The 54,921-nt window shown below is 71.3% G+C and carries 57 protein-coding genes and 1 pseudogene (2 of these 58 only partly in view); 22 read left to right on the top strand and 36 right to left on the bottom strand.

Annotated features, from left to right (window positions below):
• From ACZ5WK_RS16690 to ACZ5WK_RS16700, 3 genes are all read left to right on the top strand, one after another.
• Positions 1-596, top strand: the 3' portion of a protein-coding gene (locus ACZ5WK_RS16690) for a GOLPH3/VPS74 family protein (protein ID WP_396324500.1). It extends 154 nt beyond the left edge of the window; the window shows 596 of its 750 coding nt (coding positions 155-750); the start codon falls outside the window, past its left edge; it ends in the stop codon at positions 594-596.
• Positions 597-1,251: 655 nt separating this feature from the next.
• Positions 1,252-2,115 carry a helix-turn-helix domain-containing protein gene (locus tag ACZ5WK_RS16695; RefSeq protein ID WP_465548152.1) on the top strand — a complete coding sequence of 288 codons (864 nt, stop codon included), beginning with the start codon at positions 1,252-1,254 and terminating at the stop codon, positions 2,113-2,115.
• A complete protein-coding gene (locus ACZ5WK_RS16700; RefSeq protein ID WP_396324502.1) occupies positions 2,112-2,321 on the top strand; it encodes a DUF397 domain-containing protein in 210 nt (69 codons plus the stop codon). Before ACZ5WK_RS16695 ends, ACZ5WK_RS16700 begins: the two co-directional genes overlap by 4 nt.
• 279 nt (positions 2,322-2,600) lie before the next feature.
• Here the strand turns inward: ACZ5WK_RS16700 and ACZ5WK_RS16705 are convergent, their stop codons facing one another.
• Entirely contained in the window at positions 2,601-3,716 is a 1,116-nt protein-coding gene (locus ACZ5WK_RS16705) for an ADP-ribosylglycohydrolase family protein (RefSeq protein WP_465548153.1), read from the bottom strand.
• Between the two features lie 124 nt (positions 3,717-3,840).
• On the opposite strand from ACZ5WK_RS16705, the gene ACZ5WK_RS16710 reads away from it, so the two are divergent.
• Positions 3,841-4,026, top strand: a complete 186-nt coding sequence (locus tag ACZ5WK_RS16710; protein WP_465548154.1) for a hypothetical protein — start codon at positions 3,841-3,843, stop codon at positions 4,024-4,026.
• 35 nt (positions 4,027-4,061) lie between these two features.
• On the opposite strand, the gene ACZ5WK_RS16715 is transcribed toward ACZ5WK_RS16710, so the two are convergent.
• Positions 4,062-4,436, bottom strand: a complete 375-nt coding sequence (locus tag ACZ5WK_RS16715) for a hypothetical protein (RefSeq protein ID WP_465548155.1) — start codon at positions 4,434-4,436, stop codon at positions 4,062-4,064.
• A 95-nt stretch (positions 4,437-4,531) separates the two neighbouring features.
• The gene (locus ACZ5WK_RS16720) at positions 4,532-7,102 is read right to left on the bottom strand and encodes a bifunctional FO biosynthesis protein CofGH (RefSeq protein WP_465548156.1); all 2,571 of its coding nucleotides are present in this window, start codon (positions 7,100-7,102) and stop codon (positions 4,532-4,534) included.
• Between the two features lie 180 nt (positions 7,103-7,282).
• Here ACZ5WK_RS16720 and ACZ5WK_RS16725 point away from each other — a divergent pair, with 180 nt between their 5' ends.
• The 3 genes from ACZ5WK_RS16725 (at position 7,283) to ACZ5WK_RS16735 (ending at position 10,607) form a co-directional block, all read left to right on the top strand.
• Positions 7,283-8,545 (top strand): LolA family protein, encoded by a 1,263-nt coding sequence (locus ACZ5WK_RS16725; RefSeq protein ID WP_465548157.1) that lies wholly within the window; start codon positions 7,283-7,285, stop codon positions 8,543-8,545.
• Positions 8,546-8,620: 75 nt separating this feature from the next.
• Positions 8,621-9,697: an ATP-binding cassette domain-containing protein gene (locus ACZ5WK_RS16730; protein WP_465548158.1), complete on the top strand. Its 1,077-nt coding sequence runs from the start codon at positions 8,621-8,623 to the stop codon at positions 9,695-9,697.
• A complete protein-coding gene (locus ACZ5WK_RS16735; RefSeq protein WP_465548159.1) occupies positions 9,684-10,607 on the top strand; it encodes an ABC transporter permease in 924 nt (307 codons plus the stop codon). Before ACZ5WK_RS16730 ends, ACZ5WK_RS16735 begins: the two co-directional genes overlap by 14 nt.
• Before the next feature lie 136 nt (positions 10,608-10,743).
• Here ACZ5WK_RS16735 and rarD read toward each other — a convergent pair whose 3' ends face one another.
• Positions 10,744-11,763 carry an EamA family transporter RarD gene (gene rarD, locus ACZ5WK_RS16740; protein WP_465548160.1) on the bottom strand — a complete coding sequence of 340 codons (1,020 nt, stop codon included), beginning with the start codon at positions 11,761-11,763 and terminating at the stop codon, positions 10,744-10,746.
• A 112-nt stretch (positions 11,764-11,875) separates the two neighbouring features.
• Positions 11,876-12,730 (bottom strand): SDR family oxidoreductase, encoded by an 855-nt coding sequence (locus tag ACZ5WK_RS16745; RefSeq protein WP_465548161.1) that lies wholly within the window; start codon positions 12,728-12,730, stop codon positions 11,876-11,878.
• 236 nt (positions 12,731-12,966) lie between these two features.
• Between ACZ5WK_RS16745 and ACZ5WK_RS16750 the strand changes: the two genes are divergently transcribed.
• The gene (locus ACZ5WK_RS16750) at positions 12,967-13,305 is read left to right on the top strand and encodes a winged helix-turn-helix transcriptional regulator (protein WP_396324561.1); all 339 of its coding nucleotides are present in this window, start codon (positions 12,967-12,969) and stop codon (positions 13,303-13,305) included.
• A 261-nt stretch (positions 13,306-13,566) separates the two neighbouring features.
• On the opposite strand, the gene ACZ5WK_RS16755 is transcribed toward ACZ5WK_RS16750, so the two are convergent.
• Positions 13,567-14,340, bottom strand: a complete 774-nt coding sequence (locus tag ACZ5WK_RS16755; RefSeq protein WP_465548162.1) for a TetR/AcrR family transcriptional regulator — start codon at positions 14,338-14,340, stop codon at positions 13,567-13,569.
• Between the two features lie 42 nt (positions 14,341-14,382).
• Here ACZ5WK_RS16755 and ACZ5WK_RS16760 point away from each other — a divergent pair, with 42 nt between their 5' ends.
• Positions 14,383-14,583, top strand: coding sequence for a DUF6011 domain-containing protein (locus tag ACZ5WK_RS16760; RefSeq protein WP_465548163.1), 201 nt, complete (start codon positions 14,383-14,385; stop codon positions 14,581-14,583).
• Positions 14,584-14,616: 33 nt separating this feature from the next.
• Here the strand turns inward: ACZ5WK_RS16760 and ACZ5WK_RS16765 are convergent, their stop codons facing one another.
• A complete protein-coding gene (locus ACZ5WK_RS16765; RefSeq protein WP_465548164.1) occupies positions 14,617-15,534 on the bottom strand; it encodes a DUF6891 domain-containing protein in 918 nt (305 codons plus the stop codon).
• Positions 15,535-15,756: 222 nt separating this feature from the next.
• Between ACZ5WK_RS16765 and ACZ5WK_RS16770 the strand changes: the two genes are divergently transcribed.
• The gene (locus ACZ5WK_RS16770; protein WP_465548165.1) at positions 15,757-16,302 is read left to right on the top strand and encodes a hypothetical protein; all 546 of its coding nucleotides are present in this window, start codon (positions 15,757-15,759) and stop codon (positions 16,300-16,302) included.
• 353 nt (positions 16,303-16,655) lie between these two features.
• On the opposite strand, the pseudogene ACZ5WK_RS16775 reads toward ACZ5WK_RS16770, so the two are convergent.
• Positions 16,656-16,757, bottom strand: a pseudogene (locus ACZ5WK_RS16775) (IS481 family transposase); the annotation flags it as partial.
• Positions 16,758-16,860: 103 nt separating this feature from the next.
• Here ACZ5WK_RS16775 and ACZ5WK_RS16780 point away from each other — a divergent pair.
• The 3 genes from ACZ5WK_RS16780 (at position 16,861) to ACZ5WK_RS16790 (ending at position 18,629) form a co-directional block, all read left to right on the top strand.
• Positions 16,861-17,061 carry a hypothetical protein gene (locus ACZ5WK_RS16780; RefSeq protein ID WP_465548166.1) on the top strand — a complete coding sequence of 67 codons (201 nt, stop codon included), beginning with the start codon at positions 16,861-16,863 and terminating at the stop codon, positions 17,059-17,061.
• Between the two features lie 115 nt (positions 17,062-17,176).
• Positions 17,177-17,746, top strand: coding sequence for a hypothetical protein (locus ACZ5WK_RS16785; RefSeq protein WP_465548167.1), 570 nt, complete (start codon positions 17,177-17,179; stop codon positions 17,744-17,746).
• 253 nt (positions 17,747-17,999) lie between these two features.
• On the top strand, positions 18,000-18,629 hold the full coding sequence (locus ACZ5WK_RS16790) for a class I SAM-dependent methyltransferase (RefSeq protein WP_465548168.1): 630 nt from the start codon (positions 18,000-18,002) through the stop codon (positions 18,627-18,629).
• A gap of 179 nt (positions 18,630-18,808) precedes the next feature.
• On the opposite strand, the gene ACZ5WK_RS16795 is transcribed toward ACZ5WK_RS16790, so the two are convergent.
• The 4 genes from ACZ5WK_RS16795 to ACZ5WK_RS16810 form a co-directional block, all read right to left on the bottom strand.
• Positions 18,809-19,039, bottom strand: coding sequence for a hypothetical protein (locus ACZ5WK_RS16795; RefSeq protein WP_465548169.1), 231 nt, complete (start codon positions 19,037-19,039; stop codon positions 18,809-18,811).
• 34 nt (positions 19,040-19,073) lie between these two features.
• Positions 19,074-19,610: a glycine-rich domain-containing protein gene (locus ACZ5WK_RS16800; protein WP_465548170.1), complete on the bottom strand. Its 537-nt coding sequence runs from the start codon at positions 19,608-19,610 to the stop codon at positions 19,074-19,076.
• A 925-nt stretch (positions 19,611-20,535) separates the two neighbouring features.
• Positions 20,536-20,946 (bottom strand): hypothetical protein, encoded by a 411-nt coding sequence (locus ACZ5WK_RS16805; RefSeq protein ID WP_465548171.1) that lies wholly within the window; start codon positions 20,944-20,946, stop codon positions 20,536-20,538.
• Positions 20,943-21,137: a hypothetical protein gene (locus tag ACZ5WK_RS16810; protein WP_465548172.1), complete on the bottom strand. Its 195-nt coding sequence runs from the start codon at positions 21,135-21,137 to the stop codon at positions 20,943-20,945. Before ACZ5WK_RS16810 ends, ACZ5WK_RS16805 begins: the two co-directional genes overlap by 4 nt.
• A 35-nt stretch (positions 21,138-21,172) precedes the next feature.
• Here ACZ5WK_RS16810 and ACZ5WK_RS16815 point away from each other — a divergent pair, with 35 nt between their 5' ends.
• The 3 genes from ACZ5WK_RS16815 to ACZ5WK_RS16825 all read left to right on the top strand — a co-directional run bounded on the left by ACZ5WK_RS16815 (position 21,173) and on the right by ACZ5WK_RS16825 (position 22,947).
• A complete protein-coding gene (locus tag ACZ5WK_RS16815) occupies positions 21,173-22,030 on the top strand; it encodes a DUF5919 domain-containing protein (RefSeq protein WP_465548173.1) in 858 nt (285 codons plus the stop codon).
• Positions 22,031-22,272: 242 nt separating this feature from the next.
• A complete protein-coding gene (locus ACZ5WK_RS16820) occupies positions 22,273-22,734 on the top strand; it encodes a DUF5753 domain-containing protein (protein ID WP_465548174.1) in 462 nt (153 codons plus the stop codon).
• Positions 22,735-22,746: 12 nt separating this feature from the next.
• Complete coding sequence (locus ACZ5WK_RS16825; protein ID WP_465548175.1) at positions 22,747-22,947, top strand: DUF397 domain-containing protein; 201 nt, start codon at positions 22,747-22,749, stop codon at positions 22,945-22,947.
• 49 nt (positions 22,948-22,996) lie between these two features.
• Here the strand turns inward: ACZ5WK_RS16825 and ACZ5WK_RS16830 are convergent, their stop codons facing one another.
• The gene (locus tag ACZ5WK_RS16830) at positions 22,997-23,857 is read right to left on the bottom strand and encodes a hypothetical protein (RefSeq protein ID WP_465548176.1); all 861 of its coding nucleotides are present in this window, start codon (positions 23,855-23,857) and stop codon (positions 22,997-22,999) included.
• A 270-nt stretch (positions 23,858-24,127) separates the two neighbouring features.
• On the opposite strand from ACZ5WK_RS16830, the gene ACZ5WK_RS16835 reads away from it, so the two are divergent.
• Together ACZ5WK_RS16835 and ACZ5WK_RS16840 are read left to right on the top strand one after the other, a co-directional pair.
• Positions 24,128-24,847 (top strand): hypothetical protein, encoded by a 720-nt coding sequence (locus ACZ5WK_RS16835; protein ID WP_465548177.1) that lies wholly within the window; start codon positions 24,128-24,130, stop codon positions 24,845-24,847.
• Positions 24,848-24,960: 113 nt separating this feature from the next.
• Complete coding sequence (locus tag ACZ5WK_RS16840; RefSeq protein WP_465548178.1) at positions 24,961-25,155, top strand: hypothetical protein; 195 nt, start codon at positions 24,961-24,963, stop codon at positions 25,153-25,155.
• Positions 25,156-25,184: 29 nt separating this feature from the next.
• Here the strand turns inward: ACZ5WK_RS16840 and ACZ5WK_RS16845 are convergent, their stop codons facing one another.
• Positions 25,185-25,568, bottom strand: coding sequence for a carboxymuconolactone decarboxylase family protein (locus ACZ5WK_RS16845; protein WP_465548212.1), 384 nt, complete (start codon positions 25,566-25,568; stop codon positions 25,185-25,187).
• 324 nt (positions 25,569-25,892) lie between these two features.
• Here ACZ5WK_RS16845 and ACZ5WK_RS16850 point away from each other — a divergent pair, with 324 nt between their 5' ends.
• Complete coding sequence (locus ACZ5WK_RS16850; protein ID WP_465548179.1) at positions 25,893-26,273, top strand: VOC family protein; 381 nt, start codon at positions 25,893-25,895, stop codon at positions 26,271-26,273.
• Between the two features lie 100 nt (positions 26,274-26,373).
• On the opposite strand, the gene ACZ5WK_RS16855 is transcribed toward ACZ5WK_RS16850, so the two are convergent.
• The 20 genes from ACZ5WK_RS16855 to ACZ5WK_RS16950 all read right to left on the bottom strand — a co-directional run bounded on the left by ACZ5WK_RS16855 (position 26,374) and on the right by ACZ5WK_RS16950 (position 50,978).
• Positions 26,374-27,426 (bottom strand): 2-oxoacid:ferredoxin oxidoreductase subunit beta, encoded by a 1,053-nt coding sequence (locus ACZ5WK_RS16855; RefSeq protein WP_465548180.1) that lies wholly within the window; start codon positions 27,424-27,426, stop codon positions 26,374-26,376.
• The gene (locus tag ACZ5WK_RS16860) at positions 27,423-29,438 is read right to left on the bottom strand and encodes a 2-oxoacid:acceptor oxidoreductase subunit alpha (protein ID WP_465548181.1); all 2,016 of its coding nucleotides are present in this window, start codon (positions 29,436-29,438) and stop codon (positions 27,423-27,425) included. Before ACZ5WK_RS16860 ends, ACZ5WK_RS16855 begins: the two co-directional genes overlap by 4 nt.
• A 326-nt stretch (positions 29,439-29,764) precedes the next feature.
• On the bottom strand, positions 29,765-30,427 hold the full coding sequence (locus ACZ5WK_RS16865; RefSeq protein WP_396324531.1) for a LuxR C-terminal-related transcriptional regulator: 663 nt from the start codon (positions 30,425-30,427) through the stop codon (positions 29,765-29,767).
• 271 nt (positions 30,428-30,698) lie between these two features.
• Positions 30,699-31,709: a polyprenyl synthetase family protein gene (locus ACZ5WK_RS16870; RefSeq protein WP_465548182.1), complete on the bottom strand. Its 1,011-nt coding sequence runs from the start codon at positions 31,707-31,709 to the stop codon at positions 30,699-30,701.
• 232 nt (positions 31,710-31,941) lie between these two features.
• Positions 31,942-33,579: an NADH-quinone oxidoreductase subunit NuoN gene (gene nuoN / locus ACZ5WK_RS16875; protein WP_465548183.1), complete on the bottom strand. Its 1,638-nt coding sequence runs from the start codon at positions 33,577-33,579 to the stop codon at positions 31,942-31,944.
• Positions 33,576-35,207, bottom strand: a complete 1,632-nt coding sequence (locus ACZ5WK_RS16880; RefSeq protein WP_465548184.1) for an NADH-quinone oxidoreductase subunit M — start codon at positions 35,205-35,207, stop codon at positions 33,576-33,578. The genes nuoN and ACZ5WK_RS16880 overlap by 4 nt, the downstream gene beginning before the upstream one ends.
• A 34-nt stretch (positions 35,208-35,241) precedes the next feature.
• The gene (nuoL, locus tag ACZ5WK_RS16885; RefSeq protein WP_465548185.1) at positions 35,242-37,137 is read right to left on the bottom strand and encodes an NADH-quinone oxidoreductase subunit L; all 1,896 of its coding nucleotides are present in this window, start codon (positions 37,135-37,137) and stop codon (positions 35,242-35,244) included.
• Between the two features lie 14 nt (positions 37,138-37,151).
• Entirely contained in the window at positions 37,152-37,451 is a 300-nt protein-coding gene (gene nuoK / locus ACZ5WK_RS16890; RefSeq protein ID WP_209412994.1) for an NADH-quinone oxidoreductase subunit NuoK, read from the bottom strand.
• On the bottom strand, positions 37,448-38,392 hold the full coding sequence (locus ACZ5WK_RS16895) for an NADH-quinone oxidoreductase subunit J (protein ID WP_465548186.1): 945 nt from the start codon (positions 38,390-38,392) through the stop codon (positions 37,448-37,450). The genes nuoK and ACZ5WK_RS16895 overlap by 4 nt, the downstream gene beginning before the upstream one ends.
• Complete coding sequence (gene nuoI, locus ACZ5WK_RS16900; protein ID WP_465548187.1) at positions 38,389-39,000, bottom strand: NADH-quinone oxidoreductase subunit NuoI; 612 nt, start codon at positions 38,998-39,000, stop codon at positions 38,389-38,391. The genes ACZ5WK_RS16895 and nuoI overlap by 4 nt, the downstream gene beginning before the upstream one ends.
• 6 nt (positions 39,001-39,006) lie before the next feature.
• Positions 39,007-40,371, bottom strand: a complete 1,365-nt coding sequence (gene nuoH, locus ACZ5WK_RS16905; RefSeq protein ID WP_465548188.1) for an NADH-quinone oxidoreductase subunit NuoH — start codon at positions 40,369-40,371, stop codon at positions 39,007-39,009.
• The gene (locus tag ACZ5WK_RS16910; RefSeq protein WP_465548189.1) at positions 40,368-43,079 is read right to left on the bottom strand and encodes an NADH-quinone oxidoreductase subunit G; all 2,712 of its coding nucleotides are present in this window, start codon (positions 43,077-43,079) and stop codon (positions 40,368-40,370) included. Before ACZ5WK_RS16910 ends, nuoH begins: the two co-directional genes overlap by 4 nt.
• Positions 43,076-44,437 carry an NADH-quinone oxidoreductase subunit NuoF gene (gene nuoF, locus ACZ5WK_RS16915; protein WP_465548190.1) on the bottom strand — a complete coding sequence of 454 codons (1,362 nt, stop codon included), beginning with the start codon at positions 44,435-44,437 and terminating at the stop codon, positions 43,076-43,078. Before nuoF ends, ACZ5WK_RS16910 begins: the two co-directional genes overlap by 4 nt.
• Complete coding sequence (gene nuoE, locus ACZ5WK_RS16920) at positions 44,437-45,282, bottom strand: NADH-quinone oxidoreductase subunit NuoE (protein WP_465548191.1); 846 nt, start codon at positions 45,280-45,282, stop codon at positions 44,437-44,439. Before nuoE ends, nuoF begins: the two co-directional genes overlap by 1 nt.
• The gene (locus ACZ5WK_RS16925) at positions 45,279-46,721 is read right to left on the bottom strand and encodes an NADH-quinone oxidoreductase subunit D (RefSeq protein ID WP_465548192.1); all 1,443 of its coding nucleotides are present in this window, start codon (positions 46,719-46,721) and stop codon (positions 45,279-45,281) included. The genes nuoE and ACZ5WK_RS16925 overlap by 4 nt, the downstream gene beginning before the upstream one ends.
• Entirely contained in the window at positions 46,721-47,434 is a 714-nt protein-coding gene (locus ACZ5WK_RS16930) for an NADH-quinone oxidoreductase subunit C (protein ID WP_465548193.1), read from the bottom strand. The genes ACZ5WK_RS16925 and ACZ5WK_RS16930 overlap by 1 nt, the downstream gene beginning before the upstream one ends.
• Complete coding sequence (locus ACZ5WK_RS16935; RefSeq protein ID WP_405361061.1) at positions 47,431-47,985, bottom strand: NuoB/complex I 20 kDa subunit family protein; 555 nt, start codon at positions 47,983-47,985, stop codon at positions 47,431-47,433. Before ACZ5WK_RS16935 ends, ACZ5WK_RS16930 begins: the two co-directional genes overlap by 4 nt.
• Before the next feature lie 116 nt (positions 47,986-48,101).
• Entirely contained in the window at positions 48,102-48,461 is a 360-nt protein-coding gene (locus ACZ5WK_RS16940; protein WP_014137597.1) for an NADH-quinone oxidoreductase subunit A, read from the bottom strand.
• Between the two features lie 682 nt (positions 48,462-49,143).
• Positions 49,144-49,872, bottom strand: a complete 729-nt coding sequence (locus ACZ5WK_RS16945; protein WP_465548194.1) for a response regulator — start codon at positions 49,870-49,872, stop codon at positions 49,144-49,146.
• Entirely contained in the window at positions 49,869-50,978 is a 1,110-nt protein-coding gene (locus tag ACZ5WK_RS16950; RefSeq protein WP_465548195.1) for a sensor histidine kinase, read from the bottom strand. Before ACZ5WK_RS16950 ends, ACZ5WK_RS16945 begins: the two co-directional genes overlap by 4 nt.
• A gap of 306 nt (positions 50,979-51,284) precedes the next feature.
• On the opposite strand from ACZ5WK_RS16950, the gene ACZ5WK_RS16955 reads away from it, so the two are divergent.
• Positions 51,285-51,833: a hypothetical protein gene (locus tag ACZ5WK_RS16955; RefSeq protein ID WP_465548196.1), complete on the top strand. Its 549-nt coding sequence runs from the start codon at positions 51,285-51,287 to the stop codon at positions 51,831-51,833.
• Between the two features lie 13 nt (positions 51,834-51,846).
• On the opposite strand, the gene ACZ5WK_RS16960 is transcribed toward ACZ5WK_RS16955, so the two are convergent.
• Together ACZ5WK_RS16960 and ACZ5WK_RS16965 are read right to left on the bottom strand one after the other, a co-directional pair.
• Entirely contained in the window at positions 51,847-52,794 is a 948-nt protein-coding gene (locus ACZ5WK_RS16960; RefSeq protein ID WP_465548197.1) for a DMT family transporter, read from the bottom strand.
• 238 nt (positions 52,795-53,032) lie between these two features.
• A complete protein-coding gene (locus tag ACZ5WK_RS16965; protein ID WP_465548198.1) occupies positions 53,033-53,695 on the bottom strand; it encodes a CatB-related O-acetyltransferase in 663 nt (220 codons plus the stop codon).
• A gap of 112 nt (positions 53,696-53,807) precedes the next feature.
• On the opposite strand from ACZ5WK_RS16965, the gene ACZ5WK_RS16970 reads away from it, so the two are divergent.
• Positions 53,808-54,425 (top strand): TetR/AcrR family transcriptional regulator, encoded by a 618-nt coding sequence (locus ACZ5WK_RS16970; RefSeq protein WP_465548199.1) that lies wholly within the window; start codon positions 53,808-53,810, stop codon positions 54,423-54,425.
• Between the two features lie 306 nt (positions 54,426-54,731).
• Positions 54,732-54,921: the beginning of a peptidylprolyl isomerase gene (locus ACZ5WK_RS16975; protein WP_465548200.1), read on the top strand. It continues 488 nt past the right edge of the window; 190 of the gene's 678 nt are visible here — the first part of the coding sequence; the start codon lies at positions 54,732-54,734; its stop codon lies off the right edge, out of view.

Raw genomic sequence — 54,921 nt, forward strand, 5'->3', positions numbered from 1 at the left:
GCGACCGGATCGCCGTCGTGCTGCCAAGGCCGACCGGCGACCCGACACTGGACCACGCACTGGAGTTGCTGCGCCGACGCGGCAGTCCGGTCCGTGCCGCGCACTGGATCGGCGGGCCCCGGCTGGGACTGCGCCAGACCTATCTGGCGCACCTGGAGAGGTGCGGCATGGTCACGGCCGTGCCGGGCCAGGTGTGCGGGGTGCTGCCGACGACGCGTTACCAGGCGTCCGACGACTGCACCAACGCCGCGATCAAACAGCGACTGGACACCGCGATCCGCACCGGCGTGCCGCCGGACCCGCGGACCGCCGCACTCGCCGCCCTGGCCCATTCGGTGGGCCTGGGCAAGCATCTGTACCCGGGCAACGAGGGCCGGTCCTCGCGGTCCCGGCTGCGCGACCTGATCCGGTACGACCCGCTGAACGGGATGGTCGCGCACGCCGTCATGGACGTGCAGAACGGCCTGCCGTCCCAGCAGAACCGTTCACCCCAGGGCGGCGGCGCCCCGGCCGGTGCGGGCCACCCCGGCCAGCGCACGGCGAGCCGCAGCGGGTCCGGCGGCCGGGTCGTGGCGCCACGCGTGGGCGTCCGCTGACGCGGCCGGTCCGGGCAGCGCAACCCCAGGAACCACCGCACCGCAGCACCAGAGCACCGCAGCACCAGAGCACCGCAGCACCAGAGCACCGCAGCACCAGAGCACCGCAGCACCAGAGCACCAGAGCACCGCAGCACCAGAGCACCGCAGACCGCACCGCACCGCGCCGCAGAACAGGAACCGCAGCATCGCGGGAACCGCAGGACGGCACCGCGTGCGGCACGGCGCCGGCCGCACCGCTCACGCCGCCACCCGGCGGAGAGCAACCAGCAGCACGGAGGGGCGGTCGCCCGCGACGGAAGTCGCCGGGCGGCCGCCCCTCCGCCGTCCCCGAGGGCGGCCGGACCGCTCCGCGGAGCCGGGCCCGGGCCACCTCGGCACGTGCCGCCAGCACATCCGCGGGCGTCGGCGGCGCCCGCACCGCCATCACAGAACTACCGGATCGAGCCGCAGAGCCGCCTTACCACTCCGGGGTGCCCGCTGTCTCTCAGAAGCGCTTTTCCGATGATCTGTTCTACTGCGCTCCTGTGATTCCCCGGCGCCGACCTGATCCAAGGTGACATGCTGCTCCAAGTCAGGGGGGTTGGTCCCAATTTCCACAGTGTTCCGAGGACTGCCGTTCCAACGATCACCAGAGGTCCGGCCGGAGGTCGACGTGTCCGCGAACATCAATCCCACCGTGCGCCGCAGGCGCCTGGGCTCCGAACTGCGCAAGCTGCGCGAGGGCCTGGCCATGACGGCGGAGGAGGTGGCCGGCCGGCTGATGGTCTCCCAGTCGAAGATCAGCCGCCTGGAGAACGGCCGCCGCAGCATCAGCCAGCGCGACGTGCGCGACCTCTGTGACGTCTACAACGTGACCGACGAGGCGATGCGCGCCAGCCTGATGGAGATGGCCCGGGAATCCCGGCAGCGCGGCTGGTGGCACGACTTCAACGACATGCCGACCCCCTACAGCGTCTACATCGGCCTGGAGGCCGAGGCCTCCTCGATCCGCGCCTACGAGTCCTCGTTCGTCCCCGGCCTGCTGCAGACCGAGCAGTACGCCCAGGCCGTGGTCGAGGGTACCCAGCCGGACACCGACGCGCTCGCCGTCCAACGCCGGGTGCAGGTCCGGATGAAGCGCCAGGACCGCGTCAACGGCGAGAACCCGCTCGGCAGTCTCTGGACCGTCATAGACGAGGCGGTCCTGCGCCGCGAGGTCGGCAGCAAGGCCGTGATGGCCGATCAGCTGAAGCACATGCTGGAGCTGAGCCAGCGCTCGAACATCACCATCCAGGTGATCCCCTTCGCCCACGGCGCCCATCCCGGCATGACCGGGACATTCTCCCTGCTCGAGTTCCCCGAGTCAGCCGATTCCACGGTTGTCTACTTCGAAGGGGTGACGAGCGATCTCTACCTGGAGAAGGACGCGGACGTGCGCCGCTATACCAGTCTCTACGACCACCTGCGGGCGGCCGCGCTCGGGGTGGCCGAGAGCCGGTCACTGATAGCCAACATTGAAGAGGGATACCACGTATGAGCACCACCTTCGAGAACGGGACGGCCTGGCGGAAGAGCAGTCACAGTGGCGGCAACGGCGCCTGTGTGGAGATCGCCACGCCGGCCGCGGACGCGGTGGCGGTCCGGGACTCCAAGGACCCACAGGGCCCGCAGCTGCACTTCTCGGCCGAGGCCTGGAACGCGTTCGCCAGCGCCGCCGGAGCAGGGGTGTTCGGCGGCTTCTGAACCGACTCCACCGTTCTCGGCCCGGTTGCCCGTAGCGGTGCCCGTCACCCTCCCCCGGTGGCGGACACCGCTACGGGCACCTGCGTGTCCGGGGCGTTCGAGGCGGCGGGGCACTCCCCGCGGCAGACCGCGGGCCGGGGACAGAACGATGAACCGGCACCGGGCGAGCGCCGGCGCCGACCGGGGAGCAGGGACCGACCGGGGACCGGGGAGCGGCACCCAACGAGGGCCGGCACAGGCCGGGGCCGGCGCCGGACGGGAACCCGGCACCCAACGGGGTCAGCGCAGTACGGGGTAGCGCGCGGACCAGGCCGCGCCCTCCGCGGTGTCCGGGCCGTGCAGCTCCGACCCGTGCATGAGCTCCAGGACGAAGTCGTCGGCAAGCTCCAGCAGCGCCCCGCGCCCCTCCAGGCCGGCCACCAGGCCGGACGGCAGCGCGGTGTCGCCGTGCAGCACACCGAGCAGGTTGCCGCAGATCGCGCCGGTGGAGTCGCTGTCCCCCGAGTGGTTCACGGCCAGGAGCAGGCCCGAGCGGATGTCGTGGGCGACCAGCGCGCAGTACAGCCCGATCGCCAGCGCCTCCTCCGCCACCCAGCCCTCCCCCAGGGCCTCGACCCGCTCGGCCGACGGCTCCCCGGCCCGGACCGCGTCCAGCGCCGCCCGCAGCGCCGCCGTGGTCTCCTCGTGCGCCGGCCGCTCGGAGAGCAGGGCCAGGGCCAGGTGGACGCCCTCCTCCAGCGTCCCGCCGCGGGCCGCGGTCTGGACGATCACCGCCAGCGCGCCGGCCGAGAGGTAGCCGGTGGGGTGGCCGTGCGTCAGTACCGAGCACTCCACCGCCAGCTGGAACACCAGGCCGGGCTCCCAGGTGGTGAGCAGCCCGAACGGCGCCGCCCGCATCACCGTGCCGCACCCCTTGGAGTGCGGGTTCTTGGGTGCCTCCAGGGTGCCGAGGCGCTCGGCGTCCGGCCCGGAGAGGCCGGAGAGGCAGGCCTGGCCGGGCGCACGCTGGGCGTACAGCCACTCCTCGCGGCCGAGCCAGCCGAGATCGGCCCGCCGCTCGTCCGGGCCCCAGTCCCGCTGGGTGGCGGACCAGCGCAGGTAGGCGAGGTGGAGGTCGGTGGGCGGGTGCCAGCTGCCGGTGTCCCGGCGGATGTGGGCGCGGATCAGCCCGTCCACGGTGAAGAGCACCATCTGGGTGTCGTCGGTGACCGCTCCGAGCCGCCCGTACGCGGGGACGTAGCCGGTGACGCCCTGCGGGCCGTGCACCGCCCTGATCTTCTCCAGCGACTCGAACTCGATGCCCGCACCGAGCGCGTCACCGATCGCGCCGCCGAGCAGACAGCCCCGCACCCGGCTGCGGAAGTCCTGCTGCTGTGCGCGTGACCACAGTGGCATCACGACGGGGCGCCTTTCGTCCGGGAAGGGGGGCGGCGCGACCCGGGCCGGTCGCGCGCCCTCGCACTGTATTCGAATGGCTGAACAAGTCGAGGGGTTCGGTGGAACAGCAGTCTTCAACAAAATGTTGCTGCCGGGTCGTGCGCCGTCCACGGACCACCGCCCCGGACTGCCTACCGTCCCGGCCCATGACCTCTCCCGCACCCGCCTGGCCACCGCGCCCGCCCTGACCGGCGCACTGACCCGCGGCACCCCGGCGCTCGCCGTCGCCGCCCCGGCCCGCTCCCGCAGCCTGCTGCTCGTCGGCTGAGGCCGCCGGCCGTGGGGCGGCCGCCCCACGGCCGCTCAGAACCCGCAGGTGTTCCCGTTGGTGTGGTCGACGGCCAGCATGTCGACGGCGGTGTACGTCTCCAGCAGACAGAGCAGCCCCGCGAGGGAGGCGACCACGACCGCCGTCCCCATCAGACCGGGCCGCCGCCGGGCCGCCACCGCCAGCCACGTCGTCCCCGCCGCGCCCACCAGGCTCGCCGCCGGCGCCCCGATCGCCGCGGCCCACACCGCCACGGGCAGGGAGGCGACCGCGTGGCAGACGTCCCCCGCCAGGTCCCGGTGGGTGTCGTGCGCGTACGTCGCGAGCGCGAACCCCAGCACGGCCAGCAGCAACGCCGCCCCGACCACGCCCCACCAGCCGGCGCCGTCCCCGACCGCCGTCCTCCGCACCGCGTCCCCCCTCGTCGTGGCGGCCCCGTCCGGCGGCCGCCACGACGAGGACGCGGCCACCGGCGCCCCGGTTCCGTCCCCCGCCCCGGCGGCGGTCAGTCGAGCACCGGCAGCAGCTCCGGCAGGTGCCCGTCCGAGGCCAGGGCGGCGGCCTGCCGTTCGGCGGGCACCTCACCGTAGGTGGTGGTGCGCTGCCGGTGCGGGCGGCCCGCCGCCTCGGCGATCGCCCGGAGGTCCCGGACCGACTTGTAACTCCCGTACGCCGAGCCGGCCATCCGCGAGATGGTCTCCTCCATCAGCGTGCCGCCCAGGTCGTTGGCGCCCGAGCGGAGCATCTCGGCCGCGCCCTCGGCGCCCAGCTTCACCCAGCTGGTCTGGATGTTGGGGATGTGCGGGTGCAGCAGCAGCCGGGCCATCGCCACCACCGCGCGGTTGTCCCGGGCGGTCGGCCCGGGCCGGGCGATGCCGGCCAGGTAGACGGGCGCGTTGGTGTGGATGAACGGCAGCGTCACGAACTCGGTGAAGCCGCCGGTGCGCTGCTGGATCTCCGCGAGCAGCCGCAGGTGTCCCAGCCAGTGCTGCGGGGTGTCGACGTGCCCGTACATCATGGTGGACGAGGAGCGGATGCCCAGCTCGTGGGCGGTGGTGACGACCTCCACCCAGGTCGAGGCCGGCAGCTTGCCCTTGGTGAGCACCCAGCGGACTTCGTCGTCCAGGATCTCGGCGGCCGTGCCCGGGATGGTGTCCAGGCCGGACTCCTTGGCCTGCTGGAGCCAGTCACGGATGGAGAGCCCCGTCCGGGTCGCCCCGTTGACCACCTCCATCGGTGAGAAGGCGTGCACGTGGATGCCGGGCACCCGCTTCTTCACCGCCCGCGCGATGTCGAAGTAGGCGGTGCCGGGGAGGTCCGGGTGGATGCCGCCCTGCATGCAGACCTCGGTGGCGCCGACCTCCCAGGCCTGCTCGGCCCGGTCGGCGACCTGCGCCAGCGAGAGCGTGTAGGCGTCCGCGTCGGTGCGGCGCTGGGCGAAGGCGCAGAATCGGCAGCCGGTGTAGCAGACGTTGGTGAAGTTGATGTTCCGGGTGACGCAGTAGGTGACGTCGTCCCCGACCGCCGAACGCCGCACGTCGTCGGCGATCCGGCAGAGCGCGTCCAGCGCCGGGCCGTCCGCGTGGAACAGCGTCAGCGCCTGGTCGTCCGTCAGCCTCGCCGGGTCGTCGGCGGCCACCGCCAGGGCCTCGCGGACGTCACCCGTCAGCCGCTCCGGCACCGGGAGCGAGGCCTGCTCGCGCAGCACCTCCCAGTCCCCGTAGACGTCCTCGAAGTCGGCGCGGCGGTCGCCGGTGCGGCCCTCGGTGTCGATGGTGGCGTGCAGGTCCGTGCGCCCGTACGAGGCCGGGAGGTCCTCCGGCTCCTGCCAGGGGTGGCCCTGGACCACCGCGTCCGGGCGGGCCAGGCCGGTCTCCGGGTCGGACAGCGCCCGGACGTGCGGCAGCACCCGCGGGTCCAGCCACGGCTCGCCGTGCCGGACGTACTCGGGGTAGACGGCGAGCCGCTCGCGCAGCTCGAAGCCGGCCGCCGCCGACTCCTCCGCCAGCCGGTCGATCTGCGGCCAGGGGCGCTCGGGGTTCACGTGGTCCGGCGTCAGCGGCGAGACCCCGCCCCAGTCGTCGATCCCGGCACCGATCAGCCGCCGGTACTCGCCGTCCACCAGGTTCGGCGGCGCCTGCAGACAGGCGGACGGGCCCATGATGTGCCGGGCGACGGCCACGGTCGCGACCAGCTCGTCCAGCTCGGCGTCGGGCATGCCGCGCATCGCCGTGTCCGGCTTGGCGCGGAAGTTCTGCAGGATCAGCTCCTGGATGCCGTGGTAGGCCCGGGAGACCCGGCGCAGCGCGAACAGCGACTCGGCGCGCTCCTCGTACGTCTCACCGATGCCGATCAGGAGCCCGCTGGTGAACGGCACCGAGCTGCGCCCGGCGTCCTCCAGCACCCGCAGCCGGACGGCCGGCTCCTTGTCCGGCGAGCCGTGGTGCGGGCCGCCGGGCTCGCTCCACAGCCGGGTGGCGGTGGTCTCCAGCATCATGCCCATCGAGGCCGAGACCGGCTTGAGCCGCTGGAAGTCCGTCCAGCTCAGCACCCCGGGGTTGAGGTGCGGCAGCAGGCCGGTCTCCTCCAGGATGCGGATGGACATCGCCCGGACGTAGGCAATGGTGTCGTCGTAGCCGTGGGCGTCCAGCCACTCGCGGGCCTCCGGCCAGCGGTCCTCGGGCTTGTCGCCGAGCGTGATCAGGGCTTCCTTGCAGCCGAGTTCGGCGCCCCGGCGGGCCACCTCCAGCACCTCGTCCGGCGACATGAACATCCCGTGCCCGGCCCGGCGCAGCTTGCCGGGGACGGTGACGAAGGTGCAGTAGTGGCACTTGTCGCGGCAGAGCCGGGTGAGCGGGATGAAGACGCTCTTGGAGTAGGTGATGACGCCGGGCCGGCCGGCCGCTTCGAGGCCCGCGTCCCGCACGCGGGCCGCGCTCGCACAGAGATCCAGCAGGTCCGCACCCCTGGCTTGGAGCAGCACCGCAGCCTCGGCCGCGTCCAGCGCGACACCGTCCCGGGCACGGCGCAGGGCGCGCCGCATCGCGTTCGCAGTCGGGGTGTTGGTTGCATCCATGGCGCGACCCTACGCCAGTTCTCGTACATCCGGAGGAGCCAACCCTGAGGAGGTATCAGGGTCGGCTGCGCCCATAGTGCGACCCCTATCTGGCCCTGGAGAGCGATGACTCGGGCCGCCCGGGGCCGTGTAATGGAGGGGCAGAGGCAGTCAGTCACGGTGATGGAGGGGTAGGACGACATGACGGACGACACGGCGACTGAGCGGGACCAGGACGGCGCCGCGGTGCCGTACCGGGCGGGGCGGCGCACGGCGGTGCGGGTCGCGGTTCCGGTGGCGGTGGCGGCGGTGATCGCCGCGGGCGTCGGCCTGGTGCCGGCGCTCGCGGCCGACTCCCCGCCGGACCTGCCGACACTGTCGGCGGAGCAGGTGGTGGCGAAGGCCCTCGGCTCGCAGGCGCAGACGCTCTCGGGCACGGTCTCGGTCTCCGCCGACCTCGGGGTGCCGAGCCAGCTGCTCGGGGCCGGTGCCGGGCTCTCGGCCGGTGGCGGAGTGGGCTCGGGCGGCACCGGCGGCACCAAGCCGTCCGCGGCCTCGCCGGAGGCCAAGCTGACGCAGCTGCTCGGCGGCGAGCACACCCTGCGGGTCGCGGTGGACGGCCCGGACCGCCAGCGGATCGGCCTGATCGAGCAGCTGGCCGGGTACGAGGTGGTCCACAACGGCGACCAGGTCTGGGCCTGGGACAGCTCCAGCAACGAGGCCGTCCACCTGACGGCCCCGCAGGGCTCCCGCCCCGACGGCCACCCCGGTGGCGGCCACCCCGGCAAGGCGCCGCTGACCGAGGTTCCGGCCACCCCGCAGGAGGCCGCCCGCCAGTTCCTCACCGCGGGCGCGGGCACCACGGCCGTCACCGTGGACGGCACGGCGACCGTCGCCGGGCAGAAGGCGTACCAGCTCAGCGTGAAGCCCACCCAGTCCGGCTCGACCATAGGCGAGGTCCGGATCGCGGTGGCCGCCGAGAACGGCGTGCCGCTCGCCGTGCTGGTCAAGGGCGCCGACGGCGGCAAGGTGTTCGACATGCACTTCACCGAGGTGTCGTTCGCCAAGCCGGCCGCCAAGACCTTCGACTTCACGGTGCCCAAGGGCGCCAAGGTGACGGAGCAGAAGGCGGGAGACGCGGCCGAGGCGCCGTCCGGGGCGGAGGCACAGAAGGCCGCCGACGGCCTGAACGTGGTCGGCGAGGGCTGGACGGCGGTGCTGAGCGCCACGCTGCCCACCGGCGACGTCAGCGTCCCGGCCGAGGGCGGGCACGGCAAGCACGGCAAGGGCGGTCCGGCCCAGCTGCAGAACCCGCTGGCGCTGGCGAAGTCGCTCGGCAAGCCGGTCAAGGGCGGCTCGCTGATCAGCACCAAGGTGCTGAACGTGCTGGTCACCGACGACGGCCGGGTCTTCGCGGGCGCGGTGACGCTGCCGGTGCTGCAGAGTGCGGCCGGGGTGAAGTAAGTGACCCAGGCTCCCGTAACGGGGGACGTTACGGAGCCGGCCGGGGGCCGGGGCGCTGCTGCGCGCCCGGCCCCCGTGGCCGTTCCCGCCTCCCCCGCCTCTCCTTCTCCCGGCGCTTCCGGCGCTTCCGGTACTCCTGACGCTTCCGGTGCCCCTGGCGCTTCCGGGTCTCCCGGCGCTTCCTGGTCCCCCGGCTCTCCTGGCTCCCCGACCGACGACGTGATCAGGACCCGAGGGCTCACCAAGCGGTTCCGCGGCGGCCAGCTCGCCGTGGACGGGCTGGACCTGACCGTCCCCCGGGGCTCGGTCTTCGGCTTCCTCGGCCCCAACGGCTCCGGCAAGACCACCACCATCCGGATGCTGATGGGCCTGATCGCGCCCACCGCGGGCGTCGCCACCGTGCTCGGCGAGCCGATGCCGCAGTCCGTCGGCACGGTGCTGCCCCGGGTCGGTGCGCTGATCGAGGGCCCGGCGCTGTACGGCTTCCTCTCCGGACGGGACAACCTGGCCCGGTTCGACGCTGCCGATCCGACCGCCGATCCGCGCACCCGCAAGCAGCGGGTCGCCGAGGCGTTGGAGCGGGTCGGCCTGACGGCCGCCGCGGGCAAGAAGGCCCGGGCCTACTCGCTGGGCATGAAGCAGCGGCTCGGCCTCGCCTCGGCCCTGCTCCAACCGCGCGAGCTGCTGGTGCTGGACGAGCCGACCAACGGCCTCGACCCGCAGGGCATGCGGGAGATCCGGGCACTGGTCCGCGAGGTCGCGGCCGAGGGCACGACGGTCTTCCTCTCCTCGCACCTGCTGGACGAGATCGAGCAGGTCTGCACCCACGCCGCGGTGATGTCGCGCGGCCGGCTGGTGGTGCAGGGCACCGTCGCCGAACTGGCCGCCCGGGCCCAGGGCCGGCTCGTCGTCCGGACGCCGGACGTGGCCATGGCCGCCGAGGTGCTGACCGCGCACCAGGTCGCCGACCTGCAGAAGGGCGAGGATCGGGTGGACGGCGGGCTGGACGCGCCGGCCGACGACGTCCTCCCCCGGATCTGCGCGGCGCTGGTCGCGGCCGGGGTGCGGGTGCACGGCTTCGGTGTGGAGCGGGGCACGTTGGAGGACGCCTTCGTGGCGCTGACCGGGGAGGGCTTCGATGTCGCGGGCTGAGGTGGCGAACAGCGCCGTGGCGGGCGGTGCCGTGGCGGGCAACGCCGGGGTCCCGGGTGTGCCGGTGGCCGGGCGCCGGGCGCAGACGGCGGCCGGGTTCCTGGCGCTGTTCCGCAGCGAGCTGCTGCTGACCTTCCGCCGGGTGCGGACCATGGTGCTGCTGGGCATCCTGGCGGTGCTGCCGGTCCTGATCGGCGTGGTCGTCAAGATCGAGACGGACGGCCCGCGCGGCGGTGAGGGCCCGGCGTTCATCGCGCAGGTGACCCACAACGGCCTGTTCCTGGTCTTCACCGCGCTCGCGGTGGCACTGCCGATCTTCCTGCCGATGACGGTCGGCGTGGTCGCCGGGGACTCGGTGGCCGGCGAGGCTGCCGGCGGCACACTGCGCTACCTGCTGGTCGCCCCGGCCGGGCGGACCAGGCTGCTGGCCGCCAAGTTCACCGCCGGGCTGGTGTTCTGTTTCGCCGCGACGGCAGCCGTCGCCCTGGCGGCACTGGCCACCGGCGCGGCGCTGTTCCCGCTCGACGACGTCACGCTGATCTCCGGGGAGACCATCGGCCTCGGCTCGGCGCTGCTGCGGGCGGTGCTGGTCGCGATCGTGGTGGCCGCCTCACTGGCCGGACTCGTCGCGATCGGGCTCTTCATCTCGACGCTCACCGGCAGCGGCATCGCGGCGATGGCCGCCACCGTCGGCCTGGTGATCACCATCCAGATCCTGGACAGCTTCCCGCAGCTGCACGCGATCCAGCCGTTCCTCTTCACCCACCACTGGCTGAGCTTCGGTGACCTGCTGCGCGAACCGATGTACTGGGACGGCGTGCTGAAGAACCTCGGGTTGCAGGGCGTGTACGTCGCGGTCTTCGGCTCTGCCGCGTGGGCCCGCTTCACGAGCCGGGACATCACGGCCTGACGTCCGTTCCCCGGCCGGCGGCCCCTTCCGGGGTGGCCGGGGAGTCGTGGTCAGGCCGTCCGTTCAGCCGGGGCCGGCCGTCGTCGGCGGGCCGGGCGGCGGGTTCAGCAGGCGGCGGGTTCAGCGGGCGGCGGGTTCAGCGGGCGGCGGCCGGGGCGGTGGCGGGTCCGGCCGTGCCCGGTCCGGTCATGCCCGGTCCGGCCGTCGTGGAGGCGGCCGCCCGGGCCAGGGCCGCGGCGCGCTCCACCCGGTCGGCCCGCACCCGGCGCAGCGCGTCCCAGGTGAGCAGCACCAGCGCCGCCCAGACCAGGGCGAAGCCGGCCCAGCGCGCGGGCGGCATGGACTCGTGGAACACCGCGATGCCGATCAGGAACTGGAACACCGGCGCCAGGTACTGCAGCAGCCCGAGCACGGTGAGCGGGACCCGCACGGCCGCCGCGCCGAAGCAGAGCAGCGGGATCGCGGTGATCACTCCGCTGAGCATCAGCAGCCCCGAGTGCCCCCAGCTGTACGAGCCGGCCACCGTGTGCCCGAGGGTGCCGCGGCCGCTGAACTCCAGGTAGACCAGGTAGCCGAGGGCGAAGGGGAACATGAAGGCGCTCTCGGCCGCCAGGCTCTCCAGCCCGCTCAGCCCGACCTTCTTCTTCAGCAGCCCGTAGGTGGCGAAGGAGAGTGCCAGGGTCAGCGCGATCCACGGCAGCCGGCCGTACCCGACGGTCAGCACCACCACCGCGAGGGCGCCGATCCCGACGGCCGCCCACTGCGCCGGCCGCAGCCGCTCCTTCAGCACCAGCACGCCGAACCCGATGGTGACCAGCGGGTTGATGAAGTAGCCGAGGCTGGTCTCGACGACGTGCCCGGCATTGACGCCCCAGATGTAGACGCCCCAGTTGACCGAGATCACGGCGGCGGCCGCGCCCAGCATGGCGAGCCGGCGCGGCTGGCGCAGCAGCGGGCGTATCCAGCCCCAGTGCCGCTGGACGAGCAGCAGCAGCGCAACGGCGACCAGCGACCAGACCATCCGGTTGGCGAGGATGTCGTCGGCCGCGCCCGGCTCCAGCAGCGGCCAGAACAGCGGGAAGAGCCCCCAGATCCCGTACGCGGCCACACCGAACCAGAGCCCTCGGCCGGCCTCCTGCTGGGTTGTCTCTGGCATTGCCGGCCTGCCCTCCGCGCGCACGTGTGTCGAGCCGACGGTAGCGGGCACGGGGGCAGGCTGTCATCTCCGTACGAGCATTTTGGTCATGACAGCGGAGGGACCGGGAACCTCAGGCGGTGAGCGCGGCGCGCACGGTCTCCGCCAGCGGGACGGTCGGACGGCCGATCAGCCGGGCCAGGTCGCCGGTGCGCAGGCCGAGTTCGCCGCGCGCGATGGCCGCGTCCGTGTCCACGAAGACCTCCGCGAACGCCTCCGGCAGACCCGCCGCCACCAGCCGCTCGACCTGCTCGGCCGGCTCGACCTCGCGGTACACCACCGGCCGGCCCGAGGCTGCGGAGAGCTCCGCCGCGTACTCGCCCATGCTCCAGTCGGCGTCGCCGCTCAGCTCGTACACACCGCCCTCGTGCCCCTCGCCGGTGAGCACCGCGACCGCGGCGTCGGCGTAGTCCTGGCGCGGGGCGGTGGCCACCCGACCGTCCCCGCCACTGCCGAAGACCTCCCCGCGCTCCAGGCTCCCGGCCGCGGTCGCGGTGTAGTTCTCGGTGTACCAGCCGTTGCGCAGCAGCGCGAAGGGCAGGCCGGACTCCCGCAGCACCGCCTCGGTGGCGATGTGCTCCTCGGCGATCCGGAACGTCGCCGCCGGGCCGCCCAGCACGCTCGTGTACGCCAGCAGCCCGGCCCCGGCCGCCTTCGCCGCGTCGATCACCGCGCGGTGCTGCGCCACCCGGCTGCCGAACTGGTTCCCGGAGATCAGCAGCACCCGGTCGCCGGCCGCGAACACCCCGGCGAGCGTCTCGGGCCGGCCGTAGTCGGCCTCGTGCACCCGCACGCCCCGGGCGGCCCAGGCGGCGGCCTTGTCCGCCGAGCGGACGACCACCGCGATCTCGTCCGCCGGGGCGGCAGCCAGCAGCCCCTCCACGACCAGCCGGCCGAGCTGTCCGGTGGCACCGGTGACGACGTACATGTGCTGCTCCCTGGGGTTTCTCACCGCGCGTCCGGGGTCCTCGCCGCGCGTCGGCTTCGAGAACTCACCCTAGGGAGGGCACTAACTTCTGGATAGTACGCACTTCAAAGTAGGGTACTGACATGAAGGTAATGGCAGAAACGTCATCGGCCTCGTCAGCCTCGTCAGCCTCATCGGCCCCGTCAACCTCGCCGGCCTCGTCGTTCCTCGACAGAGCGCCCGACATCTACGACCGCATGTGCCCGTCGCGCGGCGTCCTGGAGCACGTCACCAGCCGTTGGGGCGTGCTGGTGCTGGTCGCGCTGCGCGAGCGCGGCTACCGCTTCAGCGAGCTGCGCCGCCGGGTGTCGGGCGTGAGCGAGAAGATGCTCGCGCAGACCCTCCAGACGCTGGAGCGCGACGGCTTCGTCCTGCGCGAGGCCCACCCGGTGATCCCTCCCCGGGTCGACTACAGCCTGACCCCGCTCGGACTGGAGGCGGCCGAGCACGTCTCCGCGCTCGCGCACTGGGTGGAGGAGCGGATGTGCGGCGTCCGGGCCGCCCGCGAGGAGTACGACGCCCGGCCGCCCCGCTGAGCCGGGCGAGCACGGAGGCGCGGGTGGGACGGCGGTGCGGGCGAGCACCGCGACGCCGGCCGGGTCGGCGGCACCGGCGGCCACGACGGGCGGGGCGCGGCCCCGGCGGGGCGCGGCCCGGCCCGGACGCCCGAGCGGGCACGCACCGGGGGTTTTATGCAGACCGGTCTACCTATGTAGACCGGTCTGCATATACCGATCGGTCTACAGATTCACCGCGCGGCAAGCCGACGCGCAGCCAAAATAGGTAGGCCGGTCTACTTACTCCCCCTGCGCCGCGATCAGCGCCGCGAATCCGTCCAGCACCCGGGCGAGTCCGAACGCGTACGCGTGGTCTGGGCTGTACGCGCCGCCGTGGGCCTCGCCGGCCGCGGAGCCGACGCGCGCGGCGACCGGGAACCGTTCGGGGTCGAGGACGCGGGCCAGCAGCTCGGCGTTGGCGGCCCACCACTGGGCGTCGCTCATCGCACTGTCCTGCTCGGCGGCACGCTCGTCGACGGCCATCCGGGCACAGGTCTGCACGAAGCCCAGCAGGTGGGTGAGGGCCGCGTCCAGCTCCACGTCCGCCAGACCCGTCCCCTCCAGGGCACGCAGCTCGTACTCGTACTTGGCCATCACCCCCGGCCCCAGCGGCGGGCGGCTGGTGGAGACCCCCGCCACCCAGGGGTGCGCCCGGTAGAGCGCCCGGTTGTCGTCGGCCACGGCGGTGACCCGGGCCCGCCAGTCCTCGCCGGCGGGGGCCGTGCGCGGCATGGTCGCGTAGACGGTGTCCAGCATCAGGTCCAGCAGTTCGGCCTTGCCCGGCACGTAGGTGTAGAGCGCCATCGGGGAGACGCCCAACTCCTGGGCGACCCGCCGCATCGTGACGGCGTCCACGCCCTCCGCGTCGGCCAGCGCGATCGCCGTCGCGGCGATCTCCGCCGGCGACTTCGCCTGCCGGGGCCCGCGCCGGCCCGGCTTCTCCCCCGCCGACACGCCCCAGAGCAGCGCCAGCGTGCGCGCCGGATCTCCTGCACTGCTGCGCTCACTCGCCATGGGGAGATCCTTTCACGGCCGAGCCCGGCTACCGTCTAGCCCATGACCGCCCCCGACCCCCTCCCCGGCACGGACGCCCCGGAGGTCCTCCGCCCCCGGGTCACCTGCCGCCGCTGCCACCGGCCGCTGCACGACCCCGAGTCCCGGATGCTGCGCCTCGGCCCGGAGTGCCGGGACCCGGCGGAGCGCGTCGCCCGCCACGAGGTCGAGCAGGACACGCTGCCGGGGCTGGACGGCCGCTGAAGCCTGCTGAAGAAGGAAGGCCGTGCGTGAGCTCTAGCCGACCAGGCGGCGGCGCCAGTCCAGGGGGGTGACGGTGACGGCCTGACCCGGGTCGCCGTCCCACTCGGTGTGGAAGCCGCCCGCTTCGAGGGCGGCCACCACCTCGTGGCCGATGGCCGCGGTGGTCTCGGACGAGCCGTCGAAGCCGCCGTAGAGCAGCGTCAGGCCGTGGCCGGCCGCGGCGGCGTCCGTGCACTGGGTGTGGAAGTAGACGAAGCCGCGGGCGTCCGGCCCGCCTTCGCCGCCGATCTCGGACTGCCCGCAGCTGCGGCAGCAGGTGAAGTTCTCGCGGGCGGTGATGCCGGTCTCCTGCAGGGCGGCGAACACACGGGTGAGCCGCTCCGGGTCGGTCTCGCCCTGCCACTGCGCCTGCTCCGCGACGCGCTCCAGCCACAGCCGGTCGGCCAGCACCTGCGCCTGCTCGCGCGAGACGGGCCGGCGGTCCTTGGTGACCAGGTAGTCCTCGGCGAGCTCGGCCAGTTCGGCGCGGGAGGCGTAGCCGCCGGCCAGCACCTCGCGGACACGCTTCTCCAACTGCCTGCGGTCGTCCTCGTCCAGGTCGAGCGCCGGCACCTCGCGCGTGGGGCCCAGGTCGAGCAGCGACCAGACCGGACCGGAATCCCAACCGGCCTCCTGCCGGGCCCAGCCGGTCAGCACCGCGACCACGACCTCGGGACCGTCGGCCGGCGTCCGGAAGTGCCGGTCGGAGGAGCCGTCGCGGTACTCCAGCGTGTACTCCCCGCCGGACTCGTGCCAGACCTGCGCGAAGACGTCGGGCAGGTCGGGAACCCGCTGGATCACCAGGAACCGGTCACCGTCGCCGCCGATCCGGCGGACCAGCCCGGCCAACTCCTCCGCGGACAAGCGGACATGCCGCTCCCTGTTCTCCGTCTCGACCACGATCTCAAGCACACGCAGACTCTGGCACACCCCCCTGACAGCCACCATCCGGGGATCACCTCCTCGGGCCTCGGGCCTCGGGTCAGGGTCCCGTCTCCTCCTCCGGGGGCGCACCCCGGCCCGACGCTCCCTCGGCGGGGGGAGACGGTCCGCCGGTGCAGACGATGGATCCGGTCGTCCGCTGCGCGATCGTCGAGGGGTCGGTAAACCCCGTTCCCACCGCAGGAGTTCACGATGTCCCGCCGCCACCTGTCGAACACGACCGCAGCCGCCGCGCCCCGCTGGGCCGTGTGGACGGCGTGGGCCACCGTGCTGTGCACGGTCCCCTCGTGCGTGTGGCGGCTGGCGTTGGGCTTCGGGGCCGACGTCGGCTTCACCGGCAGGCTCGGCGAGCTGTACACCGGTCCGGCGATCATGGTTTACGTGCTGGTGCTGTCGGTCGCGTCGCAGGCGGCGGCCTGCCTGACGCTGGGCCTGGTCCGGCCGTGGGGCGAGCGGGTCCCGCACTGGGTTCCGGGGCTGGGCGGCCGGCGCATCCCGCGGGCGGCGGCGACCGTCCCCGCCGGGCTGGGCGCTGCGGCCGTGACCGCGCTCTGCGCCGCGGTCACGCTGATCCCCGGCGGCCCTCTGGACAACCCCGACTTTCCCCGGGGCACCGCCGGCCTGGTGATGGACGCCTGCTACGCGCCGCTGCTGCTCTGGGGCCCGCTCGTAGCGGCGCTCACCGTCGCCTACGCCCGGCGTCGCCGCGCCGAAGCGGCGGCACCGACAGCGGAGTGAGCACCGGCAGCGGAGTGAGCGCCGGCAGCGGGACCGAACGCCGGAGGGCGCAGCCGGGCCCTCCCCGCCACCACCACCCGCTGCCGCTGCCGCTGATCAGCTCCTACGCCAGCGGCCCGACCTGGGTCGTCACCGTGGACGGCGCATCGGACGTCGGCGCGACGCTGCGGGCGTCGGCGATCTGTTCCACGGCGCCGCACACCCAGGTGTTCAACGGGCCGGTCGCGGTTCCGGCGCGGAGCCAGCAGGCCTTGCAGGCCCTGTGCCCGCCCGGCCAGTACGCCACCGGAGGCGGCGGGCACGTCGACCTCGGCGTCCTCAGCGTCGAGGAGTCCTTCGCCACCGGGAACGACCTAGGTGTACTGACCCGTGAGGTTGGGGACGCGGCTGGCGGATGGTTTGCCTGCGAGTGCGGTGTGTCCGCGGTGGTGATTGTAGGTGTGGAGCCAGTCGGGGTAGGCGTCGCGTCGTTCTTGCTCGGTGCGGAAGGTCGGCGGGTGGGGCCCGAGGAGCTTCCGCGATCCGTGGGCGATGACCTGCGGCGCGTGCGGGGCCGCCATGACACCGTTGCTGACGATCAGCTCCGGCGACTCGGACGGGACATGGGCGCCGCTGGAGGAGCAGGGCGTGCCGGCAGACGCGGAGGCCCGGCGCGACATCGACGACCCGGTCATGGTGCAGATCGGCCGGGGCTACAGCCTGCAGCTCTACTTCTGCCCGACGTCCTTCGACCACCCGCACCTCGACGTCATGCAGTAGCCGGCGGTCGGCCTCGCTGCGAGCACTGGAACGTTGCCCCGCAGGCCTGTTGGGGATCGGACGGTGAGCATCCCCGCCGTCCCGGCGCGACAGCCCAGGGCGTAGTGTGCGCGAAGTGAACGAACTGATCTTCCGGGCCAAGGACCGGTACCGTCCGTCCTGGTCGCACCTCCTGATGACGCTCGTCATCTTCGGCCTCGAAGGCTCCTTGGCCGTCGTCAAGATGGGTCCCACGGCCGGCGCTTGGCTGATCGGCGGGACGATTCTGCTCCTGATACCCCTCGGCTGCGTCACGTTCCGGAGCTGGTCCTCGGTCGGCCCAGCCGGAATAACCATCTGCTGGGGCCTCGGGCGCGGCCGCACCTACCCGTGGCACGAGGTCCAGTGGATCGACGTGCGGAAGATCGAGAGCCAGACCGGCGACTCGCAGGCGGCCCGGATGTTCCTCACGAGCGGGCGGCGCCGCTCGCTCCCCGGGCTCCAGAACAGCGACATGTACCCCGACTCCGAATTCGACGTCGACTTCCAGCGCGTCGTCAACTGGTGGGAACTGAGCACGGACGAGGCTGCTCGGATCCGGCCGCAGAAGCAGTTCCGGGACCGGATCTCGCCAACGGTGCTCGGCCTCCTCGTCGCGGTCCTCATCGCGGTCGTCGCCGGAGCCGTCTTCGTACTGATGCACTAGGACTGCCTGACACATGATCATCTGGCTGGTTCGCGGAGCCGGGGGATCAGGTAGGCCCGGACCAACGGCCGCGCGGTAGCGGTCGGCGAGGTTGCCGAAGCGCAGGGCGATCGCCCGGAACCGCTCAAGGCAGGCGAGTGGCCGGTCCTCCCCGGGAGCGGCCGAGGGCCTGGCTCCGCTCCCACGCCGCGTCCGTCACCCCACCTCGACCTGCCACAAGACCGATCATCAGACCGGCCTTAGAGTGCTTCCCGTGGCGGATCATCAGGACGAGACCAGGGCGGCCTACGACGGGGTCGTGGAGCTGTACGCATCACTGTTCGCGGACGGGCTGGAGGGACGGCCGTTCGCCCGGGCCATGATCGGCACCTTCGCCGAACTGGTGCGCGAAACGGGCAACCCGCGGGCAGCGGACGTCGGGTGCGGGCCCGGACATCTGACGGCCATGCTGCACGAACTGGGCCTGGACGCCTTCGGACTCGACCTCTCCCCGGGCATGGTCGACCACGCCCGGCGGGCCCATCCGGCGCTGCGCTTCCAGGAGGCGCGGATGGAGTCCCTGCCGGTCGAGGACGGCGCGCTCGGCGGCGTACTGGCCCACTACTCGATGATCCACACCCCGCCGGGGGAACTGCCGGAGCTGCTCGCCGAGCAGGTGCGCGTCCTTGCACCGGGCGGCCTGCTCCTGGTCTCCTTCTTCGGGACCGACGGACCGGAGCCGGTCCGATTCGACCACAAGGTGACGCCTGCCTTCAGCTGGCCGGTGGACCGCCTCGCCGAACTGCTGGCCGACGCCGGGCTCGTTCCCTTCGCCCGGCTGCTCCACGACCCGGCCTCCGAACGGGGCTTCCTCGACGCTCACCTGCTGGCCCGCCGTTCGTAGGGCCTGTACAACGATGCCCGCACGGCAACGCCACGTGTTGTGGCGAGGCTTCAGCCGCCTATCTCAGGCGCGAGGGGTACGCCTTCACGGTGCCCCGGCGCGGCAGCTACGTGAAGGACCGCACAAAGGAATAGCCCCGCCCAGGCGAACCCGGACGGGGCCGTTTCGAGGGGCGCTGATCAGCGAGGGGTGGGAACGACGAATCCCCGCGCCGGACCACCGGTCTCACGGGACATACCGTTGACGACCGTCCGTACTTCGTCGGTGATGTCCCGCCGGGCGACGGGGTCACTGCTGTCGTACACCCGCCATTGTCCGTCCGGATTGCCCAGATCTTCGGGGGACACGATTCCCCGAATGCCTAGCCGCCGAAGGGTGTTGGCCACTTGCTGGGCTTCCTTCTCGTCCACGTTTCCCGCCCTTTCGGAGTTCGGTGCGCCCAGGTTAGCGGGCGCTGCCGCCTCCACCTCCGCCCCCGTTGCAGTGCGACGCGCACCCGCCGGGGTTGATCGGTCCGCACCCGCCGGGCACCGGGGTGTGGGAGCAGTTCGCGGCCACGGACACCAGGGCGCGGGTCGGGCCGGTCCACAACTCGTGGTCCGGGGTGTAACCGGCCTCTTCGATGAGAGCCACGGTCCGGGCGAGCGCCTCCGCGTCGTGACGTGTCGGGTCGGGCCGCTCCGGGTAGTGGTGGACGAACCCGCCGATCTTGTCGCACAGTTCGGCGTACACGCGGGTGTGCAGGATGAGCGCGTGCCACCCCTCGTCCACGACGTTGGACGGCGTGACCCGCGCGTTGGGGAACGTGCGGGCGGTGGCGACGAACTTGAGCGCTTCGGTAACGATGCGCTCGGCCGTGCCCGTGGCCATACCGGGGTTGTTGTCCAGGACGGTGAAGGCAGCCCCGTCGAACTGCGCGGGGTCGAGCAGGTTGCGGACGACGGGGCCGGTGTCGCCGGGCGGACGTTCGGGCGTGGTCATACTGGTGTCTCCTCACATCGTGCGGAGTCCGGGCACCGATTGGTGGCCGGGTCGTGCGGTGTTGCGGAGCCCGCTCCGGTCGGCTGCCTGCCAGGGATAACCGGCCGGGGCGGGAGTCTTGGAGGGACCGTTTCAGTCGACTAGCTGTCCACAGGGGCAGCCGGCTGGAACGGGAGTCTCGCGGTAGCCGGCGGGCGTCCGACGCGGTTCCGCTCGTATTGGTTTTCGACCGTTGCTGCTGTCTCAGCGCACTTGAGCGCCCAGAAGACCGACTTGCCGTCATCCGTGGGGGTCCGGAACATGGCGAACGTCTCGCGGGTCGACCCGGTGATCGAGTCCTTCACGCGTCGCCGTGCGACGAACAGTCCCGCCCGGCCGTCCGTATGGACGTACCACTGTTGTAGCGACGGGAGAGCAAGGTCTTCGACGCACCCGCCCAGCTTCCGCAGAGGGCAGCCACAACCGGCCGCGCTCTCATCCGGATCGAACTCCGGGACGTAGACGGCGCTTTCAACGGCGTCGTACGGGTACGGCGCTTCCGGTTCGGCTGGCTGCCGTCTCAGGCGGGGCACGTCGGCTTGCCTTTCTGGTTGGCCGGGATCGGGCGCACGGGCTGCGGGGCCCGGAGCTGCCCAGCGCTGAGAAGGGGGACGTTCAACGCTGGGGTTGGTGCCCGTCTGAACGCGGGTTCCCCATGACTTCTTCGCGTCCGGGACAGGGGTCTAGAACGGCTTGCTCGTCGCCTTCTCATCGAGTCGCCGACGGAGCTTCATGCGGCAGGCGAGATCACGCCGGTATGGACTGATCAGCTTTACGGGCCAACACCATTGGAGGTACGCACCCCAGAGGACTTGAGCGCCCGTGACCGGATCAGTGACCACGAGCCGCAGCAGCCGACCGGCTCGCGCCGTTCGCCCGTACGGGTTCACGCAGCCACCGACACCGACTGTCGGACCGGCTTCCGGCCGACGACCTGAACGGCGGACTCGTCCGGGTGCGCCTTCAGGTAGTACAGCGGCAGCACGATGCCGAACCGACCGCACGAGCACTTGAAGTCGGTCATCTCGTCGGCAGGATCGGCAACCGGTTCGCCGCACTCACAAGCGGGGTCTTCGCTACTCACGTCTTCGGGCCTTCCTGAGGTCTGGGTTGCGCCTTTCAATAGAGCGCCGGAGACGACAACTCCGGCGCCGACAACGGTTTGCACGGCAAGGACGACGACCACCAGGCGGTAGCCGTACGGCTGTCCACGTATGGCTACTGCGGTCAGCAGCGTGGCGCCCAGGGCAACGACGAACGCCACCAGGACGACGGCCTCGAACCGGTAGAGCCTCACAGCGCCGGGTCCGCCGGCTGTGGATCCGAGTTGGTCGCCACGGGCTCGATCCGGTCCGGATTGACGGCCCACTCACGCCCACCGCCGGGCGGTCGCAGGTAGACCCTTCCGGCCTCCGTCGCCATGTATTCGCCGACTCGTCCGGTCCGCCGGTCACGCACCTGCTCGTGCGCTCGGGGGGTGTAGCGCATGGACGCCTCCTCTCCTTCCGCTGTTGCTCTGCGTGATGAGCATCGTCAACCGGGGTGACCAAGACAGCCCCCAAGGCAAGGACAGGAGGGCCTTGTTGGCTGTAGCGTTCAAGAACGCCCAAACGTCCGGGGGATCACTCTTGAACACCGAGCTTCGGCAAGCTATGGCGGAAGCCAACCTGACGGTCCGGCAACTGGCGGCCCGGATCGGGGTTACACCTAAGACCGTGGAACGCTGGATCGCGGATGCTTCGCTAGTCCCGCATCAGAAGAACAAGATCGACGCATGTGCGGCCTTAGGGGTTGATGAACAGGTGATTTGGCCCAACGCAGTTCGAGCTGCATTCAAGACCGGACCTGATCGGGAGGTGCACGCCACTTATCCCTACCGGTCCGCCTGCCCACGGTCCGTCTGGGGACAGCTCATCGACGGCGCTACGGATGAAATCTTCCTGGCTGGATACACCAACTATTTCGTCTGGTTGGAGCAACCCGCACTACAAAGGACTCTTCGACGCAAAGTCGAAGGCGGATGTCGAGTTCGATTCCTCCTGGGAAATCCGGAGTCCGAAACCACGCGCCAGCGCGAACTAGTCGAAGATGTCGCCCTGACCGTTTCAACGCGCATTCGAATCACGTTGGAGAACCTGGCAAAGCTTTCCGATGCGGAGGGAATCGAAGCCAGGTTCAGTGCCGCCGACGACGGGCCAAACCATGTCAGCCTGTCGGTCTTCCGCTTTGACAATGATGCTCTCGTGACTCCGCACCTTGCCCGGGTGGTTGGACATGATTCTCCAATGCTGCACCTCCGAAGGTGCCAAGATGGTGGGATTTTCGATCGATTCACCGAACATGCCGAAGAGCTTTGGGGGCGGGGAACTGAAACCCACTAGCTGCTTTCTTGGAAAACCAAAGAGAGCCCGTCCGGCCTTGTGATAGGCTCGGCGGGCTAATAGGAACCAAATAGGGCAGGCTCAAACTGTGTTACCGACCCCTTAAGGGGCGCCTTTCTCCAGGCCTCTCAACACGGCTTCGCCTACGCGGCAGGGCAGTTGATCACTGGGGGCGCCTGGGTCCGACGTCACACCCAGGGCGCGCGTTTTGAGCTGGGGCCGGGATCGCCGGCAAGTTGGACGTGGCAGCCGAGATCGATTTTCGGATCCAGCGACAGCGAATCCTCACCGATCTACCCCATCGGGAATTCCGATTCGTAATCCATGAGACAGCACTGCGCTTGCGATTCCCAGGCGATGCCGTGATGAGGGAGCAGCTCCTGCATCTGCTCGATATTTCAGAGCTTCCCAACGTCAGCATTCAGGTCTTGTCCTTCACTGCCGCGAAGAAGCCACCCCACACGGGCCAGTTCGTGCTTCTCGATCCCGGAGCATCAGACCTCTCCACGGTCATTGTGGATCATCCAAGCCACACCGAGTATCTTGGCGACCGGCGCTCGATCGAGAGTTACCGAACGACGTTCAACCAACTGAGCGAGCTTGCGCTGCCTTCCGTCGACACAAATCAGTCCCTGACCACACTCTCCTCCTCCCGCGACTCGTGGGGACTCATTCGACATCTCCTCTACTTGATCCAGACCTGAAGGGCGCGCCCGATGTCCGAACTTCGTTGGCAGAAGTCATCGTTCAGCGGCTCGAACGAGGGCGGCAGCTGTGTTGAACTCGCCTCCGGAGCTGGCGGCCTCGGCCACGTCCGTGAGTCCGACGACCCGGACGTCATCGTGACCACCACCGCCGCCAAGCTCCGCGCCTTCATCCTCGGGGTCAAGGCCGGCGAGTTCGACCACCTCGTCTGACCGGCCCGAGCCGGGGCGGTGGCCGCCACTTCGGCGGCCACCGCCCCCCTCACCAGGGCGCTACGGCCCTGTCGCACGTGGCGCCCGGGCAGCCGGTGGCGTAGGTCTGGGTCACGCCGATCGCCATCAGGTAGCGGTGACCCGCGTAGGCCTTGGCTTTGAGCCCCTCGGCGTCGACGCGCCGCCAGTCGAAGTACACGACCCGCTCGGAGTCCCGGTCCAGATACGGCTTCGCGTCCGGGCCGCTCAGGGACGACCGGTCGTCCCAACTGCCCATCACCAGCGGAATGCCCCTGCCGTCCGCGACTCCGACCGTCAGCGTGATCCCCTTCCGCCCGTCGCCGGGCACGTGGTCGACGCTGACCGTGTTCGGCCGGGCCAGCGCCTCCGCCGTCTGCTCGGCCGTCGCATCGCCGCCCGGGCTGTGCATGTGCCGCAGCTGCTGCACCAGGTTCTTGCCGTCGGATCGCACCTTCCAACCGAGCCCTTCTGCCGCCCGGTCCAGGTCGGCGAGCCGCTGCTCGATCTCGCCGTCGAACGCCGCGTACAGCACCGTCGTCCTCCGGCACACCACCGGTGACCAGGCCGGCTTGCTGCTGAAGGTCTCGCTGCGGGCCTCCGCATGACAGCGGTCGGCGACCGAGCTGTCCAGGACCTCCGCCCAGGGCGCCGCCGCCTTCAGCCGCGCCGTGTGCTCGTCGGCGAACGCCACCGCCCGGTCGTGGGCCTCACGCGTGTCGGCGGCGCGGGCCAGTCCCGCCGCGTCCGGCGCCTTGGGAACGGTGTTCAGATCGTAGAGAGCCCAGGCAAACACCGCGAGGACGATCACCGCCGCCGCCACGACCAGGCCGAGCAACGTCAGCAACACCCGCCGTATCCCGGACCGGACCGAGTCATCCCCCGCGCTCATGGCCACCACCGTAGCCACGGCCTCCCGCCAAACCCCGGCGCGAGATGCCTCCGAGACACCCCCGCAACGGGCCCGAGACTCGACGCAGGTCCACGCCCGCGCGGCCCCGGCAAACTCCGGCGGCCGCACCGGCTCCTCAACAACCCCGACGCGGTCACGTCACGTCCGAGTCAAAAGCTCGCCAAAGCCGTGGCGGCCTCCCCCTCCGCCGCGCTATCAACATGAGAGCAGGACCGCCGCCTGACGGTCCGGGACACGGGGGAACTTCACATGAGCAGCATCCGCGCCGGTAGAAGCACGCTGGCACTCGTCAGCCTCGCGGCAGTAGGCGCGCTGACCCTCACCGCTTGCAACGACGACAACTCGTCGGACACGGCCACGCACACTCCGCCCCCGGCCGCCGCCCCGACGACCCCGGCGGCCGCCCCGACCACGCCCGCCGCCGCGCCGACCACCCCGGCCGCCGCGAGCCCGTCCAGCAGCGCTCCGGCCGGCGCCACCGCCAGCGCGCCCGCGCCCGCGGCCGGCGGCGGCACGGACGCCACCCCGGGGCAGACCTTCAAGATCGGCCAGCCCGCGCAGGTGCAGTTCACCTCCGGCAGCACCAAGGGCGTCATCGCACTCGCCGTCAGCTCGATCGAGACGGGCGACCCGGCCGACCTGGACTCGCTCAAGCTCGGCGACAAGGTGAAGGGCCTCGTCCCGTACTACGTCCACTACTCGATCACCAACGCGGGGACCACCGACCTGTCCTTCACCAGCGTGGACCACATCAAGGGCCTCCTGCCGGACGGCAGCGAGGCCCAGGAGCTGATGATCATCGGCGGCTTCGCCAAGTGCCCGAGCTCCTCGCTCCCGAAGGGCTTCACCAACGGCCAGACCGCCCAGGGCTGCGCCGTCGCGCTCGCCCCGACGGCCACCAAGGTCACGGGCGCCGAGTACTGGGGCTCCCCCTACACCCTCGGCAAGGGCGCCATCTCCTGGAAGTAGCAGGTGCAGGGTGCGGGTGTCGGAGCCGGGCTTCCGCCGGCCCGGCACCCGTACCGGCCGCGACGGCGGCCCGGCGAGGCATCGGGCCGGACCCCCGGGGTACCGTCCCCCTCATGAACGAGTCCCGCCACCCGTCGCCCCGCCCCAACGCAGGGGCAGTCCGCTCCCTCCGGGCCCGCTACGCCCGCAGCTACCGGCTGCGGGTCGCCGCGCTGTTCGCGGGGGTCGTCCGCGATGGGCTCCTCGTCGCCTTCAAGGCCGTGGCGAAGTCGTCCCGCCGCCGCAACGCGGGCGACAGCGACTGCTGACGCCGCGCCGCGACCGGGGCCCACCCTGCTCAGCCCTGCGCCGGCGCCGGCGCGCCCACGGGCAGCAGGCCGCGCTCGCCGAAGACCTTCTTGGCGACGAACGTGGCGTTGAGGGCGCGGGGCATGCCGCAGTAGACGGCCGAGTGCAGCAGCGCCTCGACGATCTCCTCGGGGCCGAGGCCGACGTTGAGGGCGGCGTTGATGTGCACGTCCAGCTGCGGTTCGCAGCCGCCGAGGGCGGTGAGCATGCCGAGCGTGACCAGCTGCCGGTCACGGGGGGCCAGGCCGGGCCGGTCGTAGATGTCTCCGAAGGCCCAGGCGACGACCTGGTGGCCCAGCTCCGGCGAGATGTCCGCCAGTGCGTCGATGACCTTCTGCCCGCCCTCCCCGTCGACGCGGGTCAGGACCTCCATGCCGTGGTCGAAGCGCTCCTGGCGGGTCGCGGCGGGGGCGGGGACGGCGGGGGCAGCAGCAGCGGCGTTCTTCATGAGTGGTCCGTTTCCGCCGCCGGAACGGCAGCTGTTCGTTGCGGGTGGTCCTGCACTCCGGCCGCGGGATTCGCGTCTCCGCCGGCCACACCAAGGACAGTAGGAGTTGGAGTCCGCTCTAGGGCAAGCATCGCCGCAGCGCCCACACGGAGCCCCGCACACAACCCTGCGCATCCCCCTGGCGCAATTCTCCGTACTGTGTATAGTGTACTGCGTACGGGATATTTGCCGACGAGAGGGCCTTCATCCATGCAGATCACCGCTGCCGCCGTTTCGCTCACCGTCGAGGACGAGGCCGCCTCCTCGGCGTTCCTCCAGAAGCACTTCGGGTTCGCCGAGCAGATGGCGGCCGACGGGTTCGTCTCGCTCGGGCGGGAGGACTCCGGGATGAACGTGATCTTCCTGCGGCGTGGGATCGAGGTCCTGCCGGAGGGGTTCCGGGACCAGCACGCGGCCGGGCTGATCCTCGCCTTCAACGTCACCGATCTGGAGGGCGAGGAGGCGCGGCTCCGCGGGGAGGGCATGAAGATCACCATGCCCCTGCTGGAGGAGCCGTGGGGCGAGAAGCTGTTCCAGGTCACCGACCCGAACGGGGTCGTGATCCAGCTGGTCGAGTGGGTTCAGCAGTAGGACCAAGGGCAGTAGCAACAGGGCCGTAGCGGCCGGCCAGTAGCACAAACGACGGCGCCCTCATGACCCAGGCCATGGGGGCGCCGTCGTCGTACGGACCTCAGTCGACGGTCCAGGTGTCGTTCCCGGCCAGCAGCGCGGCCAGCTCGCCCTGGCCGTGGTGGGCGACCGCCGTGGCGAGCTGGGAGGCCATCAGCTCGTCGTACACCGGGCGCTGCACGCTCCGCAGCACGCCGATCGGGGTGTGGTGCAGCGTGTCCGTGTCGGCGATCCGGGAGAGGGCGAACGCCCCGGCCGGGCCGGCGGCATGGGCGTCGTGGACGACCACCGAGGCCTCGTTGCCGGCGGTGACGGCGTCGACGAACAGCTCGCCGTCCGGGCTGCGGAAGACGCCCTGGGAGCGGTCCGTGCCGAACCGGATCGGCTGCCCGTGCTCCAGGCGGATCAGCGCCTCGTCCCGGGTGTTCGGCTCCTTCAGGACCTCGAAGGCGCCGTCGTTGAAGATGTTGCAGTTCTGGTAGATCTCCACCAGCGCCGTGCCCTCGTGCTCCGCCGCCGCCCGCAGCACCGACTGGAGGTGCTGGCGGTCGGAGTCGATGGTCCGCGCGACGAACGACGCCTCCGCGCCGATCGCCAGGGAGAGCGGGTTGAACGGGGCGTCCAGCGAGCCCATCGGCGTCGACTTGGTGATCTTGCCGACCTCGCTGGTCGGCGAGTACTGGCCCTTGGTGAGGCCGTAGATCCGGTTGTTGAAGAGCAGGATCTTCAGGTTGACGTTACGCCGCAGCGCGTGGATCAGGTGGTTGCCACCGATCGAGAGCGCATCACCGTCACCCGTCACCACCCAGACGCTCAAGTCCTGCCGGGACGACGCGAGCCCCGTGGCGATGGCCGGCGCCCGGCCGTGGATCGAGTGCACGCCATAGGTGTTCATGTAGTACGGGAACCGCGACGAACAGCCGATCCCGGAGACGAAGACGGTGTTCTCCCGCTTGATCCCCAGCTCCGGCATGAAGGCCTGCACGGCCGCCAGGATCGCGTAATCACCGCAGCCCGGGCACCAGCGCACCTCCTGGTCGGTCTTGAAGTCCTTGGCGCTCTGCGGCGTGTCGTCCTTCGGGACCAGCTTCAACGAGGGGAACTTCTCACTCATCGGTTGTCCTCCTCGCTCGCCGGTGCGGCCGCCGGGTTGCTCGCCGACTCGTCCAGATTGCCGATCGCCGCCCACAGCACGTCGGCCAACTGCGCCGCCTTGAACGGTAGTCCGCGCACCTGGTTGTAGGACTGCGCATCCACCAGGTACTTGGCGCGCAGCAGCAGCGCCAGCTGCCCGAGGTTCATCTCGGGGACGATGACCTTGTCGTAACTCTTCAGCACCGCGCCGAGATTGGCCGGGAAGGGATTCAAATTCCGCAGGTGGGCCTGGGCGACATGGCCGCCGTCCGCGCGGACCCGGCGGACGGCGGCGGTGATCGGCCCGTAGGTCGAGCCCCAGCCGAGCACCAGCACGCGTGCCTCACCGGACGGATCGTCGACATCGATGGCAGGAACGGTGATCCCGTCCACCTTGGCCTGCCGGGTGCGGACCATGAAGTCGTGGTTGGCCGGGTCGTACGAGATGTTGCCGGTGCCGTCCTGCTTCTCGATGCCGCCGATCCGGTGCTCCAGGCCCGGCGTACCGGGGACCGCCCACGGGCGGGCCAGCGTCTGCGGGTCCCGCAGGTACGGCCAGAACGCGCCGTCCTCCCGGTTCGGACCGGTCGCGAAGTCCGGTTCGATCGCGGGCAGTTCGTCGACCTCCGGGATCCGCCAGGGCTCGGAGCCGTTGGCCAGGTAGCCGTCCGACAGCAGGAACACCGGCGTCCGGTAGGTGACCGCGATGCGTGCCGCCTCCAGCGCCGCGTCGAAGCACTCGGCCGGGGTGGCCGGGGCCACGATCGGCACCGGGGCCTCGCCGTTGCGCCCGAACATCGCCTGGAGGAGGTCCGCCTGCTCGGTCTTGGTCGGCAGACCGGTGGACGGGCCGCCGCGCTGGATGTCGACCACCAGCAGCGGCAGTTCGAGCGAGACGGCCAGGCCGATGGTCTCGCTCTTGAGCGCCACGCCCGGGCCCGAGGTGGTCGTCACGCCGAGCGCGCCGCCGAAGGCCGCACCCAGCGCCGCGCCGATGCCGGCGATCTCGTCCTCGGCCTGGAAGGTGCGTACGCCGAAGTTCTTGTGCCTGCTCAGCTCGTGCAGGATGTCCGAGGCCGGGGTGATCGGGTACGAGCCGAGGTAGAGCGGCAGCCCGGAGCGCTCGGCGGCGGCGATCAGGCCGTAGGACAGGGCCAGGTTGCCGGAGATGTTGCGATAGCGGCCCGGGGGCAGCTTCGCCGGCGACACCTCGTAGGAGACCGCGAAGGACTCCGTCGTCTCGCCGAAGTTCCAGCCCGCCCGGAAGGCGCTGATGTTGGCCTCGGCGATCTGCGGCTTCTTGGCGAACTTGGTGCGCAGGAAGGACTCGGTGCCGCGGGTGGGCCGGTGGTACATCCAGGAGAGCAGGCCCAGGGCGAACATGTTCTTCGCCCGCTCGGCGTCCTTGCGCGCCAGACCGCTTTCCTTGAGCGCCTCCAGGGTCAGCGTGGTCAGCGGCACCTTGTGCAGGTGGAACGCCTCCAGCGAGCCGTCGGCCAGCGGGTCGGCCGGGTAGCCGACCTTGGCCAGGGCGCGCTTGGTGAACTCGTCGGTGTTGACGATGATCTCCGCGCCGCGCGGCAGGTCCGGCAGGTTCGCCTTGAGGGCGGCCGGGTTCATCGCCACCAGGACGTTGGGCGCGTCCCCCGGGGTCAGGATGTCGTGGTCGGCGAAGTGCAGCTGGAAGGACGAGACACCCGGCAGCGTCCCGGCAGGGGCCCGGATCTCGGCCGGGAAGTTGGGCAGGGTGGAGAGGTCGTTTCCGAAGGACGCCGTCTCCGAGGTGAATCGGTCACCGGTGAGCTGCATCCCGTCGCCGGAGTCTCCGGCGAACCGGATGATCACCCGGTCCAGTCTGCGGATCGGCTTGGCGCGCCTGGGCTGCGGACTCGTCGGCGCGGCGACACCGGAACGGTCCTCACCCGTCCCGGAGCGGCCCTGACCGCCGTCCGAGCCGTCCACTGCTTCTGACTGATCGACCTGACTGGTCACTGCCGCGGACCTCCTCGTGGGCACCAGCCGCGGGCGTGAGCCGTGTGCCCCGTCCGCCTGGTGCACCTCTCGCATCCTATGCGGGTAAGGATTGCCTTGGACGGAACTACCGGATGCGGCGGCAAATCGCTGCCACATTGGGTACAACGCCTTGAATCCGCGCTCCCATACCGGGCCGGAGTACCGGCACGGGAGTGCGGGCCGGGGAATGCCGGCACGGCGTGCGAGCCCGGGAATACCGGCCCCGGCGTACCGGCACAGGAGTGCGGGCCGGGGAATGCCGGCCCGGGAATACCGGCCCCGGTGTACCGGCCCGGGAGTGCGGGCTAGGAGTTCAGGTAGGTGAGCACCGCCAGCACCCGGCGGTGGTCCTCCGGGCTCTGGGCCAGACCCAGCTTGAGGAAGATGTTGCTGACGTGCTTCTCCACCGCGCCGTCCGAGACCACCAGCTGCTTGGCCACCGCGGTGTTGGTCCGGCCCTCGGCCATCAGCCCGAGCACCTCGCGCTCGCGCGGGGTCAGCCCGGCCAGCACGTCACTCTTGCGGCTGCGGCTGAGCAGCTGCTGCACGACCTCCGGGTCCAGCGCGGTGCCGCCCCCGGCGACCCGGACCACCGCGTCCACGAACTCGCGCACCTCGGCGACCCGGTCCTTCAGCAGGTAGCCCACACCCCGGGTGGAGCCGGCCAGCAGCTCGGAGGCGTACCGCTCCTCCACGTACTGCGAGAGCACCAGCACGCCCAGCTCCGGGTAGAGACCACGGAGCGTGACGCAGGCGCGGACGCCCTCGTCGGTGTGGGTGGGGGGCATCCGGACGTCGGCGACCACCACGTCGGGCAGCGCACCGTCGGCGGCCAGGTCGTGGACGGCCTTCAGCAGCGCCTCGCCGTCCCCGACGCCCGCCACGACCTCCAGACCCCGGTCGGTGAGCAGCCTGGTCAGGCCCTCCCGCAGCAGTACGGAGTCCTCGGCGATGACGACGCGAAGCATGGTGGCCTTCCGGGTTGGTACGGCTGCGGGCTGGGCTGACGGGTGTCAGTCTTCCCTACTCGTAAGGCCGTCGGGCAATAAATCGCACCGGGCTGCACCACCGGGCACCACCGGGCAGGGACGGAGGACCAACCGGGCCGCACCGGAGCACCGCCCGGCACGGCCGAACACCGCCCGGCACGGCCGAGGGCCGCCAGGCACGGCCGAGGACCGCCGGGCGCCGAGGCCGGATCGCCGCGCGCGACGGCACCCCGGCCCCCGGCCGCCCGCCTCACATGGTGCGGATGGCCACCGCGTCGCACAGGCCCTGCAGCGCCGCCTTGGCGGCGCCGTCCGGCAGCGGGTCGAGCAGCGCGCGGGCCTCCTCCGCGTGTCGCAGCGTCTCCCGGCGGGCGTGCTCCAGCGCCGGGTGGCGGCGCAGCAGCCGCAGCGCCTCGGCGTGCCGCTCGTCGTCGCCGAGGTCGCCGTCGATCAGCTCGCGCAGCCGCAGGTCGGCCGGGTCGGACTCGTCCACCGGCATCTGCCGGAGCAGCAGGGTGGGCAGGGTCGGCACGCCCTCGCGCAGGTCGGTCCCGGGAGTCTTGCCGGACTCGTGGCCGTCACTGGCGATGTCGAGCACGTCGTCGGCCAGCTGGAACGCGATGCCGATGCGCTCGCCGTAGGCGCTGAGGATGTCCGTCACCCAGGGCTCGGCACCGGCCAGCAGTGCTCCTATCCGGCAGGAGACGGCGATCAGCGAGCCGGTCTTGCCGGCCAGCACGTCCAGGTAGTGGCGCAGCGGGTCGTCGTCCGGGCCGGGGCCGGCGGTCTCCAGGATCTGACCGGTGACCAGCCGCTCGAAGGCGTCGGCCTGTACGCGGACGGCATCGGGGCCGAGGTCGGAGAGCACCTGGGAGGCGCGGGAGAAGAGGAAGTCACCGGTGAGGATGGCGACCGAGTTGTCCCAGCGCGAGTTGGCACTGGGGGCGCCGCGGCGAACGGGGGCCTCGTCCATCACGTCGTCGTGGTACAGCGTCGCGAGGTGGGTCAGCTCGACGACGACGGCGGCCGGCACCACGCCGGGCGCGTTGGCGTCGCCGAACTGGGCGGCGAGCATCACCAGCAGGGGGCGGAAGCGCTTGCCGCCCGCTTCCATCAGGTGGCTGGCGGTGACGGTGATGAAGGGGACGTCGCTCTTGACGGCCTCCATGAGCGCCGCCTCCACCGCGTCCATCCCGGCCTGGACGTCACGGGTCAGATCGCGGTCCTGCACGCTGAGCCCAAAGGGTCCCACGACGGTCACGAAGACCACTCCTCTGTCCCTGGTCGATCTAGCGGCCTGGTCCCTGAGTGCCGCCGCTTGGCCATACAGGCAGGGTATCCGGTCGCGAGTGGATCACTGCACGGGCGTGCGGGTCCTGTCATGGTCGGGCTGGACCCGCAGGTCGGAGCCGGTCCGGAAGCGGCGCGTCCGGACCGCGCGGAGTGTTGCGCGGCCCGGACGGTGAAGCGCCGACGGGTGATCGGCCCGGGGCTCAGCGGACGAAGAGCGAGGCCTTCGACGCCAGGTCCAGGAAGTACTGCGGAAGCAGGCCGAGGCCGAGGGTGACGAGGACGCCGAAGCCGATCGCGGTGGCCGTGAAGGCGCTCGGGATGGCCACGGTCGGGCCGCCCGGCTGCGGGTCGGAGAAGAACATCAGCACGATCACCCGGATGTAGAAGAACGCGGCCACCGCCGAGCTGAGCACACCGACGATCACCAGCGGGGTCGCCCCGCCGGCTGCGGCGGCCTGGAAGACCGCGAACTTCCCGGTGAAGCCCGAGGTGAGCGGGATGCCCGCGAAGGCCAGCAGGAAGAGCGCGAACACGGCCGCGACCAGCGGCGAGCGCCGGCCCAGCCCTGCCCAGCTGGACAGGTGGGTCGCCTCGCCCTTGGAGTCGCGCACCAGGGTGACCACGGCGAAGGCGCCGAGCGTCACGAAGGAGTACGCCAGCAGGTAGAACAGCACCGAGCTGAGGCCCTGCTTGTTGGTGGCGATCACGCCGGTCAGGATGAAACCGGCGTGCGCGATGGAGGAGTAGGCGAGCAGCCGCTTCACGTCCTGCTGGGTGACGGCCAGGACGGCGCCGACCACCATCGTCAGGATCGCCACGCCCCAGAGCACCGGCCGCCAGTCCAGCCGCAGACCGGGGAAGGCCACGTAGAACAGCCGGAGGAGGGCGCCGAACGCGGCCACCTTGGTCGCGGCCGCCATGAAACCGGTGACCGGGGTCGGCGCGCCCTGGTAGACGTCCGGGGTCCACGAGTGGAACGGCACCGCGCCGACCTTGAAGAGCAGGCCGACCGCGAGCATCGCCAGGCCCACCAGCAGCAGCGCGTCGTTCTGGGTGGTGGAGAGGAGCGCCGGGGTGGCCAGCGCCTTGCCGGAGATGACGTCGGCGATGTCGCCCAGCCGGACGCTGCCCGCGTACCCGTACAGCAGGGCGGTGCCGAACAGGAAGAACGCCGAGGCGAAGGCCCCGAGGAGGAAGTACTTGACCGCCGCCTCCTGGGAGAGCAGCCGGCGGCGCCGGGCCAGCGCGCAGAGCAGGTAGAGGGGGAGGGAGAAGACCTCCAGCGCCACGAACATGGTCAGCAGGTCGTTGGCGGCGGGGAAGAGCAGCATCCCGCCGACCGCGAACATGGTGAGCGGGAAGACCTCGCTGGTGGCGAAGCCCGCCCGGACTGCGGCGCGCTCCTGCTCGCCGCCCGGCGTGGCGGCGGCCTGCGCGGCGAAGGCGTCGGCCGGCTCACCGCCCGCCTTGGGCTCCAGCTTCCGCTCGGCGTAGGTGAGCACCGCGACCACGGCGGCCAGCAGGATCACGCCCTGCAGGAAGAGCGCCGGGCCGTCGAGCGCGACCGAGCCCATCGCCAGCAGGTCGACCTTGGTGGAGCCGTAACCCTGGGAGGCGAGCACCACCACGGCGGTGAACGCTCCGGCCAGGCCGAGCAGGGCCAGCCAGACCTGCGCCCAGTGCCGGTGCCGGCGGGGCAGGAAGGCCTCCAGCAGGATGCCGGCCACGGCGGTGCCGAAGACCACCAGCATCGGGGAGAGCTGTCCGTACTCGACATGCGGCGCCGGGATGCTCTGGGTGTTGCCGCCGGCGGCGGCGAGCCATCCGGTGGTGCTCACTTGTGCTCACCTCCTGAGGTGGCGTCTCCGTGGGCGGCGACCGGGTGGGCCGGCGCCGGGTCGGACTGGTGGACCTGCGAGAGGGTCGCGTCCACCGCCGGGTTGACGATGTCGGTGAGCGGCTTCGGGTAGACGCCGAGCAGGACGGTCAGGGCCAGCAGCGGGGCGACCACCACGAGTTCGCGCACCTTGAGGTCGGGCATGGTGCGCACGCTCTCCTTGACCGGGCCGGTCATGGTGCGCTGGTAGAGCAGCAGGGCGTAGAGCGCGGCGAGCACGATGCCGAAGGTGGCGACGATGCCGATCGCCGGGTACCGGGTGAACGTGCCGACCAGGACGAGGAACTCGCTGACGAACGGCGCCAGGCCGGGCAGCGAGAGGGTGGCCAGGCCGCCGATCAGGAACGTCCCCGCGAGCACCGGGGCGACCTTCTGCACACCGCCGTAGTCGGCGATCAGCCGGGAGCCGCGGCGGGAGATCAGGAAGCCGGCCACCAGCATCCACGCGGCGGTGGAGATGCCGTGGTTGACCATGTAGAGGGTGGCTCCGCTCTGGCCCTGGCTGGTCAGCGCGAAGATGCCCATGATGATGAAGCCGAAGTGCGAGATGGAGGCGTAGGCGACCAGCCGCTTGATGTCCTTCTGGCCGATGGCGACCAACGCGCCGTAGATGATCCCGATCGCCGAGAGGACGAGGATCGCCGGGGCGAAGGTCTTCGAGGCGTCCGGAAAGAGGCCGAGGCAGAAGCGGAGCATCGCGAAGGTGCCGACCTTGTCGACCACCGCGGTGATCAGCACGGCCGTTCCGGCGGTGGACTCGCCCATCGCGTTCGGCAGCCAGGTGTGCAGCGGCCAGAGCGGGGCCTTCACGGCGAAGGCGAAGAAGAAACCGAGGAACAGCGCCTTCTCGGCGGTGCCGCTGAGCACCAGCCTGCCGTCGGCGATCGCGCCGGTCAGCGTCGGGAGGTCGAAGGTGGCGAAGCCCTGGTCCTGCGCTATCACGTACAGGCCGATCACGGCGGCCAGCATGATCAGGCCGCCGAGCAGGTTGTAGAGCAGGAACTTCACCGCGGCGTACGAGCGCTGACGCGCCGACTCGGGCCCGCCCGCCTTGTCGCCGAAGCCGCCGATCAGGAAGTACATCGGGATCAGCATGGCTTCGAAGAAGACGTAGAAGACGAAGACGTCGGTGGCGTAGAAGGAGACGATCACCATCGCCTCGACCGCCAGGATCAGGGCGAAGAAGCCCTGGGTGCGCCTGCGGTTCTCGAAGGTGCCGTCCGGCGCGGCCGGCGCCGGGTCGGCGTCGTGCCAGGAGGCCAGCATCACGATCGGCACGAGCACGGCGGTGAGCAGCGCCAGCACGGTGCCGATGCCGTCCACGCCGAGCGAGAAGGTGATGCCGAAGGAGCGGATCCAGCTGTAGGACTCGGTCAGCTGGTACCGCGCGCCGCCCGGATCGAACTGCCCGGCCACGGCGGCGGCCAGGGCCAGGGTGACGGCCGAGACGCCGAGCGCGACGGCCTTGGTGGTCCGCCGCCGGGCCTCGGTGGACCCGGCGGGCAGTGCGGCGGTGAGCACCGCGCCGGCCGCCGGGACGGCGCAGGTGGCGGACAGCAGGGCACTCATCGCCACACCCCCGGAGATGAACTGGGCCTATTCATCAGACGGACCTCATCAGGAGAGTCGTGGCGACCAGCACCAGCGTGCCGCCGAACATGGAGAGCGCGTACGAGCGGACGTAGCCGTTCTGGATCCGCCGCAACCGGCTGGAGATGCCGCCGATGGTGGCGGCCAGGCCGTTGACGAAGCCGTCCAGCCCGCGACTGTCGAAGAAGACCAGGGCCGCGGTGAGCGCCGAGCCGGGCCGGACCAGGACGGCGTGGTTGAAGTCGTCCTGGAGCAGGTCGCGACGGGCGGCCCGGGTGAGCGGGGAGCCGACCGGCGGCACCACGGGGACGGCGGAGCGCCCGTACATCACGTACGAGAGCGCGACGCCGGCCAGCATGCAGACCGTCGCGAGCAGCGTGACCACCGACGGGCTGAGCGGCGAGTGGCCCTCCTCGTACCCGGTGACCGGCTCCAGCCAGTCCAGGAAGGAGTTGTTCAGGACGAACAGGCCGCCCGCGAAGACCGAACCGAAGGCCAGCAGGATCATCGGGGTGGTCATCGTCTTCGGCGACTCGTGCGGGTGCGGGTCGTGGCCCTCGGCGTCGGGCTGCCAGCGCTTCTCGCCGAAGAAGGTCATGATCATCACCCGGGTCATGTAGAACGCGGTGACGGCCGCGCCGACCAGGGTGCAGAGTCCGAGGATCCAGCCCTCGGTGCCGCCCTTGGCGAAGGCCGCCTCGATGATCTTGTCCTTGGAGAAGAAGCCGGACAGGCCCGGGAAGCCGATGATGGCCAGGTAGCCGAGGCCGAAGGTGACGAAGGTGATCGGCATGTACTTGCGCAGGCCGCCGTAGTGACGCATGTTCACCTCGTCGTTCATGCCGTGCATGACCGACCCGGCGCCGAGGAACAGCCCGGCCTTGAAGAAGCCGTGCGTGACCAGGTGCATGATCGCGAAGGCGTACCCGATCGGGCCGAGGCCGGCCGCCAGGATCATGTAGCCGATCTGCGACATGGTCGAGCCGGCCAGCGCCTTCTTGATGTCGTCCTTGGCACAACCGATGATCGCACCGAAGAGCAGCGTGACCGCGCCGACCACCACCACGGCGGTCTGGGCGTCCGGCGCCAGGTTGAAGATCGGGCCGGAGCGGACGATCAGGTAGACGCCGGCGGTCACCATCGTGGCCGCGTGGATCAGGGCCGAGACCGGGGTCGGACCCTCCATGGCGTCCCCGAGCCAGGACTGCAGCGGCACCTGGGCGGACTTGCCGCAGGCCGCCAGCAGCAGCATCAGACCGATCGCGGTCAGCTTGCCCTCGCTCGCCTGGCCCGCGCCGTCGAAGACCGGCTCGAACGTGAAGGAACCGAACTCCGCGAACATCAGCATGATCGCGATGGAGAGGCCCATGTCGCCGACGCGGTTGACGATGAACGCCTTCTTGGCGGCCGTCGCGGCGCTCGGCTTGTGCTGCCAGAAGCCGATCAGCAGGTACGAGGCGAGGCCGACGCCCTCCCAGCCGAAGTACAGCAGCAGGTAGTTGTCGGCGATCACCAGCAGCACCATGGCCGCCAGGAAGAGGTTCAGGTACGCGAAGAAGCGGCGCCGGCGCTCGTCGTGCGCCATGTACCCCACCGAGTAGAGGTGGATCAGCGTGCCCACGCCGGTGATCAGCAGGACGAAGGTCATCGAGAGCTGGTCGAGCCGGAACGCCATGTCGGCCTGGAAGCCGTTCACCGGGATCCAGGTGTACAGGTATTTGGTGACGGCGCGGTCCTCGGCGTCACGGCCCAGCATGGCCGAGAACAGGGCGAGCCCGAAACCGAAGGAGAGCGCGGCGAGCGCGGTGGCGAGCCAGTGACCGAAGCGGTCGAAGAGCGGGCCGCCGAGCAGCAGCAGGGCAGCACCGGCCAGCGGGGCCGCCACCAGCAGCGGAATGAGAGAGTTCACCGAAGGCCCTCCGCCTACAGCTTCATCAGATTGCTGTCGTCGACCGAAGCGGAGTGCCTGGTCCGGAAGATGGAGACGATGATGGCGAGGCCGACCACGACCTCGGCCGCCGCGACCACCATGGTGAAGAACGCGATGATCTGGCCGTCCAGATTGCCGTGCAGCCGGGAGAAGGTGACCAGGGCCAGGTTCGAGGCGTTGAGCATCAGCTCGACGCACATGAACAGGACGATCGCGTTGCGCCGGATCAGCACGCCGGAGGCGCCGATGGTGAACAACAGGGCGGAGAGATAGAGGTAGTTGACCGGATTCACTCCGCGCCCTCCTCGTCGTGGCCGTTCGGAGCGGCGTGGTTGTTGGTCGCCGCCGGCTCCAGCTCCTTGTGCGAGCCGTTGCGCGGACCCTTGAGGGGACCGGTCACCGGCGGGCGCTCGGACGGTGCGCGGCCCAGCCAGTCGGCGGTGGTGGACTCCAGCTCGGCCATCCGCCGGAGCATCTCCTGGCTGACGTCGCGGATCTGGCCACGCTCGCGCAGGGTCTCCATCACCGAGTCCTCGGCGATCGTGCCGTCCGGCAGCAGGCCGGGGATGTCCACCGCGTTGTGCCGGGCGTAGACGCCGGGCGCGGGCAGCGGCGGGACCTGGATGTTGTCCTGGATCCGCTGGGCGGCCAGCTCGCGCTGGGTCTTCGGGGCCTTCACGTGCTCGCGGTGCGTCAGCACCATGGCGCCGATCGCGGCCGTGATCAACAGTGCGCCGGTGACCTCGAAGGCCCAGACGTACTTGGTGAAGATCAGCCGGGCCAGGCCCTGGACATTGCCCTCGGCGTTGGCCTCGGCGAGGCCGGTGAAGGTGTCCAGCTTGGCGTTGGCGATGCCCGCCATCAGCAGCACGCCGAAGCCGAGCCCGCAGAGCACCGCGGCGAACCGCTGGCCCTTGAGCTGCTCCTTCAGCGAGTCGGCGCTGGTGACGCCGACCAGCATGACCACGAAGAGGAAGAGCATCATGATCGCGCCGGTGTAGACGACGATCTGCACCACACCCAGGAAGACCGCACCCTGGGCCATGTAACAGACCGCCAGGGCGAGCATGGTGGCCGCCAGGCAGAGCGCGCTGTGCACGGCCTTCTTCATCAGCAGCATGCCGAGCGCGCCGCCGACGGCGATCACCGCGAGCACCCAGAACTGGACGGCCTCGCCGGTGGAGGTCGCGCCCGTCACGGCGGCGAGGTCGAGGGAGGTGGAGGCGGCGGTCACTGCTGGGCCTCCTTCTCCCGGGCGGTGCGCTCCTGCTGGACCGTCCCCGGCGCCGCCGCGGTGATCTCGCCCCGGTAGTAGGCGCCCTCGTCGGTGCCCGGGAAGATCGCGTGCGGGGTGTCGACCATGCCCTCGGAGAGGCCGACCAGCAGCTGCTCCTTGGTGAAGATGAGGTCCTTGCGGGAGGAGTCCGCGAGCTCGTACTCGTTGGTCATGGTGAGCGCGCGGGTCGGGCAGGCCTCGATGCAGAGGCCGCAGAGGATGCAGCGGGCGTAGTTGATCTGGTACACCACGCCGTACCGCTCGCCGGGCGAGTAGCGCTCCTCCTCGCGGTTGTCGGCGCCCTCGACGTAGATCGCGTCGGCCGGGCAGGCCCAGGCGCAGAGCTCGCAGCCGACGCACTTCTCCAGGCCGTCCGGGTGCCGGTTCAGCTGGTGGCGGCCGTGGAAGCGCGGAGCGGTGGGCTTCTTCTGCTCCGGGTACTGCTCGGTGAGCCGCTTCTTGAACATGGCCTTGAAGGTCACGCCGAAGCCGGCGGCCGGCCCGAGGACGGAAGGCTTGTCGGGCCGGTCTGGCCGGTCGCCGCTGCCGTTCTGGTCGGACGACATCTCGGTTCAGCTCCCTTCGGAATGGTCGGCCCCGTTGAGGGCGTCCTGGAGTTGCTTCGGGGCGCGGCTGCGCCGGCGCGGGACCGGCGGGAGCTCCTGACCGGGCAGCGGGGGCACCGGGTACCCGCCCGCCATCGGGTCGAACGCTCCCCCGGGCTTCGGCCGGGGGGTGCCCGCACCGCCGGACGGCGCCGCCTCCTCCTCCGGCTCGGGCTTGCGCCTCATGACGTCCCGGGCCAGGGCGAGCAGCAGGATCGCGCCCGCCGGGGCACCGACGTACAGCACCACCTCGCCGAAGTCGTAGCCGTCGTTCCGCAGCGCCCGGACGCTGGCCACCATGACCAGCCAGACCAGCGAGACCGGGATCAGGACCTTCCAGCCCAGCTTCATGAACTGGTCGTAGCGGAGCCTGGGCAGGGTGCCGCGCAGCCAGATGAAGAAGAACAGCAGCAGCTGGATCTTGAGCGTGATCCAGAGCATCGGCCACCAGCCGTGGTTGGCCCCCTCCCAGAAGGTGGAGACCGGCCAGGGCGCGCGCCAGCCGCCCAGGAAGAGGGTGGACGCGACCGCCGAGACGGTGACCATGTTGACGTACTCGGCCAGCATGAACATCGCGAACTTCAGCGAGGAGTACTCGGTGTTGAAGCCGCCGACCAGCTCGCCCTCGGCCTCCGGGAGGTCGAACGGCGCCCGGTTGGTCTCGCCCACCATCGCGATGATGTAGACGATGAAGGAGACCGGCAACAGCACCGCGAACCAGGTCGGCTGCTGCGAGGCGACGATCTCCGAGGTGGACATCGAGCCCGAGTAGATGAACACCGCCGCGAAGGAGAGGCCCATCGCGATCTCGTAGCTGATCATCTGGGCCGACGAGCGGATCCCGCCGAGCAGCGGGTACGTCGAGCCGGACGACCAGCCGGCCAGCACGATGCCGTAGATGCCGACCGAGGCGGTCGCCAGGATGTAGAGCAGCGCCACCGGGAAGTCGGTCAGCTGGAGCGGCGTCCGGGTACCGAAGATCGACACCTCGTCGCCGGCCGGGCCGAAGGGGATCACCGCGAAGGCCATGAACGCGGGGATGGCGCAGACGATCGGGGCCAGGATGTAGACCACCTTGTCGGCGCTCGTGACCACGAGGTCTTCCTTGAGCGCCAGCTTCACGCCGTCGGCGAGCGACTGCAGCATGCCCCAGGGGCCGTGCCGGTTGGGGCCGATGCGCAGCTGCATCCAGGCCACGACCTTGCGCTCCCAGACGATCGCGATCAGGACCGTGCCGACCAGGAACGCGAAGCAGAAGACCGCCTTGAGCAGCACCAGCCACCAGGGGTCGCGGCCGAAGAAGCCCAGGGTCTCGTACGCGGCGAGGTTCACTGCTCCTCCTCCGTGGTCGTGGTGGACTTGGCGCCGGGGGTGGCCTCGGCGGACTCGGTGGTCGCGGTGAGGGGCGCGGCGGTCGGAGCGGTGGCGGCCTGGGTGGTCGCGGTGGCGGTCGCGGTGACGGCCTCGGTGGTCGCGGTGACGGTCGGGGCGGCCTCGGTGGTCGCGGTGACGGCCTCGGTGATGGTGTCGGCCGCGATGGTGACCAGGTGGCCGACGGTGGTGCCGAGGGCCCGGTAGGCCCCGCCCGGGGAGGAGTTGAGCGGGATCCAGACCGTGCGGTCCGGGATGTCCTTGGTGATCTCCAGCGGCAGCGTCAGCGAACCGGCCGGGCCGGTCAGCCGCAGTGCGGCGGTGCCGGTGTGGGCCGTGCCGGTGTGGGCCGTGCCCGCCGCGGCAGCGCTGACCTCGGCGGCGCTGACCTGTCCGGCGCCGATCTCCTCGGCGGTGGCCGGGGAGATCCGGGCGACCGCCCGGTGCCGGGTACCGGCGAGGTGCGGGTCGCCCTGCTGGAGCGTGCCGTTGTCCAGCAGCTGGCGCCAACCCGCCAGCACCGCCTGGCCGGTGGCCGGCCGTGGCAGCAGCCCGGGGTGGGTGGCCGGGTCGGTGGACCGGTCCCCGGCCCACGGCGCGAACCGGTCCAGCTCCAGCCGGACGGCCCGGACGTCGGCCAGCCCGAGCCGGTGACCCAGCGCGTCGGCCAGCATGTTCAGCACCCGGGAGTCCGGGTGGAGGTGACGGCCCATCTGCTGGTCGGGCTTGAGCGCGGCCTCGAACATCCGCACCCGCCCCTCCCAGTCCAGGAAGGTGCCGGCCTTCTCGGCCACCGCGGCGACCGGCAGCACCACGTCGGCCCGGGCGGTGACGGCGGACGGGCGCAGCTCCAGCGAGACCACGAACGGCACCGCGGCCAACGCCTCCTCGGCGAGCGCCGGGTCCGGCAGGTCGTCCGGGTCGACGCCGCCGATCAGCAGCGCGTCCAGATCACCCGCGGCGGCGGCCGCGAGGATCTGGTCGGTGTCCCGGCCGAGACGGGCCGGGAGTTCGGCCACGCCCCAGGCGGCGGCGGCCTCGGCCCGGGCGGCCGGCGCGGAGACCGGACGGCCGCCGGGCAGCAGCCCGGGCAGCGCGCCGGCCTCGACGGCGCCGCGCTCACCGGCCCGACGCGGGACCCAGGCCAGCCGGGCACCGGTGGCGTGGGCCAGCCGCAGCGCGGCGGTGAGTGCGCCGGGGACCGCGGCCAACCGCTCACCGGCGAGGATGACGGCGCCGGGGGTGCGCAGCATTTCGGCGGCGCGGCCGGCGTCGTCGTTCAGCGGCTCGTCGGCGGCGAGGGCCGCCAGCCACTCGGCCTCGGTGCCCGGGGCGGCGGGCAGCAGCGCGCCGCGCAGCTTGGTCAGCCCCCGGGAGCCGTAGGCGGCGATCGAGTACACCTTGAGGCCGGCGGCGCGGGTGGCCTTGCGCAGCCGCAGGAAGACGATCGGCGACTCCTCCTCGGGCTCGAAGCCCGCGAGCAGGACGGCCGGAGCGCTCTCCAGCTCCTGGTAGGTGACGCCGGTGCCGTCGAGGTCCGTGCCGCGGCCGGCGACGGCGGCGGCGAGGAAGTCCGCCTCCTCGCCGCTGTGCGGGCGGGAGCGGAAGTCCACGTCGTTGGTGCCGAGCACCACCCGGGTGAACTTGGCGTAGGCGTAGGCGTCCTCGACGGTGACCCGGCCGCCGGTGAGGACGCCGGTGCGGGCACCGCGCAGACCCTCGGCGGCCCGGGCCAGTGCCTCCGGCCAGGAGGCGGGGGTCAGTTCACCGGTGCCGGCGTCGCGGACGAGCGGTGTGGTGAGCCGGTCGCGCTGCTGGGCGTAGCGGAAGGCGAACCGGCCCTTGTCGCAGTTCCACTCCTCGTTGACCTCCGGGTCCTCCCCCGCCAGCCGGCGCAGCACCTTGCCGCGTCGGTGATCGGTGCGCTGGGCGCAGCCGGAGGAGCAGTGCTCGCAGACGCTCGGCGAGGAGACGAGGTCGAACGGGCGGGAGCGGAAGCGATAGGCCGCCGAGGTGAGCGCACCGACCGGGCAGATCTGGATGGTGTTGCCGGAGAAGTACGAGTCGAGCGGCTCGGCCTCGCCGATACCGACCTGCTGGAGGGCACCGCGCTCGAGCAGGTCGATGAACGGGTCCCCGGCGATCTGCTGCGAGAAACGGGTGCAGCGGGCGCAGAGCACACAGCGTTCGCGGTCCAGCAGTACCTGGGTGCTGAGCGGGATCGGCTTCTCGTAGGTGCGCTTCATCCCCTCGAAGCGGGAGTCGGTGTCGCCGGTGGACATCGCCTGGTTCTGCAGCGGGCATTCGCCGCCCTTGTCGCAGACCGGGCAGTCCAGCGGGTGGTTGATCAGCAGCAGCTCCATCACGCCGCGCTGCGCCTTCTCGGCCACCGGTGAGCTGACCTGCGTCCGGACCACCATGCCCTCGGCCACCGGAATGGTGCACGAGGCGACCGGCTTGCGCTGGCCCTCGATCTCGACGATGCACTGCCGGCAGGCGCCGGCCGGATCGAGCAGCGGGTGGTCGCAGAAGCGCGGGATCTGGGTGCCGATCTGCTCGGCGGCCCGGATCACCAACGTCCCCTTGGGGACCTGCACTTCGACGCCGTCGATGGTGAGCGTGACCAGTTCGACCGCGGCCTTGGAGGTGGATGGCTCTGTGATCGTCACGCGTGCACCTCCCTTTCGGTGGCGGACTGGTGGCCGGGGCGGGGGCCGTCGGCCCAGACGGTGGAGGCGGCCGGGTCGAACGGGCAGCGGCGCTCGGCGAGGTGCTGCTCGTACTCGGCCCGGAAGTGCTGGAGCGAGGAGACGATCGGGCTGGCCGCGCCGTCGCCCAGGGCGCAGAAGGACTTGCCGTTGATGTTGTCGGCGATGTCGAGCAGCTTCTCCAGATCGCCGTCGACGCCCTCGCCGGCCTCGATCCGCTTGAGCAGCTGGACCAGCCAGTAGGTGCCCTCGCGGCACGGGGTGCACTTGCCGCAGGACTCGTGGGCGTAGAACTCCGTCCAGCGGGTCACGGCCCGGACGACGCAGGTGGTCTCGTCGAAGATCTGCAACGCCTTGGTGCCGAGCATCGAGCCGGCCGCGCCGACGCCCTCGTAGTCGAGCGGGACGTCGAGGTGCTCATCGGTGAACATCGGGGTGGACGAGCCGCCCGGGGTCCAGAACTTGAGCCGGTGCCCGGCCCGGACACCGCCGCTGATGTCCAGCAGCTGGCGCAGGGTGATGCCGAGCGGGGCCTCGTACTGGCCGGGGTTGGTGACGTGGCCGGAGAGCGAGTAGAGCGTGAAGCCGGGGGACTTCTCGGTGCCCAGGCCCTTGAACCACTCCTTGCCCTTGGCCAGGATCGGCGGCACCGAAGCGATCGACTCGACGTTGTTGACAACCGTCGGGCAGGCGTAGAGGCCGGCGATGGCCGGGAACGGCGGGCGCAGCCGCGGCTGGCCGCGGCGCCCCTCCAGCGAGTCCAGGAGGGCCGTCTCCTCGCCGCAGATGTACGCACCGGCGCCGGCGTGCACGGTGATGTCGAGGTTGATGCCGGAGCCCAGGATGTCCTTGCCGAGCAGCCCCGCCTCGTACGCCTCGGCCACCGCGGCATGGAGCCGGCGCAGCACCGGGACGACCTCGCCGCGCAGGTAGATGAACGCGTGGTCGCAGCGGATCGCGTAGGACGCGATGATCATGCCCTCGATCAGCGAGTGCGGGTTGGCGAACAGCAGCGGGATGTCCTTGCAGGTGCCCGGCTCGGACTCGTCCGCGTTCACCACCAGGTAGTGCGGCTTGCCGTCGTTCTGCGGGATGAACTGCCACTTCATGCCGGTGGGGAAGCCGGCGCCGCCGCGGCCGCGCAGGCCGGCGTCCTTGACCAGGGCGATCACGTCGTCCGGGGGCATCGCGAGGGCCGCCTTCAGGCCCTCGTACCCGGAGTGGCGGCGGTAGGTGGCGAGCGTCCAGGGGCGGCTGTCGTCCCAGGAGGCGGAGAGCACGGGGGTGAGCAGCTTCTCGGCCGGCTCGGCGGAGGTCATCACGCTTCGGTCCCTTCGTGGCCGGTGCCCTCGCGGTTGGTGCCGTCGCGGTGAGTGCTGTCGCGGCCGGTGCCCTCGCGGTTGGTGCCGTCGTAGCGGGTGCCGTCGGGGCGGGCTCCCTCGTGGCGGGGCGAGACCACCTTGGCGCCGGCTGTTCCGGGCAGGGCCTCGCCCCTGGCCAGGCGCAGGCCGGCGAGCGAGGGCGCACCGCCCGCCCCGGACTCGTCGACGGCACCGGGGCGCTCGTCCGGGAAGCCGGCCAGGATCCGGGCCGACTCCTTGAAGCTGCAGAGCCGGGCGCCACGGGTGGGCCGGACGTCCTCGCCCGCCCTCAGGTCGTCGACCAACTGCCGGGCGCTCTCCGGGGTCTGGTCGTCGAAGAACTCCCAGTTGACCATCACCACGGGGGCGTAGTCGCAGGCGGCGTTGCACTCGATGTGCTCGATCGAGATCTCGCCGTCCTCGGTGGTCTCGTTGTTGCGGATCCCGAGGTGCTGCTGGAGCTCGTCGAAGATCTGGTCCCCGCCGAGCACCGCGCACAGGGTGTTGGTGCAGACCCCGACGTGGTACTTCCCGGCCGGCCGGCGCCGGTACATGGTGTAGAAGGTGGCGACGGCGGTGACCTCCGCCGTGGTGAGGTCCAACTGCTCGGCGCAGAAGCGGATGCCGGTCGCGCTGACGAAACCCTCCTCCGCCTGCACCAGGTGCAGCAGCGGCAGCAGGGCGGACCGGGCCACCGGGTAGCGGCCGATCAGCTCCGCGGCGTCGGCGGCGAGGCGGGCGTGCACCTCCTCGGGGTACGGCTTGGCCGGCAGTGCCGGCAGTCCGAGTTCCACATTGCTCACCGGTCCACGCCTCCCATCACCGGGTCGATCCCGGCCACCGCGACGATCACGTCGGCGACCTGGCCGCCCTCGCACATCGCCGCCATCGTCTGCAGATTGGTGAACGACGGATCCCGGAAGTGGACCCGGTAGGGGCGCGTCCCGCCGTCGCTGACCACGTGCACGCCCAGCTCGCCCTTGGGTGACTCGACCGCCGCGTACGCCTGGCCGACCGGGACCCTGAAGCCCTCGGTGACCAGCTTGAAGTGGTGGATCAGGGCCTCCATCGAGGTACCCATGATCTTGCGGATGTGGTCGAGCGAGTTGCCCATCCCGTCCGGACCGACGGCCAGTTGGGCCGGCCAGGCGATCTTCTTGTCGGCCACCATGACCGGGCCGGGGCGGAGCCGGTCCAGGCACTGCTCGACGATCCGCAGCGACTGGCGCATCTCCTCCAGCCGGATCAGGAAGCGCCCGTAGGAGTCGGCGCTCTCCGCGATCGCGACCTCGAAGTCGTAGTCCTCGTAGCCGCAGTACGGGTCGGTCTTGCGCAGGTCGTGCGGCAGGCCGGTGGCGCGCAGGATCGGGCCGGTGGCGCCGAGGGCCAGGCAGCCGGGCAGGTCGAGGAAGCCGACGTCGACCAGGCGGGCCTTGAACACCGGGTTTCCGGTGGCCAGTTTGTCGTACTCGTGCATCCGGGAGCGGAGCGTCTTGACCGCCTCGCGGATCTGGTCGACGGCCCCGGGCGGGAGGTCCTGGGCGAGGCCGCCGGGACGGACGTAGGCGTGGTTCATCCGCAGGCCGGTGACCAGCTCGAAGACGTCCAGGATGAGCTCGCGGTCGCGGAAACCGTAGATCATCAGAGTGGTGGAGCCGATCTCCATACCGCCGGTGGCCAGGCAGACCAGGTGCGAGGAGATCCGGTTGAGCTCCATCATCAGGACGCGGATGACGCTGGCCCGGTCCGGGACGTCATCGGTGATGCCCAGCAGCTTCTCGACCGCCAGGCAGTAGGCGGTCTCGTTGAACAGCGGGGTCAGGTAGTCCATCCGCGTCACGAAGGTGGTGCCCTGGACCCAGCTGCGGAACTCCATGTTCTTCTCGATGCCGGTGTGGAGGTAGCCGATGCCGCAGCGGGCCTCCTTCACCGTCTCGCCGTCGATCTCCAGGATCAGCCGCAACACGCCGTGGGTGGACGGGTGCTGGGGCCCCATGTTGACGATGATGCGCTCGTCGTCGGCCCGGCCGACCGCCTCGACCACCTCACCCCAGTCGCCGCCGGTGACGGTGAAGACCCGGCCCTCGGTGGTCTCGCGGGCTGCCGCGGTCTCCGCTGCCGCCGCGGCCTGCTCGGCCGATGCTCCGGCAGCCGCTCCCTCGGGCGATGCCCCGGCCGACGCGCCGGCCGACGCGCCGCCCCCGGCCGCTCCGTCGGCCTTCTCGTAGTGCTGAGTACTCATCAGCTGTACGACCTCCGCTGGTCGGGTGCCGGGATCTGGGCGCCCTTGTACTCGACGGGGATGCCGCCGAGCGGGTAGTCCTTGCGCTGCGGGTGGCCCAGCCAGTCGTCCGGCATCATGATCCGGGTGAGCGCGGGGTGGCCGTCGAAGACCAGGCCGAAGAAGTCGTAGACCTCGCGCTCGTGCCAGTCATTGGTCGGGTAGACGCTGACCACGGACGGGATGCGCGGGTCGGCGTCCGGCGCGGTCACCTCCAGCCGGATCAGTCGGCCGTGGGTGATCGAGCGCAGGTGGTAGACCGCGTGCAGCTCGCGGCCCTGGTCGCCCGGGTAGTGGACGCCGCTCACCCCGAGGCAGAGCTCGAAACGGAGCGCGGGGTCGTCGCGCAGGGTTCGGACGGTCTTCAGCAGGTGCTCGCGGGCGACGTGGAACGTCAGCTCGGCGCGGTCGACGACGGTCTTCTCGATCACGTCCGCCGGGTCGAGGCCCTGCTCCTCCAGTGCGCCCTCCAGCTCGTCGGCGACCTCGTCGAACCAGCCCCCGTAAGGGCGTCGGCTCGCGGGCGGCAGCGCGATCGGGGCGGCGAGGCCGCCGAAGCCGGAGGTGTCACCGCTGCCCTTGGCACCGAACATGCCCTGGCGCCGGCCGACCACCTCGACCGGGATCTCGCGGTGCGGCTGCTCCCGGCGGGTCTCGGGTACGTGGTCGTTCATCGCAGCTGCCCCCGCATCTCGCTCACCGGGGTGGCCTTCAGGGCCAGCGCCTCGCCCAACTCCTCGGCCCGGCGGCGGTTCACGCCCAGCGGCTCGTGCTGGATCTTGTCGTGCAGCTTCAGGATCGCGTCCATCAGCATTTCCGGGCGGGGCGGGCAACCGGGCAGGTAGATGTCCACCGGGACGATGTGGTCGACGCCCTGCACGATCGCGTAGTTGTTGAACATCCCACCCGAGGAGGCGCAGACGCCCATCGAGATGACCCACTTGGGGTTGGCCATCTGGTCGTACACCTGGCGCAGCACCGGGGCCATCTTCTGGCTCACCCGCCCCGCCACGATCATCAGATCGGCCTGCCGGGGGGAGCCCCGGAAGACCTCCATGCCGAACCGGGCCAGGTCGTAGCGGCCGGCTCCGGTGGTCATCATCTCGATCGCGCAGCAGGCCAGTCCGAAGGTGGCCGGGAAGAGCGACGCCTTGCGCACCCAACCCGCGGCCGTCTCCACACTCGTGAGCAGAAAGCCGCTCGGCAGCTTCTCCTCGATTCCCATCAGATCCCTCTCAATGCCCTCGGTGCCCTCAAGTCCTGTGGTTGGTCCGCTCGTTCGGGTCGCTGCACCCGGCCGGGCTTGTCCGCCCGTTCACAAAGTCAGCGGCCGCCCCGCACTCAGTCCCACTCCAGGCCGCCGCGGCGCCAGACATAGGCGTAGGCGACGAAGACGGTGGCGATGAACAGGAGCATCTCGACCAGCCCGAAGATCCCCAGGGCGTCGAAGCTGACCGCCCACGGATAGAGGAAGACGATCTCGATGTCGAAGACGATGAAGAGCATCGCCGTCAGGTAGTACTTGATCGGGAACCGACCGCCGCCCACGGGCTGCGGGGTCGGCTCGATGCCGCACTCGTACGCCTCCAACTTGGCCCGGTTGTAGCGCTTCGGGCCGGTCAGTGAGGCCATCACGACCGAGCCGACCGCGAACGCCGCCGCGATGGCACCGAGTACGAGGATCGGCGCGTAGGCATTCATAGCCCCCGCTCCCTCCGTCCAGTCGTCCTTGACTGCAGATCGGAACCGACGGGTCACGCTGTGGTGGACCCGCGTTCCAGTTCCCGAGATCCACCTCATGTGAGGCAGTTCACAAAGCCTGGAACGAGCGCATCCTATGCCCGTCGGCTTGTGATCTGCGACACGCAGTTCACGACGATCTTTGTGATCTACGCCACCCCTGGAATGGTGGCGAAAGTGAACATGCCTAGAGTTGTCAACGCAAAGAAGTCAAATGGTCACAACCAGTCGCATTTATCTGCGAAGCGGCTGGTCAGGGCCGCGCTTCTATATCAACTATGCTCCGCCCAGAGCAAATTTCTGGGCGCCAGGTTGACGTGTTATAGAGGCTCACTCGCAGGGGTGGCAGGTCTCCGAACGCCCGCTTGACCCTTCGTTCACAAGCGCGCGAGCGGGGCGGCGGGGTGGGGCGAGCGGATGGGTCGAACGACCGGGCCGGGCAGGGGTGACGTGCGGGCGGGGCGGGCCGCCAACCGGGTCGGGGGCGGAGGCGGGCCGCCAACCGGGTCGGGGGCGGAGGCCAGGCAGGGCCGGGGCCGGGCGGGGGCAGGGGTGGGGGTCGAGTGCCGGGTGCCGGACAGGGGTGGGGCTGGGAACCGCCGCCGGTTAGGAGCGCAGGGCAGGGCGCGGCAGGGCTAGGTGCTCAGGAACCGGTCTCCCAGACCCAGGCGGCGATACCGACGCGGTTCCGGGCGCCGATCTTGCGCTGGATCGTGGCGAGGTGGTTCTTCACCGTCCCGGCGGCGATGAACAGTTGCGAGCCGATCTCCGCATTGGTCGCCCCGCCGGCGACGAGCTGGGCGATCTCCCTCTCCCTCGCGGTGAGCTCCTCAATGAATTCCGGACGCTGGCGCTCCGGCCCGCTCTGCGGCTCGTTCCTCCCCTGCCTCTCCTTCCTCCCTTTCCTCCCCTGTTCCTGTCGCCCCTGCTCCTGGTGGTCCCGCTCCTGCTCCTGCCCCCGGTGCGACAGCTGCTGCAGCAGGCGGACGGTGACCTGCGGACTGATCAACGCATCCCCGGCGACCGCAGCCCGGACCGCCTCGGCCAGCAGCGCCGGACCCGAACGCTTCAGCAGGAATCCGGCCGCCCCGGCCCGGATCGCCGTGTGCACGTACTCGTCCAGGTCGAAGGTGGTCACCACAACCACCCGAAACTCCCGGCCCAGCTGCCGGGTCAGCTCCAGACCGTCCAGCCGGGGCATCCGGATGTCCGCGAGGATCACGTCCGGCCGCAGCCGGTGGGCGGCCTCCACCGCCAGTGCGCCGTCCTCGGCCTCGCCCACCACCTCGATGTCCGGCTGAGCGTCCAGAATGATCCGGTACGCGCTGCGGATCGCCTCGTCGTCGTCGGCGAGAAGGACTCGGATACTCATCGGCCCTCCAAGGGCATCGTCGCGGCGACTCGCCAACCGCCGGCCTTCTCCCGCCCGGAGGCGAGCGTCCCGCCCAGCGCCTCCACCCTGGCCGCCAGCCCTGCCAGTCCGCTGCCGCCCCGAACGGCCCCTCCACGACCGTCCTCTCCACGGCGGGCCTCTCCCAGGCGCGCCCCGGACGCATGTGGGCCCCCGCCGTCGTCCCGCACCATGACCTCCAGCCTCCGGCCCTCGCGCCGCACCCGGACATCCACCACACGTGCCGCGGGTGCGTGACGGCGGACGTTGGTCAGCGCCTCGACCACGATCCGGTACGCCGTCGCCGCCACCTCCCGCGGCACGCCGGCCTGCACCTCCGGGGCGTCCAACCGGACGGTGGCACCGCCTGACTCCGCGAACCGATCGGTGAGGGCGGTGAGTTCGGCCAGGCCCGGCTGCGGCCCCCGCTCCGGACCGTCCGTCTCCCCGCTGCGCAGCAGGTGGACGGTACGGTCCAGCGAGGCCAGCGCCAGCTGCCCGGCCTTCTCTATCCGCTCGAACAGCTCCGCCGCCCGGGCCGGATCGGAGGCGGCCAGCACCATGCCCGCCTGCGCCTGGGCAACCATGCCGCTGACATCGTGCGCGACGAAGTCGTGCAGGTCGTGGGCGAGTTCGAGCCTCTGCGCGCGACGGGCCGCCGCCACCGAGCGGCGCCTCTTCTCGTCCAGCCCGCGCAGATACAGACCGGCCAGCACCGCCGGGAGCGCGAAGACCGAACCGAACCCGAAGAGGGTCAGCGCATCCCCCGGCCCGACGATCGCCTCGAACCGGGACGGCCAGAGCGCCGCCGCACCGCCGATCGTCCAGGCCACGACTGCCGACCGCCGCCCGTCCTCGGCGCGCAGCGCCAGCACCAGCAGGAACAGGAGGGAGGCGAGCTCGAACAGGCCGATCACACCGGGCCAGCGTTGTGACTCGCCCCATCGACCGGCCGCCCAGACGCCGACCGTGGCCGCCACCGAGGCCGCGCCGGCCGCACCAGCCACGACCACCACCCCGCACCGGGCCCGCACCGCCCACCCGAGCAGCACGGCCACTGGTGCGGCCAACGCCAGGATCTGACTCATAGTCGCCTCCTTTCCGGCGGTAAGCCTACGGACCTCAGCACCCCGCCGCCTGTGCCGATCGGCATATTCGCGCACACCTTCTGAGCGGCGAGAACAGCCCGATCGGCATCTGCCGCAGACCGCAGCCGACCGCCAGGCTTGACCCATCGGATCGGCCGGTGGGGCCGGGCGAGAGGGGAGTCCACATCCATGAGCACCGTCACCAACACCACGACCACGGTCACGTCCAGGGCGAGGAACGGGATCATGGCCGGCACAGGCACAGGCACAGACACAGGCTCCGGCTCCACGACCGGGGCGGACCCGATGTCCCTCGACACCGGTGGTTCCCGGCCGGCCGGCACCGCCGCGCCCGTCCCGCGCTGGGCCGAGCTGGCGGCCAAGGCCACCGTCTGGACCACCGTGCCCTCCGGGCTCTGGCGGATCGCGTTCGGCCTCGGCGTCCCGGTGGGCTTCAGCGGGGAGTTCGCCGCGCTGGCCGACCGGCACAACCCCGGCTGGGGCACGGCGTACGTCCTGGTGCTGAGTGCCCTGGCCGAACTGCTGGCCTTCCTCACCGTCGGCCTGGTCCGCCCCTGGGGCGAGGTGGTGCCCGGCTGGATCCCGCTGATAGGCGGCCGTACGGTCCGACCGCTCGCCGCGATCGTCCCGGCCGCCCTCGGCTCCGCGGTCCTGACCTGGCTCGGCATGACGGCCCTGTTCGGCGGCTGGAGCAGCAACATGAGCTCGCCCGACGCCCCGCACGGCTCGGCCGGCCTCGTCATGACCCTCTGCTACCTGCCGCTGGTCGCCTGGGGTCCGCTTCTCGCGCTCGTCACCTTCGCCTACGCCCGCCGCACTCTGGGGCGTCGATGACGAGGGCGCCCCGTCACGCCGAAGCCGGGGCCGGCTCCGCCGCCGCGTCGGCCTCCACCACCTGCGCCGCGTCCCGGGCCGGGGCAATGGCGGTACGGCGTCCCCATTCGGTGGCGACCAGGACGAGGGCACCCCCCAGGAGTGCGAGCGGGCCGAGGTGGTTGCCGGCGAGGGTGATGCCGAAGACGGCGGCCCAGAGCGGCTCGGTACCGAGCAGCAGGCTGACCCTGGACGGCGAGGTGGCGCGGACGGCCCACATCTGCACGAAGAAGGCGAACAGCGTGCAGAGCAGAGCCAGATGCAACAGCCAGGCCCACTGGGCAGGCCCGTACGAGGCGGCGGCCGTCCACGGCAGCGGTCCGGCGAACGGCGCGACGACGGCGAACACCAGTGTCGCGGTCGCAAGTTGGACCCAGGTGAGGGCCAGCGAGTCGGTGTCCCGGATGGGTCGGAGCCGAGCCATCGTCAGCACGTGGACGGTCCGCACCACCGCGGCTCCGAGCACCAGCAGATCGCCCAGCGACGGCGCCTTGAGCCCACCGCCCCCGGTCAGCATGGCGACCCCCGCCACCGCCAGCCCGGCCGCGGCAAGAAAGGCCCGCGGCAGCGGCGTCCGAGCCAGCGCGCTCTCCGCGAGAGGAGTGAAAACCATGGTGAGGCTGATGATCAGACCGGCGTTGGTGGCCGAGGTGTGCACCGCGCCATAGGTCTCCAGCAGAAAGACGCCCCCGAGCACCAGCCCCAGTACCGCGCCACCCAGCCACTCGGACCGGCCCATCCTCCGCAGCCCCCGCCACGCGACCAGTCCCAGCAGTGGCAGCACCAAGGCGAACCTCAGCACCAGCATCGCCACCACCGTCCCCGGCTCGGCCACCCGCTGCACGGCCAGAAAGCTCGACCCCCACACCACCGCAACCAGCAGTACGGGCACATCACGAAGGAAGGACGACGAACCACGCATGAACAGGAACCCTCCGGAGCGAACGGAACCGACGAGGAGATTCCCGTACGTCATCGGACGGATCTCGGGCCACAACAGGCCCCCACCAGGGGCCCGCCATCTTCGCGCACCCGACGGCCGGCGATCAACGATTTCGGTCCCCGCACGGCTCGACGCCCTTGCGCCCCCGGCCCCTTGGTGCCGCGGCCCCTTGTGCCCCTGGCCCCGCCCCATACCCGCCTTCCTGCGTCCCGCGCCCTCAGGTGGCCAGCAGACCGTGGACCGCGGCGATGGCTTCGATGTCGGCAGGCCTGCCGGACATGATGGCTCGGACGTGCTCGGTGACGAGTTCGACCGGCCAGTCCCACCAGGCGGCGCGCAGCAGGCGGTCGACGTCCGCATCGTCGAAGCGGCGACGGAGCGGGCGGGCCGGGTTGCCGCCGACGACGGTGTACGGCCCGACGTCGGCGGTGACGACGGCGCCGGCGGCGATGATCGCGCCGTCGCCGATCCTGACGCCGGGCAGCACGGTGGCGCCATGTCCGAACCAGACGTCGTTGCCGACCACGGTGTCGCCCCGGCTCGGGAGTCCGGTGACGATGTCGAGGGTCCGCTCGGTCCAACTGCCGCCGAACATGGTGAACGGAAAGGTGGAGACTCCGACGGTGGGGTGAGCGGCGCCGGCCATCAGGAAGCGGGTACCGGTGGCGATCGCGCAGTACTTGCCGATCACCAACTGCTCGGGACCGTACGCGTAGAGGACGTTGCGCTCCTCGAAACGGGTGGCACCGTCCGGGTCGTCGAAGTAGGTGTACTCGCCGACCTGAATGCGCGGGTCGGTGACCAGCGGGCGCAGCAGGACGACACGGTCGTGCCCGGCGAGCGGGTGGAGCACGGTGTGGTCGGGGATCGCGACAGTCATGGAACTCCTCAACGGCTCAAACGAACCTCTCGAAATGCGACTGGAGTCGCATTAAGATGAGGATGGCATGGCGACACCGCCACGGCAAGCCTTAACGCGACTGGAGTCGACTTTGAACGAGGAAGCCCGCACCCCCACCCCTCGCCCGGGCGGGCGCAGCGCCCGGGTCCGCGCGAACGTCATCGCCGCGGTGCTCGCCGAGATCACCGAGAAGGGGTACGACGGGCTGACCGTCGACGCGGTCGCGGCGCGCTCCGGCGTCCACAAGGCCACCCTGTACCGCCGCTGGAACGGGGTGGACGGCCTGGTAGCGGACGCACTCACCGCCTCCGCCGACCAGCCGTGGCCACTCCCCGACACCGGCGACCTCGCCGGCGACCTACGTCGGATCACCCATGAGGTCTTCGCCGTCTTCACCGACCCCGAACTGGGCTCGACCCCGACCGCACTGATCACCGCCGCCCAGCGCTCCGACGTCGGCGCCGCCGCCCTGCGCGCCTTCTTCTCCGCGCGCCACCAACAGGCCGCCGAGGTGGCCGAACGCGCCGTCGAGCGTGGCGAACTTCCCGCCGGCACCGATGGCACCGAGGTCGTCCGCGCAGCCACCGCCCCGCTCTACTACCGCCTGTTCGTCACCGGCGAACCGCTGGACGCTCGCACTGCCGAGCGGGCCGCCGATGCCGCAGCCCTCGCTGCCCGCGCCGGCCTCTTCACCACAGAGGCCGCCTGACCCCCAGGTGCCGGCCCGCGAAGCCCAACAACGCCCGCCCCAGAACGTCGCCCCCGGAACGCCCACCCCGAAACGCCGACCTCAGACGCGCCCACCCACGGGCACCCTCACGCGCCGACCGACTCCACCCGCTCCACGCCACCCTCCCCGCGCCAGCCACCCCACGCCACCCTCCCCGCGCCAGCTACCCCACGCCGCACGCGCGCGACACGTACCCCCGACGTCTACCGCATCCACCCCCGGACGTGGATGATGTCGCCATGACAACACCGCCGTCCACCACCCCCCCCCCGGAAGGCTCGTCAAGTGAAGCGCAAACACTGGGCGTTGTTCGCCGCTGCCACCATTCTCCCGCTGGTCGCGACCACCGGAACCGCCGTCGCGGACACCCCGCCGGTCCCGGCTCCGGCCACGCCCACCGCCGCCACCTGCACCTACACCCCGGCGGTGCCCGCCGACAACTTCAAGGGCATCCCGGTCTTCGATGCGAAGAAGG

The organism is Kitasatospora sp. NPDC032757, assembly GCF_055579305.1.

Coding starts and splice junctions, on each gene's coding strand:
- ACZ5WK_RS16700 (WP_396324502.1), top strand. CDS start 2,112: ATGAGCACCACCTTCGAGAACGGGACGGCCTGGCGGAAGAGCAGTCAC.
- ACZ5WK_RS16705 (WP_465548153.1), bottom strand. CDS start 3,716: ATGCCACTGTGGTCACGCGCACAGCAGCAGGACTTCCGCAGCCGGGTG.
- ACZ5WK_RS16710 (WP_465548154.1), top strand. CDS start 3,841: ATGTTGCTGCCGGGTCGTGCGCCGTCCACGGACCACCGCCCCGGACTG.
- ACZ5WK_RS16720 (WP_465548156.1), bottom strand. CDS start 7,102: ATGGATGCAACCAACACCCCGACTGCGAACGCGATGCGGCGCGCCCTG.
- ACZ5WK_RS16725 (WP_465548157.1), top strand. CDS start 7,283: ATGACGGACGACACGGCGACTGAGCGGGACCAGGACGGCGCCGCGGTG.
- ACZ5WK_RS16735 (WP_465548159.1), top strand. CDS start 9,684: ATGTCGCGGGCTGAGGTGGCGAACAGCGCCGTGGCGGGCGGTGCCGTG.
- rarD (WP_465548160.1), bottom strand. CDS start 11,763: ATGCCAGAGACAACCCAGCAGGAGGCCGGCCGAGGGCTCTGGTTCGGT.
- ACZ5WK_RS16745 (WP_465548161.1), bottom strand. CDS start 12,730: ATGTACGTCGTCACCGGTGCCACCGGACAGCTCGGCCGGCTGGTCGTG.
- ACZ5WK_RS16750 (WP_396324561.1), top strand. CDS start 12,967: ATGTGCCCGTCGCGCGGCGTCCTGGAGCACGTCACCAGCCGTTGGGGC.
- ACZ5WK_RS16755 (WP_465548162.1), bottom strand. CDS start 14,340: ATGGCGAGTGAGCGCAGCAGTGCAGGAGATCCGGCGCGCACGCTGGCG.
- ACZ5WK_RS16760 (WP_465548163.1), top strand. CDS start 14,383: ATGACCGCCCCCGACCCCCTCCCCGGCACGGACGCCCCGGAGGTCCTC.
- ACZ5WK_RS16770 (WP_465548165.1), top strand. CDS start 15,757: ATGTCCCGCCGCCACCTGTCGAACACGACCGCAGCCGCCGCGCCCCGC.
- ACZ5WK_RS16780 (WP_465548166.1), top strand. CDS start 16,861: ATGACACCGTTGCTGACGATCAGCTCCGGCGACTCGGACGGGACATGG.
- ACZ5WK_RS16800 (WP_465548170.1), bottom strand. CDS start 19,610: ATGACCACGCCCGAACGTCCGCCCGGCGACACCGGCCCCGTCGTCCGC.
- ACZ5WK_RS16810 (WP_465548172.1), bottom strand. CDS start 21,137: ATGCGCTACACCCCCCGAGCGCACGAGCAGGTGCGTGACCGGCGGACC.
- ACZ5WK_RS16815 (WP_465548173.1), top strand. CDS start 21,173: ATGAGCATCGTCAACCGGGGTGACCAAGACAGCCCCCAAGGCAAGGAC.
- ACZ5WK_RS16825 (WP_465548175.1), top strand. CDS start 22,747: ATGTCCGAACTTCGTTGGCAGAAGTCATCGTTCAGCGGCTCGAACGAG.
- ACZ5WK_RS16830 (WP_465548176.1), bottom strand. CDS start 23,857: ATGAGCGCGGGGGATGACTCGGTCCGGTCCGGGATACGGCGGGTGTTG.
- ACZ5WK_RS16835 (WP_465548177.1), top strand. CDS start 24,128: ATGAGCAGCATCCGCGCCGGTAGAAGCACGCTGGCACTCGTCAGCCTC.
- ACZ5WK_RS16840 (WP_465548178.1), top strand. CDS start 24,961: ATGAACGAGTCCCGCCACCCGTCGCCCCGCCCCAACGCAGGGGCAGTC.
- ACZ5WK_RS16845 (WP_465548212.1), bottom strand. CDS start 25,568: ATGGAGGTCCTGACCCGCGTCGACGGGGAGGGCGGGCAGAAGGTCATC.
- ACZ5WK_RS16850 (WP_465548179.1), top strand. CDS start 25,893: ATGCAGATCACCGCTGCCGCCGTTTCGCTCACCGTCGAGGACGAGGCC.
- ACZ5WK_RS16855 (WP_465548180.1), bottom strand. CDS start 27,426: ATGAGTGAGAAGTTCCCCTCGTTGAAGCTGGTCCCGAAGGACGACACG.
- ACZ5WK_RS16865 (WP_396324531.1), bottom strand. CDS start 30,427: ATGCTTCGCGTCGTCATCGCCGAGGACTCCGTACTGCTGCGGGAGGGC.
- ACZ5WK_RS16880 (WP_465548184.1), bottom strand. CDS start 35,207: ATGAGTGCCCTGCTGTCCGCCACCTGCGCCGTCCCGGCGGCCGGCGCG.
- nuoI (WP_465548187.1), bottom strand. CDS start 39,000: ATGTCGTCCGACCAGAACGGCAGCGGCGACCGGCCAGACCGGCCCGAC.
- nuoF (WP_465548190.1), bottom strand. CDS start 44,437: ATGACCTCCGCCGAGCCGGCCGAGAAGCTGCTCACCCCCGTGCTCTCC.
- ACZ5WK_RS16925 (WP_465548192.1), bottom strand. CDS start 46,721: ATGAGTACTCAGCACTACGAGAAGGCCGACGGAGCGGCCGGGGGCGGC.
- ACZ5WK_RS16930 (WP_465548193.1), bottom strand. CDS start 47,434: ATGAACGACCACGTACCCGAGACCCGCCGGGAGCAGCCGCACCGCGAG.
- ACZ5WK_RS16935 (WP_405361061.1), bottom strand. CDS start 47,985: ATGGGAATCGAGGAGAAGCTGCCGAGCGGCTTTCTGCTCACGAGTGTG.
- ACZ5WK_RS16940 (WP_014137597.1), bottom strand. CDS start 48,461: ATGAATGCCTACGCGCCGATCCTCGTACTCGGTGCCATCGCGGCGGCG.
- ACZ5WK_RS16945 (WP_465548194.1), bottom strand. CDS start 49,872: ATGAGTATCCGAGTCCTTCTCGCCGACGACGACGAGGCGATCCGCAGC.
- ACZ5WK_RS16950 (WP_465548195.1), bottom strand. CDS start 50,978: ATGAGTCAGATCCTGGCGTTGGCCGCACCAGTGGCCGTGCTGCTCGGG.
- ACZ5WK_RS16955 (WP_465548196.1), top strand. CDS start 51,285: ATGTCCCTCGACACCGGTGGTTCCCGGCCGGCCGGCACCGCCGCGCCC.
- ACZ5WK_RS16960 (WP_465548197.1), bottom strand. CDS start 52,794: ATGCGTGGTTCGTCGTCCTTCCTTCGTGATGTGCCCGTACTGCTGGTT.
- ACZ5WK_RS16965 (WP_465548198.1), bottom strand. CDS start 53,695: ATGACTGTCGCGATCCCCGACCACACCGTGCTCCACCCGCTCGCCGGG.